We start from the raw sequence: 57671 nt of genomic DNA on the forward strand, positions 1-57671 counted from the left end.
AACAGGCTGGCTGTACTTTCACTGATTAACCGGATCGTAGCTGAAGAAAAGGTGGCCGTGGTACGGATCAGTCATGATGTCAGCGATATTCAGCAGGCCGGGCACGTGCTGCGCCTTGAACCGTCAGAGAAGGAAAACGAGCGTGAATCAGCATAATATCAGTGACACTTCGCTGTTGCTGTCACTGACGCTGGTCGTCATCGCGCTGTTGATCAGCCAGAAAGAAAAACTTGGCATGGGCAAAGATATTGTCTGGAGTGTTTGTCGGGCGATTGTTCAGCTGGTCATCGTCGGCTTTGTGCTGAAGTGGATTTTTGATGTCAATAACCGCTGGCTGACAGTATTGATGGTGCTGTTTATCTGCGTGAATGCCGCGATTAACGCCCGCAAACGCAGTCAGAATATTGATAACGCGTTTGCGATAGCGCTTGTTTCAATCTTCAGCGGCACCGTCATAACACTGACGATTCTGGTACTGAGCGGCGCGATAGCGTTTGTGCCGATGCAGGTCATTCCCATTACAGGCATGATCGCCGGGAATGCCATGGTTGCAGTGGGGCTCTGTTTCAGCAACCTGAATCAGCGCTTCAGTGACAACCACCAGAAAATTATGGAGATGTTGAGCCTGGGTGCATCGGTGAAGCTCGCCTCAGGCCGGATTATTGCTGACAGCATTCGCACAGCGATGATCCCGACAGTGGATGCAGCCAAAACCGTCGGACTGGTCAGCCTGCCCGGCATGATGTCCGGACTGATTTTCGCCGGAATCGATCCGCTCAAGGCGATTAAGTATCAGATTATGGTGACGTTCATGCTGATAGGCACCGCCAGCCTGTCAACCATCATCGCCGTCTGGTTATCCTATCGACGTTTCTATAATGCCAGGGCGCAGCTGAAGATATCGGGTACAAAGCAGAATTAATCGTGCTGATGGCTGTGGTAAATATTGCAGTCATTGAATACATCATTTTTTAAAATCAGAATTAAACATTTAAGCGTGCGGATGTGATCAGGACTATGGGAGATATTGGTTGCCTCCGTTTACCCGATTAAGATTGCTTTTATAAAGGAAAGGGATTCTCCCGAAATGCTGAACTAATCGCGCTGGGTCAGCCATTGAAATTAGTTACATCATATATAATGCCGTGCTTTCAGGAGCGTTCCAGGCGGCTATATCGCCTGGAAGTAAGTCAGACGTCTGTAAACAGGGTTTAGCAGCCTGCCAAATTTAGTACTGTAGTGAAAATTATCTGGCCCGATTTACCCGCCTGCGGTCGTCTTTTCGGGGCGAGGAATAGAGACGGATTGCGTCTCAATCTTTAAGAACTGAGTTAACAATGGTCATGCCTGCCGCATTACTACGTTTGGTAACACTAAGCATTCCTCCACCAAAATAATTTCCCGCAGGTTCGCACACTTTAATCCGTCTTTGCAGATCTGGATCGTTAACATCTACGCCAGAACAGCTGTTACGACTGCCAGCCGAAAACTCGCTATATGCCGTATAGGTGCTGATGGTACCCGGAAGTAGCCAGACTAGGGTGGTGAGCAGCATGTAACCTAAAAAGATAACCATCAGAACGGCACCTGCGAAAAGTTTGATGTTATTCATCATGCCTTTCACAGGCTCCCCCTTACCCCATTTTTTTATGATCAAAAAAACGGACAGTCCCAGTGACCTGCCCCCAAGATTAGATACAACCTTCAGTTAGTAATGTCGGTTGGTTTTTCTTCATATTTCCCGTTTCGCCAGTCCGCTGCAAATTCAGCTGGCGTCTGGTAATCCAGCGATGAATGTGGACGGCACTCGTTATAATCCTGCCGCCAGTCGTTAATGATTTTCCTGGCGTGAACGATATCGCTGAACCAGTGCTCGTTCAGGCATTCATCTCTGAATCGGCCGTTAAAGCTCTCAATAAATCCGTTCTGTGTCGGCTTGCCCGGCTGGATAAGCCGTAGTTCCACACCATGCTCAAAAGCCCATTGATCGAGCGCGCGGCAGGTAAATTCCGGGCCCTGATCGGTTCTTATCGTAGCCGGATAACCGCGAAACAACGCGATACTGTCCAGAATACGCGTGACCTGAACGCCTGAAATACCGAAAGCAGCGGTGATCGTCAGACACTCCTTCGTGAAATCATCCACACAGGTCAGGCACTTGAGCCTGCGACCGTTGGCCAGTGCGTCCATAACGAAATCCATCGACCATGTCAGGTTCGGCGCATCCGGACGTAGAAGCGGAAACCGTTCGGTCGCCAGCCCTTTACGGCGTCGTCTGCGTTTTACGCTCAGTCCATTAAGGTGGTAAATACGGTATACCCGCTTGTGATTGACGTGAAGGCCCTCCCGACGCAGTAGCTGCCAGATGCGCCGGTAACCAAAACGTCTGCGTTCAAGCGCCAGTTCAGTGATACGCCCTGATAAATGTGCATCAGCAGATGGACGCTGAGCGTCATAACGGCAGGTCGACAGGGACAAACCTGTAAGCCTGCAGGCACGACGTTGCGACAGACCGGTCGCATCACACATAAACTCAACGGCTTCCCGCTTCTGGCCTGTCGTCAGTACTTTCGCCCCAGAGCCACCTGAAGCGCCTCCTTATCCAGCATGGCTTCGGCAAGTAGCTTCTTGAGGCGGGCGTTCTCCTCTTCAAGAGATTTAAGCCGCTTCACCTCAGGGACTTCCATGCCACCAAACTTCTTGCGCCAGGTGTAGAAAGTGGCATCGGAAATGGCGTGCTTACGGCAGAGCTCACGGGCAGAAACCCCGGCTTCCGCTTCGCGAAGAATACTGATGATCTGTTCGTCGGAAAAACGCTTCTTCATGGGGATGTCCTCATGTGGCTTATGAAGACATTACTAACATCGGGGTGTGTTAATCAACGGGGAGCAGGTCACCAGAGGGAGAACGGCGCACCATAGTGCTTTAAGTACGGGTTGTGCCAGAAAGGTAGTGCGGTCGATTTCATTGAGCCACACAAAAAAAGTAAATATGCAGCCCAAAGCACTGGTGATTATCAGCGCCAGACGAGGTGTCGAACAGGAATTCATCTGTAACTCTCTCCATGAGTCAGTTTTAAGCAGTACGAGTCACGAGAATAACGGCGCGACTGGCACATTCTCTGAACCTGCAGGTAGTAAGGTGGGGCATGGATCAGGCGAAATTATTTTGCGGTTAAAGATTATCATGCTGCTCTTACCATAGACAAAGAGCATGGACTTTTTTTATGTTTTAAATCGTTCCACAACATGAGGAGAGCGAAATGATTGTCAGAACATGGCACGGATGCGTACCGCTCAGGCATGCAGAGGGCTTTGCGACTCACCTGCAAAAGACCGGTGTAGAACATTCAGAAGGGACACCGGGAAATCTGGGAGCCCGTGTGCGCAGGGAAACGCAGGGTGAATGGGAGCATTTTTTTCTTGCTACATACTGGGAAAACGTCGAGGCGATTAAAGCCTTTGCAGGCGAAAATTATCAGATTGCCGTGACATATCCGGATGATGAGCAGTTTGAACTGCTCTCCGATCCCTACGTTTTTCAGCATGAGGTGCAGAAAGTAATGCCTTTATAATTATTTCCCCGCTGCCGCCCGGCGGCGGCTTATGTCTGATTCAGCAAATTTTCTCAGAAGACGTATTGGCCTGGTTCAGTAAAATCAGTCACTTTCCCCCCGGGCGAAGAACATCCCTCCGGGTTGACAATCTTTAGCCTTTTATTCAGAGGATCGCCCGATTTTATTCTGCGTTAACGTAACCTCCTCACTTCTGGAGGAAATCATGAATAACAGAAAAATCGTCTTTTCTCTGTGTATGGGCATGATGATTTTTGGGTTAGCGCATCTGAAGGTAACACATCTAAGCAAACCGATGATCAGATTCGCCAGCTCATCATAGAGGATTCAATCGACTCATACCCGGGTGTTTGTGCATGCCCCTTTAACTCCGCACGTAACGGCAGTAGCTGTGGCAGGCGCAGCGCATGGAGCAAGCAGGGCGGATATGCACCGATTTGTTATAAAAAAGAAGTCTCAAAGGAGCGAATTGAAGAGTGGCGTAATAGCCACGACGCTTAGGCCGTCGAGCGAATACATCTCAGGGAAGGAAATAACGTAATAATCAGCTAAGAACATACCTGAATAGCCGGTTATGGTTTAAGTCTGCTACTGTTATTTTTTAACGAGTCAGTATAAAAAGAATATTGCCGGTCAACGTGGCTCCTTTTACACCTGATAAATCTGAAAGATAATATCCCGCAAACTGTCAAACCTCTTATCTGCTATTTTATAAAAAATTAGTCTTACGCGATTGCCGGACAACAGCGTGTCCGGCAATCAGCTATTTTACATCAGAACCAAAGCCCGGCTTAATTCTGCGCCGGCTGATTTTTCTCGGCCTCTTTCTGTTTTTTCTTCGCCATATGGTGACCGACTGCGCAACCGGCTGCGGCCCCGGCAACACCATGATGATGAGCAACATGACCGGCCACGCTGCCGACTGCGGCGCCTTTCAGACATCCTTCGGCGTTAGCCTGTAAATTCACAGACAAAAACAGACCGGTAGCCATAACAATAACTGTTAATTTTTTCATCTTTTTATATCCTGATAGTCATAGTTGCAGGTTGAACTCTGCTGAGCATAGCCAGGCTTTGAGATGTTACGCTCGCCAGGATACACGAATCACGAAGTTAGTTACCTGTCGTTACGCTTTTAGGGCAATGACCAGGGCAATGACAAATGCAGGTGATGCATTATTAATCATGAAGTCAGGCTGTCATCATTTTCAGATGGGATATAAGCGAGAAATGATGCGCATCAGGACAAGATGACGGGGTTGAGCACAGGTTGACTTGTTTTAGCATCGGGCAGCCAGAAAGAGAATCGCGTACCGTTTAATTTGTTTTTTTCGCAGCAGACTTTTCCACCATGGGCCAGCACGATGGCTTTTACAACCGCCAGACCCAAGCCTGTCCCGCCACTCAGGCGGGAACGGGAATCATCGGTGCGCACAAACGCATCCCATATCGTCCTGGCAAAATCCTGATCGATTCCCGGCCCCTCATCGTCTATGTGCACAGCGACGCCTGCTGCATCCTGCTCACAGGAAATCATAACAACGCCCGGGATGGAATAACGGCGGGCATTTTCCAGAAAGGCCAGCATCACCTGTCGGAAGCGTAAAGCATCGCATTCAATAATAGCCGGATTCACTTTCAGCACGAGTGAATGGTGACTGGCTTTGAAATCCTCTTTCACCAGTTCAGCTAACGATTCAATCTCTCTTTTGATATTCACGCGCTCATAGTGAATATGTAGATGTCCCGACTGCGCCAGACTCAGGGTTCTGAGATCCTCAATTAACCGCGTCAGACCATCAGTCTGATGAATCAGATTAACGAAGAGCTTATGATCGGGCGCAAATATGCCGTCCGCTAAGCCCTGAAGTCTCCCACGCAATATCGTCACCGGGGTTCTTAACTCATGAGCGATAGCGGCGTTCCAGGTCCGGCTATCATTTGACAGGGTTTCCAGTGTTTCCGCCATGCGGTTGAAGTCTTTGACCAGCGCATTAATCTCGCCAATTTCTATAGCACCTTGACTGGCTCGCGCGCTTAAATCCCCTTCAGCCACGCGTTTTGCACTGTGAGTCAGCGACTCCAGCGGAACGATCATCTGGCGCGCAAAGCGGGCAGAAAAAAACACCGAGACGGCTATCGTTAACAGCGTCGACACCAGCGTGGTAATCCAGTCGCCGGTTGTCCCCATGTCTAAGTCGAGTGGCAACAGCTGACCTGAAAATAATCCGATAACGGTCGGGTAAAGTGAATAGGTGGCAAAGGAGGTCAGAAAAGAGTAGATCGTGACTTTGACGATGAGCCAGTTCAGTTGCCCGCTAAGACCACGTTGCTTCATTTACTCTCTCCCAGGCGATATCCGAAGCCTCTCACATTCTGCAGCAGTCCTGACACACCCGCATCATCGAGTTTCTTGCGTAATTTACTGATATGGCTGTCAACAGTTCGCGGTAATGTGTCACCTTCCGGAAAACACGCTTCCAGCAGTTCATCCCGGCTAAATACCCGGCTGGGTTCGCGCACGAACTGGGTGATTAGCCTGAACTCGGTTGTTGTCAGGCGTGAGGCAATATCCACCCCGTCAGGTTTAACAACAACGCTGTGCTGCTGTAGGTTAATGGAAAGCGATCGGGTCGAGTAAATATCTTTCGAGCGTGTGATAACCTGGGTACGTCTTAACACGGCCTGAACTCGTGCCACCACCTCAGCAGGATTAAACGGCTTAACGACGTAATCATCGGCTCCGATGCGTAATGCAGAAAGTTTATCCACATCATCGTCATTAGCCGTGAGCATAATAACCGGGATATTTCCCCGGCGACGCACTTCGGCCAGGACCTGCCAGCCGTCCATAATCGGCATACGGACATCCAGTACGATCAAATCAGGTGAGGATGTTGCACAAAACGCTAATGCTAACGCTCCGTTTTCCGCATGGCTTACCGTGAAACCTGCATTCTGCAGATAGGCAGTTAATATTGCGGCTATTTCGACATCATCTTCGACAATTAAAATCACGCTGCTATTCATCCTTATCCTGTCATCGATCTGAATCGGCCCGGACGGCGGCTCAGCGCTTATTCTGAAGAGCGCCGCCGGGTGCGCTATAAACGCTATTGTGTTACAGCCGTTGCCATCATGATATCAGGTCTGTGAAACAATAAATCAGACGAGATACCCGCTGGAAGCGCAGTTTGCATATCATTTTTCATGAGTGATCAGCTTATTTCGCAGAGTCATCACGATGACAAAAAACAGCGGTACAAAAATAACGGCCAGAATCGTAGCACTGATGATGCCGCCAAAAACCCCGGTGCCGATAGCATGCTGGGTTTCACTGGCGGGTCCGGAGGCAATGATTAACGGGACGACGCCCAATCCGAAAGCCATTGACGTCATGATAATCGGACGCAGACGCATTCTGGCCGCGGTGATTGCTGCTTCCCGCAGGCTCTTGCCCTCCTGGTATAACTGTCTGGCAAATTCAATAATCAGCACGGCGTTCCTGGCCGATAGCCCGATAACAGTAATCAACCCGACCTTGAAGAACACGTCATCAGGCAATCCGCGAATCATCACGGCAGCGACAGCGCCCGCGATCCCCAAAGGAATCACCATCAATACGGAGAGCGGAATGGCCCAGCTCTCATAGAGCGCAGCTAACACCAGGAAGATCACCAGGATGGAGAGCACCATCAGCATGGGTGCCTGTGCAGCAGACTGCTGTTCCTGCAACGACTGGCCGGTCCATTCAACCGCGAAACCCGGCGGCAACTGTTTTGCCAGCGCTTCCATCTCTTTCATGGCATCACCACTTGAAACACCCGGCGCAGCACTGCCTGAGAGCCTCATCGCGGGATAACCCTGATAGCGGACCTGCTGGAGAGGCGCGGATGACCATACCGGTGTAACGAAGGCTTTCATCGCGACCATCCGGTTTTCACTGCTTCGGACATACAAATTGAGGATGTCATCAATCTGCATACGATCTTTCGCCTCAGCCTGAATAATCACCTGCTGCATTCGACCTTTATTGGGGTAATCGTTGACGTAGAGCGAACCCATCGCAGCGGAGAGCGTGTCGCTGATGCTGGAGAACGAGACACCCATGGCATTGGCCTTTTCACGATCGATATTCAGCCGGACAGTCGTTCCCGGCGGCAAGCCGTCAGGATAAACCTGCGTGACTTTGCTGCTTTTAGCGGCAAGCTGCAAAAGCTTAGTCTGTGCAGCTTCCAGCGCTGCATAACCCTGATTCGCGCGATCCTCCAGCCTCAGCGTAAAGCCTGAAGAGTTTCCCAGCTCCTCGATAGCCGGGGGCATCATCGTCATGATGGTGCCTTCCGGTGAGTCGCGCATCGCCTGCCCGACAAATTCAACTTCCCCCCGGGTGGTGTTATCACCGCGTTCCTTGCCCTCTTTCAGGACGGTGAAAGCCAGTGCGGTGTTTGCCCCAGCGCCGGAAAAGCCAAAGCCAATGATGGATTGATTAGTTGCGATGGCGGGACGCGAACTCAGGGCATCTTCATATTTTTTCACCACAGCCAGTGTCCGCTGCTGCGTTGCCTCCGCTGGAAGCTGAAACGCCGTCATGAAGTAGCCCTGATCTTCTTCGGGGAGAAAAGCGGAAGATAGCTGACTGAATGCCAGTCCGGTTCCTGCGCACAGTGCAATAAACAACAGCATCATTCGGCCGGAGCGTTTCAGGGTAATGGCTGTCCAGCCGGAATAGCGGCTAGTCAGTCGATCAAAGCCGCGGTTGAACATGCCGAAAAAACCGCGCCGGGCATGATCGGAAGGCATTTTAAGCAGCGTGGCGCAGAGTGCGGGGGTCAGTGTCAGCGCCAGCAATGCGGAAAACAGAATTGCGGTCGCCATTGAGAGGGCAAACTGACGGTAGATAATGCCGACTGAACCGCTGACGAATCCCATGGGGATAAAGACCGCCGTGAGCACCAGCGTAATGCCGGTGATGGCACCCGTTATTTCGCGCATCGCTTTTGAGGTCGCCTCGCGGGGGTTGAGGTTCTCCTCACGCATGATGCGCTCAACGTTTTCAACCACGACAATCGCATCATCAACGATGAGGCCGATGGCGAGCACCAGTCCAAACATCGTGAGAACATTGACGGAGAAGCCAGCGAGCAGCATGACGGATAGCGTGCCCAATAAGGCAATCGGCGCGACAATGGCGGGTATGAAGGTATAGCGGATGTTCTGTAAAAACAGATACATCACCACGAATACCAGCACCATCGCTTCGAGAAGGGTGTGGATCACCTTCCCGATTGAGAGCTTTACGAAGGGTGCGGTATTGAAAGGGAGCGCGTAACGAATATCCTCCGGCATCGACAGACTCAGTTCTTTCATCCGGGTCGACACCGCCTCTGCGGTCTTTACCGCGTTGGCACCGGGCGCCAGCATAATCGCTGCACCCGTTGAGTTCTGACCATTTTCACGCATCAGCATGCTGTAACTCTGAGAACCGGTCTCCACTCTTGCCACGTCAGAGAGCTTGACGCTGGAGCCATCCTGATTCGCGCGCAGCACAATGCGGCCGAACTGCTCAGGCGTGGTTAGCTGACCCTCCACCGTTAAGGAAAGGGTAACCATCTGACCGGGCAACGCGGGCTCGTCACCGACCCGTCCCGGGGCGATTTGGGCATTCTGCTGGGTGATGGCGGCAGAAATGTCGTTCATCGTCAGGTTGAGTGAAAGCAGTCTGGCGGGATCGATCCAGACGCGTAGCGCGCTTTCCGCGCCGAACAGCTGAACCCGTCCTACGCCAGGCAGTCTGCGCAGTTCTTCAACCACATTTCTGGCCATGTAGTCACTTAACGCTTCACTGTCTGTTTTCCCGGCTTTGGAGGTCAGACTGACAATCATCAGGAAGCCGGTGTCAGCCGATTCAACCTGAAGCCCATTCTGCCGCACCGTCTGCGGCAGGCGGGATTCCACCGTCTTGATGCGGTTCTGTACATCAACCTGAGCCAGTTCGGCATCTGTGCCTGGTTTGAATGTGACCGTAATGGTCGCCTGACCCGAGGTGTCCGTGGATGATTCAAAATAGAGCAGATTCTTGACGCTGGAGAGTTCGCGCTCAATCAGGCTGACGACGGTGTCGTTCATCGTCTGCGGCGAAGCGCCTGCCCAGGTCGCGGTGATGGTGACATTCGGTGGTGCAACCGAGGGGTAACGGGCCACCGGCAGTTTGGGGATCGCAATGATCCCGAACAGAATGATGAACAAGGCGACAACCCAGGCGAAAACCGGGCGCCTGATGAAAAACTCAGCCATATTACTCTCCGGCCTTCATGGTCAGATTTGCAGGGGAGGCAGTTGAAATCACTGCCGCGACTTGGGTGCCGTTGCTGAGCTTATCCATGCCCTGGACAACAACACGGCTGCCGGCAGGTAATCCTTCGGCAATGCGATAGGCGCCATGGATTAATTCCCCGACGTGCACGTTGACCTGACGGGCCTGTTGCCTGTCGTCAACTACCCAAAGCGCAGCGTGACCCTCCTGAAGTGATACAGCCTGCTGGGGAACCAGCAGCGCATCGTCATAGTGCTGACGCAGGATCTCAACCCGAACAAACATGCCGGGCAGGAGTTCGCGGTCAGGATTACTCACTTCAATGCGCACCATAACGTCACCCGTTGCGGGATCGACGCTCATGCCGGAGAACAGGATCCTGCCTGGCTGGTGATAGACAGCGCCACCGGGTAACAAAATCTTTACCGGCACGCCTGTAGCGGCATTCTGCTGACTCACTGCCTGCTGGCGCAGCTGGTGGTAAACCTCAGCGGGCTGGTGGACGTCCACATAAATAGGGTCTGTCTGGTAGATGCGAGCCAGCGGGGTGCTATCACTGGCTGTCACATACGCCCCTTCGGAAATCAGAGCCTGATCAATACGTCCGGATATCGGTGCTTCAACGGTGGCAAAACTCAGATCAAGCGCTTTGCGCCTGAGCGCAGCGCTGGCCTGCGCGACATCTGCCGCCGTCTGGCGGGCATTCGCAATGGCTTCATCAAAGCTCTGACGGCTCACTGCGCCCGTTTTCATTAGTGGTCGCAGACGCGCAGCCTGCTGCTGGGCTTTGTCATTGCCGGCTTTGGCACGCAGTAAACCGGCCTGAGCACTGGCAACTTCCGCTTCAAAAGGCGCCGCGTTAATCTGGAAGAGTGGCATGCCTTTTTTAATGTCTGCGCCCTGTTCAAACAGGCGGCGCTGAATAATACCGCTGACCTGCGGCCGTATTTCTGCAGTGTGCAGCGCATTAACGCGACCTGGAAGCGTCTCGCTGACCGATAAAACCTGTGGCTGGATCACCTCAATGGCAACCTGAGGAGCAGGGGCTTCAGTTTCCATAATCGCTTTTTCATCGCAGCCCGTCAGCGCGGCAATCAGGGCAACCAAAAGTAAAGGCAGCGAAAAAAGTTTGCGGGATAACATGGATTTCTCGTCTCTAAAAGTGATAACCCATGTTATCGGACACGCGTTTATTCTCAGTTGAGGGTGTGTTGAGATTGTGTGTAGACGCTAAATTATTTAACGTTTAAAAGATGATTGCATTGCCGGGATGAAATTCAGTTTGCAATGCAATCACCTAAAAGGATCTCGCTTCAGAATAGCGTACGGCCTGAGGGCATAATATCGCACCACTGTTTTTTATAATGCCAGCCTGGGTTGTAAGCCCCCAGAGAAAAAATAAATTTCTTATCCGATGACGCCGCTAACGCTCTGGCGTGCTGAATGTTTTCCCAGAGTAAGACAGAACCCACCCCCATCGATTTAAACTGCGGGTCAATTCCGCCATTAACGTCCTCGAAATAAAACCATGATGGGCATTCAACTTTATAATTGAGGTCAAAAGCGCAGGGTGAGTCATTGATGAATAAGACTTTGCCGAAAATCATATCTCTGAACGTAGTGAACGTCTCAGTCAGGATGCTGGTGTCAGTACACGTAAGGGTGTTTTGCCACCGCAAATCGAACAGGTGCTGATAAATAGCCGACAATTCAGCAGGGGAAAAAGAGGAGACATCTTCGACTGTTCCACCCGCTTTTCTGAATCGCCGTACCTCTCCGGTACGCTTCTTAGCGGTTTTCATGGAAAAGTCGGACTTGATGTGAGCTATTTTTTTCTTAAACAGGTTGTGACGGATGCTGTTAAAAATTACGCCCTGAGAATGGGGCGATAACCGTTTGGTTTTAAAAGGGAGGATAATTTTCTCACCCGATTTAATCGGGAGGATTAAATCATCAAAAACAAAGGGAAGCTTTGATTTTTTATATTCCAGAGAGCCATTAATTGAAAATACCCCAGCAATGGGTTGTCCATGTCGCCTTTTTATATAGTACTGAATACAGACGCCTTCACGCTCAGAAAGATAGGCGAGAACACGGGGATGGGTGCATACGCTTCCCCCAAATGCAGTGTAAAGCTGAGCATAAGCAGAAAGGGTGCACTCTTCCCAGCCGGTATTTTTAAGTTTTAAGTGTGTTGTAAACATGCCTGTCACCTGAAGTGCAATGCGAGAATGCGCCGGAGAGTCTGCCCGGAAATATTTTATAACGGCCAAGGGTGTAATTGATGAACATTAAACAAGGGATAAACAAGTGCAGGGATTTATATGATAAATCGTTTTTGTTTAGCTTCTACACATGTTCTACACACAGTCTGAACTGACTCTCCATAAATAACCCACCAACAAACTTCATTCTTTAAATTTATAATAAGTTCAGGAAAAAAATTTTAAATAAATCTTGATCCCAAATGGCAAAAATTGTTCAAATCAGATCGTGAGTTCAACAGAGGGTGTAAATATTTAAAGGTGGCACTCTGATCATGGAATATAAACAGAATCTAAATGAACAAGTTTAATGAAATATCTTCAGTCTTGTTGAGCCTGACGATAGTTATTACCTTTATACTGGTCTGGTTCTCAGGCTGAGAAGTGTTTAAGTCGTCAGTTTAGGATTTGGCGTCAAACCATAATTTATCTTTAAGACCACCATAAATATGGTAACCACAATAATTTTTCCTGTTCGGGAAGCGTTCTGTTAATGCTTTCCTTTGATCAACCAGATTAAATGGCACTATTATGAAAAAAATCCTTATTACCGGTTCTACAGGTTTTTTAGGCGGGGCTGTCGTCGCAAATTTATTACAGAACAGCGTTAAGGATCGACTGCTGCTGCTGGTCAGAGGCGAGACCGTTGATGAAGGGTTGAAGAGGCTTGCAGCCAACCTGAAGAATTTTGGCTTAAAGGAGTCAGTAATCAATTCGATAGCACCTGAAAATATTATCCTGGGTGACCTGGCATTTACGGATAATTTTATTCATGACTCACGACTTAATGACGTTACCCATGTCATTAACTGCGCCGCCGTCGCCTCATTTGGTAATAATCCTGCCATCTGGAAAGTGAACGTTGAAGGCACGTTCCGGTTTGCCGAACGAATGAGCCGGGTTGAAGGCTTGAAAAAATTTATCCACGTTGGAACCGCTATGTCCTGTGCGCCGGAACCTGGCTCACTGGTGACTGAGGGCGGGCTCAACTCCAGTCGGGATCAGCATATCGTTGAATACACATGGAGTAAGGCTTCGATTGAAAAGCTGATGACAGAGAAATTGCCAGGCCTGCCACTGGTGATTGCCCGTCCGTCGATTGTGGTGGGTCATTCCGATCAGGGATGCCTGCCTTCAGCCAGCATTTTCTGGGTATTCAGGATGGCACTGGCGTTGGGCAAATTCACCTGTGACCTTGACGATCGTATTGATGTGGTTCCGGTTGATTACTGCGCGGATGCACTGGTTCTGCTGCTCGACGCAGAAAACGTCATTAATGAAGTCATTCACATTTCTGCCGGAACACACAGCAGTGTTACGTTTGCAGAAATTGATGAGGCGATGGCCAGAGCGTCAGGAAACAAGGCGCTGGGTGTGGATTATCAGAAGGTGTCCTATAAACAGCTGTCAGATAGCAGAAGAACGTTTAAGGATCTGTTTGGCCCCTGCAATGAACGCATCATGCTGCGCGCGATGAACCTGTATGGGCACTTCTCAAACCTGAATGTGGTGTTTGATAACACCAAACTGCTGCAGCTTGGCATGAATAAGCCTTCCAGATTCACCGAGTATCTGGATCGCTGTGTGCTGACAACACGTGATTCAACAATTGCCGAATTGATGCAGGTCGATTTTAAGTAGTTGGGAACGAAGTAAGGGAAGAGGGTTGTTTTTCCTGAAAAAAGCGCTTCCGGCTGGAAGCGCTTCGGTTAATTAAAACGTCATGGTCAGACCCGCATAATAAGCACGGCCTGGTTCGTTATAGGTCGATGCCCCATCTGCTTCCCGGTAGAGTTGCTTATCCAGCAGGTTATTGATGCCGGCGTTGGCCCGCAGATTTTTGGTAATGTCATAATTGAAATTAACCCCGAATACCGAGTAAGCCCCGACTTCCCGAGTCGACATTGAGCCATTTTCTGTGCGGGATTCCGCATACTGCCTTGGTTTCTGGCGGCCATACATTGTCCAGTTCAGGTTGGTAGAGAAATCCTGCGTCACCTGCCAGTCCAGCATGGCGTTGATGGTGTATTCCGGAATAATCGACAGCGGATTGCCGGTCTTTTTATCCTTTGACTGGATCATGTAAGTGGCATTAGTCCGCCACTCAAGTTCGTCACGGACCAGCGGTATCGTAACGTTACCTTCCAGACCTTCAACCACCGCTTTGCCGCCGTTGCTCCACTTCAGAATGTTGTTGCCATTAGAGGCGTAACCCAGCACATCGGTCCCGGCGACGATCTTGTTCTTATAATCATTGCGGAACCAGGTAAGACCCGCCACATATCCACTCTGACTGAACTCAATACCCAGCTCTTTATTGACGCTGACTTCAGGATCAAGATTTTGATTGCCCAGCAGATAGCAACTGCCACGTGTAATGTTGACCGGACAACCATTACCTCGTGTAGCCAGTAAATAGCCTTCGCTGGACTGATAGAGGTTAGGGGCTTTAAATGCACGGGCGATACCGGCTTTCAGGGTAAAACTTTCTCCCAGCGCCTGAGAAATATTCAGCGACGGACTCCAGTTAGCCCCAAAGGTATCGTGATAATCAAAGCGCAGACCCGGGATCACCTCAGTACTGTCGGTCGCGGCGATATTATCTTCGAAATAGAGCGAACTCAGCGTCGCACTGTTTTTACTGTTGCGGCTGCCCGCATCACCACTGATACCGTCAATCGAAACGCCTGGCGCACTGGTGCCATTCATGGAGTTGGGATCGTTCAGCTCATCACGGTTCCACTCGGCGCCCAGCGTAACGGTCTGTTCACGCAGCAGTTCCAGCGGGAAGCTGACTTCACCTCCTGCCCGGTAACTTTCAAAGCGGCTGGTCGAAAACGTACTGCTGTTGATTCGGCCTTCGCCCGCGCCCGCGGTGCCTTCGTTCAGACGGGTGTTATTGGTCTTCTCATAGTTAAAAGTCAGTTTTGACTGTCCCCAGTCCCAGATGCCATTGTGCGAGAGGCCCCAGGTCTGACGGTAAAGACGATTAGTTTCCGAGCCGTCGAGAGATTCGATAAGCTTATTACCGGCTCCGTTACTGTACTGGGTATCCCCGGCGTAAATATTGCCCTGACGACTGTAGCCATAGCTGAAATCCAGCACCTGCAATGGCGTAATCTTCCAGGACAACACGCTATTGATGTCTTTATTGCGAACGCCTTCACGACCGGCCGCGCCGGAGCCGTTATGCGACTGATTGATATCGAAAGCATCGCTGTCGGTTTTATTGATGTTGCCATAAAGCCGCATAGTCAGTGCATCACCCGCCAGCGGGCCACTCAGGTTAAAGTTGGCGCGTCGGGTTGCCCCTTCTTTATCATCTTCCGGCTGGTTGGTGTAGAGCGACAGCGATCCGCTCCAGTCATTTGTCGGACGTTTGGTAATGATGTTAACCACACCCCCAGCAGCGCCTGAACCGTAACGGGCTGCCGCTGGTCCACGAATAACTTCAATCCGTTCAACCATTTCCGGCGGTACCCAGTTGGAGTCGCCACGGGAATCACGCTCGCCGCGCCAGCTGTAACGCACCGAATTGCGAGAGGTTGTTGGCACACCGTCGATCAGAATCAACGTGTTTTCCGGTCCCATACCGCGAATATCGATTTGACGATTGTTACCGCGCACACCATTGGCGCTGTTACCGGTAAGATTGACGCCCGGCATTTTACGGATGATGTCGGAGAGGTCGTTGACCGGCGAATTCTTTTCAATGTCCTGTGAGGTAATCACTGAAACACCGGGCTGCTGTTTTAATTCCTGCTCCGCGGTGACCAGCATTGTTTCATCATCAGCCAGCCTTTCTGTCTCCTCCTGAGTAGCGCCGTTAGCAGAAGTACTTAACAAACCTGCCAGCAGCAGAGCGGCAGGGCGCTTATGGACACGGATGGTTACATTCACTTAGAAAATCTCCCTGAATTATTAAGGTCTGTAAACAAATGCGTATGATAATGATAATAGTTATCATTGTATATCTCGTTAAGGCATTTTTTACATCCCCTGACAGTGGGCTTTTTATTCATCAGTCTGATCACGCAGATGAGCAAAACAGCGCATAAAAATGCTTCTTAGTCATGACCCGAAAAGTTTCTCAGAATGGCTCAGAATACGTCATTGTGACTCCAGACTTATTAGGTCTGGAGTCATAACTTAACGATGGGTAGAATGGCGGCTCTTAAACGGGCAACAGGTAATAATGTGATAACAGATTCGACAATAACCACAGCGCGTTCAGCACATGTTGGCCGTCATGTCCTTATCTGGCTGGAGCAGGTTAAAGCGGCTTCGCTGAGCGAACTGGATAATTTTGGCGATGAAGGCACGGTAGAGCAGGTGATGAAGGTCTGGGTAAAACTGTCACTGTTGATCAGCCGGCGGCGTCCTGAGATCGCCATTTCGTCTCTGCTGAAACATGTTCTGCCCAACATCGGATCGCAGCCGCTCAAAACGCTGAACCGTTTGCGCCTTAACCGGCTTTACAACATCCTGATTGCCGACGGTAAAAAGGAGGAGGCGCGTCGGGTGTTCGCGCTGACCAAACAATTTCTCGCCTGGGCCGAGATGCAGGGCTATCTCGATCATTCGCCTATTGCCTCGATGAAAAAACGGGATGTCGCAGGCCGCGCTACGCCACCGCGCAATCGGCAACTCACCGATGCGGAAATCTGGGTTTTCTGGCACGGTCTGGATAACTGGGCATTATCGGAACAGGCACGCTGGGCGCTGCGCTTATGTCTGGTCAGCGCCCGACGGCCGGATGAGATTGTGCAGGCGCAGAAAGGGGAATTCGATCTGCAGTTAGGATTGTGGATGCAGGGCACCCGTAATAAATCACAGCGCGAGCATGTGTTGCCGATTTCACCGCTGATGCGGCTGTGCATCGAAGCGTTACTTAATGCTGCCGATCCGGATTCGCCCTGGCTGGTGCCCGCACCACGCGATCCCCAACAGCCGCTGTCAAAAGGTGCGCTGAATCAGGCGCTGCGCCGGATGATCCGCGCTCCGCGTGGGCTGGGACTGGAGCCGTTTACCCCACGCGATCTGCGCCGAACCGCCCGATCAAAACTTTCAGCCCTCGACACGCCTAATGATGTCGCCCGCAAAATCATGAACCATGCGCTGGAGGGGATTGATCGGGTCTATGACACCCATGACTATCTGAGCCAGATGCGTAGCGCAATGAATACCTTTTCAGATGCGGTTAAGCAGATTATTGAATGCGAAAGTTATCATCTGCTGCGACATCGCTATGATGGCGAGACCCTCACTTTGAGCAATCTCTCCATCATGTCGATGTCACGCTAAGGCTGCGGTTTTCACGATCAGAAGTGGTAGCGCAGCCAGGCAAAATAGACGTTACCGTTATTATGCGTACCCGGTATGTAGGTCATCTGGAAATCGAGATCGCCATAGCCGATTGAGGCCAGCGGCAGCAACGCAGGCACCGGTATATAGTCCCAGTTATGCCGGGCGGTAACGCCTGCCGTGTAACCTGCACCCCAGTGAAAATTCTGGTCAGCCAGCGGACGCCATGTGGCTACCCAGCCATAACCTCCAAAGGGCTCCCATTTATTGAAGGAGTCTTTGAACGCCATTAAATAGATGCCGTTCCAGTTGCCTTTTTCATCGTAGCGGGAAATCCCCCCGCCTGCGCCCCAGGGCCTTTCATTATATTTATTGATGTGTTCCCGATCGTACGTGGCACGGTTGTGCCACGTAATCGCAGGCAGATAAAAGTCGATTCCCTCTGGCTGCTGCCATGTTGTGGCAACCTTATCACTGAAGCTTTCCCAGCCTGCGCTGACATTCTGAACCAGTGTGGCGGAGTGAGCTGTAAAAGCAGTGAGAACGGTGGTTGTCATCATCAGCGCTTTAAGAGTTGAAGTTTTGCGCATGTGCGAATACCTGTTAAGTCTGGTGTTAAATAAGGAAATAAAAGCTTTAAGACGAGTATTGTTGCACAAAGAGTGGCAACTTAAGGTCAATGAGCGGTTGATGCAGGATTTTATAATTAATAAAAGCGATGTGGCATTTCTGCTGCTCAGATCGTTCGTTTATCCATCGGCTATTTTAAGACTCTCTCCTTAATAGCAGGCTTTGAAAAAGCTTAACGTGCAGACGATATCCTGAAAAAACTCGCATTATTTGTTAACAAAATCTTGCAATGATAATCGCAATGCGTATATTTCTCATTTGCTTTGAAAGTTCATCACACCCGCGCACAGGCGCTCACGGAAAGGGTTTCTGGTTCCTCAAACCCAAAGCAGGGCAGCGATGCCCGCAGGATGCAAGGTCGTGACAGTGGCAGCATAAAAACATAAAGATAATTGAGGAATTAATGAACGCTTTCGATCTTCAGGACCCCAGGGCTACAGGGGCGTCTGCGCTGCAACGCCGATTCCGATTCTCCTTACTGGCCGCCATCATCGCCTCGTCGCTGACGCATAACGCCGCCAGTGCCGCAGAAACGTCCACACCCGCTGCCAGCGATGGTCAGACGCTAACGGTCAGCGCGTCAGCCGACAATGCCGTGACAACGTCACCGCAAACGGATTACAGCGTTCCGGTTACCCGTGCTGGCACCAAAATGCTGGGCACCGTACGTGATGTGCCGCAGTCCGTCAGCATCGTCAGTACTCAGCGTATGGCCGATCAGCAGCTCCAGTCACTGAATGATGTGCTGTCCAACACCACCGGCATTCATGGTATCAGTGGAGATATGGACCGCACTAACTACTATGCGCGTGGTTTTTTGATCGACAACTACATGGTTGATGGCATTCCTACCGCCTTTGCGGAGCGCTGGAATCTGGGCGATGCTCAGACCGATATGGCGCTGTATGAGCGCGTTGAAGTGGTACGCGGGGCGACCGGGCTGTTGACCGGGCCGGGCAATCCGTCTGCTGCCATCAACATGGTGCGCAAGCACGCGGACAGCAAAGCGTTCGGTGGCACCGTTTCCGCCAGTTACGGCAGCTGGAACAAACAGCGCTACGTGGCCGATCTTTCCACGCCACTCAGTGAGTCCGGCAATGTTCGTGGCCGCATGGTCGCCGGCTGGCAGGACAACAACAGTTTCATTGAGCGCTACGGTGCTAAAAAACAGTTTTTCTATGGCGTGATTGATGCCGATCTCACCGATTCTGCCACGCTGTCGGTGGGTTATGAGTTCAGCCAGGTCAATACAGACTCCACAATGTGGGGCGGCGCACCGCGCTGGTACACCGACGGCACGCAGATACATACCCGACGCGGCTATAACACGGCGCCAGACTGGGCCTACAACGATAAAGAGAACCGTAAAGTCTTTGTGAACCTGAAGCAGGACTTCGACAACGGCTGGAACCTGACGTTAAACGGCACGCACACCGATATGCGTCTGGACAGTAAGCAGATCTATCTTGATGGCTATTTTGATCGCAGCACGGGTGCGGGCGTCTCTTCCTATGCCAATTATCCTGTGGTGGGCGGAACCGGTTATAACACCGGGAAGCGCAAAGTAGATGCCGTCGATGCCTTTGCCAGCGGCCCGTATGAACTGCTGGGCCGTCAGCACGAGCTGATGGTGGGCGTCAATTATACCCGCCAGGATAACAAGTACTTCAGCACCTTTGAGAATATTTCCTCTGAGTCGCTGGGCAACTTCAACGATTTCAATGGCCAGTACCCGGAATCTGACTGGACGCCACGTCTGCCCGCCAGTGATACCCAGCTGGTTCGCCAGAAGTCGACGTACATGGCGACCCGACTGTCGCTTGCCGATCCGCTGCACCTGATCCTCGGCGCACGCTACACCAACTGGAATCGTGAAACGCCAGGCGGGGAAGCGGAAGAAAATAACATCACCCCGTATGGCGGGCTGATTTATGACTTTGCTGAAAACTGGTCTGCTTATGCCAGCTATACCTCGGTGTTCCAGCCTCAGGATTATCGTGATGCCAGTGGCGCTTATCTGTCGCCGGTTATTGGGAAAAACTACGAAGCCGGGCTGAAATCTGACTGGATGGACAGTCGCCTGACTGCCTCTGTTTCTGTATTCCGCACTGAACTGGATAACGCTGGCGAGGCGACCACCCAGACCATTCAGGGTTCAGGTGATGTGGCCTACATTGGCCGTAAAGGCGTAGTGAGTCGTGGCGTCGAGTTTGAGGTCAATGGCGCATTGACCGACAACTGGCAGATGACCTTTGGCGGCACGCGCTACATAGCGGAAAACCGGGACGGCAGTACCTTTAATCCACAGTTACCGCAGACCAGTTTTAACCTGTTCAGCAGCTATCGCCTGCCGACCCTGCAGCAGCTTACGCTGGGCGGCGGCGTGAACTGGCAGACACATATCTGGAACAATGTCGGTGGACCGGAAGGCAACGGCACATGGCGCGCCCGACAGGGCAGCTATGCACTGGTTGATCTGTTTGCCCGCTATCAGGTGAACAAAAATCTGTCGCTGCAGGGCAACCTGAATAACCTGTTCGACAAAGAGTATGACACCAACGTCGCCAGCTCCGTTGTCTACGGCCAGCCACGCAACTTCGCGGTAACCGCCAGCTATACCTTCTGATTTATCTGCGGGTAAGCCTGTGAAAAACGCCTCGGTTGAGGCGTTTTTTTTATCCAGCCAGCTATCTCTCGCCTCTGTTGGCACAATTTTTCCAGAAAAGATTTCAGAGCACAGGCAGGATTATCGTCCGACAGAAAACTGCAATGTTGCCTGTGCATTTCGATGATTCTTATCAGTAACCCTTCATCCATTCTCATATTGGTGAAGCTTCTGCCGGATTTTTACATCAGCTTAAGGTGCATTAAGTACTCGGGAACCAGCAGGTTTCTGCGTTTCCGGCTTGTCAACGCTCAGCCGTTTTGAGAAGATGGTTTCCATAATGGAAACAGTCAGGAGCCAATGGAATGCATGTTATTTCATGCGTGCCGTTTGACGAGGCGGCCAGAAAACATCCCAATGCAGCGGCAGCACTGGATCTGCTTTACCGTCACCTCAGACAGGGCAATTTCAGTGGTCCTGACGATCTCAGGGCGCTTTATGCAAGCCTTGATCGTATGAAGTATCGCGCTAAATGGTGGGTCATTGACGTCAGTGGCAACCATTTGCGCGTGATATTCTTCGCGGATTTTGAGCGCAGCAAAATCTTCATCAAACATATCTGCACGCACGCTGAGTACGACAAGCTTGTTAAGAAATATCGGGAGGTAACCGAATGAATACTGAAGCTATCAGGCTGTCAAACCAGCTGGCAGAAGCGGTGCCGCTGCTGGCCGGCAGCAACCAGCGACATGATTATCAAGAAGCACTGGAACTGGTCGAATACCTAATTGAACATGAGCCGGATAATCCGCTGGTAGATTTGCTTTGTGCCCGCATTGCTCATTATGAAGATAATGATCCTGCGATGGCCGACTTCAATAGCCGCCAGCGTGAAATCAGCACCGGACCTGGCGTTCTGAGGGTATTGATCGAGCAGCACAACCTCAGCCTGAGTGACTTCGAAAATGAAATTGGCAAAAAGTCGCTGGTCAGCCGAATCCTCAGCGGCGATCGTCAGTTGACCGTGTCACACCTACGGGCGTTGTGCGCGCGATTTGGCCTGTCACCATCGTTGTTTTTTTGATTTAAGACGACGCCAAACGCCGATCGAACGCCAAAAGTGATTATGACGTATCACTCCGATTGATAAAAAACGCCTCAGCCGAGGCGTTTTTCATCACAACGCAGGCCCGTGCTTCACGTAAAACGCAGGGCCAGATTAAATCCTTCACCTGACTCCACGACAATCGCCTCAGGGTGCTCCTGAAACGCAATATCACCTGCCTGCAATGCGATTCTGACCTGCGCGAGATCGCCGGTCTCAAAGCCCAGCGCGACCATGCGGGCGCTACCATCATAGTCTTCGGGCAGCGGACCAAAGCGACGTTGCGCATACTCTGCTGATGCAAACCGAACTGTGGCGGCACCGGCGCGCAGGACAAAGGCGCCTTCAGGGCAGGCAAGCACGTTTGCGGCACCAAAGAGACGACTATAGACCTGAGCCGAGTGCGCCGGGTCCTGCGCCACAATGACAAATTCACTGATGTTCCGCACGCCATTGGGATGGCGTTGCCAGGCAGGCTGCCATACCGCTTCAGGCGTCAGATGCTGGCAAAAAAAGCTGCGGCCATTGGGTATCAGCGAAGGGCGCAGCCGCACGGTACGAAAGCGCGCTTCAGTTACCGTACCGTCGGGCAGATCGACCGGGCGATGAAAAGAGGCGGGTGGATCACCATCCAGATCCTGACGTTCCAGATGCTGAAACTCACGGTCGGCGTCACTGCTTTTCCATACCAGGCCACTCAATCCTAATGGCGACTGCCAGAGATCGGCGCGCTGGCTGCCTTTACCGGATTCATAACCAAGTAGTTCAAGATAATTTTCGCCAAAGATGGCCAGATGATTGCTCGAACCCAGCGAATGATGACCGCGTTCTGTGAGCTGAAAGCCAAGCCGCCGGAAGCGCGCACTGGCGCTGTCGAGCTGGTCGGCAACGTTAATCACCGCGTGATCCAGAATCGGTTGCGGAACCGGAACAGACATCGCTGCACTCCTTTTCCTGGTCATTGCGCCGCCACAATCTGCAACGCGCGCGGGACCAGCTGCGTGAAGTATTCTACTGCCGGGCCGATCAGTGCTTCATCCGGATCGAAGGCGGCGTGATGCAGGCCAAATTCGCTGGCGCTGCCGATACTGACAAAAGCGCCCGGCACCTGTTGCAGATAGAAGGCAAAATCTTCTCCGCCCATCTGCGGTGACTCAGCATGCTCCGCGAGATAACCGCTCTGCTGTGCGATTTCCAGTGCCAAATCCACCCAGCCTGGGGTGTTAATCAGGGCAGGTGGCCCCTCGGTCCACGCCAGCTCCGCGGTCGCGCCAAATCCGGCGGCGATGCCCTGAATCAGCGAGCGGATGCGGTGTGGGATCTGCGCCCGGATCTCACCATTGTGGGTGCGCACGGTGCCTTCCAGCTCAACGCTTTGCGGCAACACGTTCCAGGTATTTCCGGCGGTAAAGCGCGTCACGCTCAGCACCACCGTCTCCAGCGAGCTGAAAACCCGGCTCGGCAGCGTCTGTAAAGCGGTCACAATATGGCTGGCAATCACAATCGAATCGATACCCTCCTGCGGTCGTGCCGCATGCGCGCCTTTACCTTCAACACGGATCACAAAGCGATCGACGTTGGCATAAAACGCGCCCGCCCGACTACGCAGCGTACCGAGCGGCAGGTCGGGCGCATTGTGCAGGCCAAATATCGCCTGTACGCCTTCCAGCGCACCGGCATCAATCAGCTGACGTGCGCCATTAAACGTCTCTTCAGCGGGCTGAAACAGAATCCGCACCCGGCCTGGCAGCGTGGCTTCCTGCTGTTTAAGCTGCAGGGCGACGCCCAGCATTACTGCGCTGTGAAGGTCATGACCGCAGGCGTGCATGACGCCCGGCGCCTGCGATCGCCACGGGCGATCGGTGATTTCATCAATCGGTAACGCATCAATATCCGCGCGCAGGGCAATCAGTGATTCACCGTGACCGATTTCTGCCACCACGCCGGTTTTAAGTCCCAGCGGCAATAGCCGGATACCCGCCTGTTCAAGCCAGCCGGCAATACGCTCAGTTGTGGCAAATTCATGGTTTGAAAGTTCCGGATGCTGATGCAGTTCGCGACGCCACTGCACCAGTTGTTCAGTTAAAGGCAATGTCATGTTTATCCCTGTTATTCCGGCAGAAAAGGCTCGCCCAGCGTGAGCATCAGGCGATTGGCCCAGGCAAAGAAGGCGGTGGACTGAATCAGGTCGAGCAGGTCGAGCGTATCCAGACCCTGCTCACGCAGTGCAGCGATCTGCGACTGCGTAGGTTGCGCAGGGGTCAGCGACAGCGCTGCCGAAAAGGCGATGATCGCCTGCCAGCGGGCAGTGTGTCCGTGGGATAACACTGCGCCGGGCGCGACATTCAGCAGCTTCTGTATTGCGTCATCCTGCTTTGAAAGCTGGCTGGCTTTACGCGCATGAACCGAGGCGCAATAAATACAGCCGTTGACCTTACTGACCACCGTGGCGGCCAGCTCACGCTCGGCGCGCGGCAGCCCGCCAGCGGTGTAGAAAATGCCTTTGTCGGTCAGGGTACGCTGCTCCAGCAGCGGCAGGTTACGCCCCAGCAGACGGAAATAGTCGGAATCGGTGTGACCAAATTTTGCCAGTATCGCCTGCTCCTCCTCACTGAACTCAGCCAGCGGTCTGGCGGGCAGCCACGGCTCCCAGCCGAGTTCCTGCTGCGTAAACGCGGTCAGCGCCGTTTTGCCGCTGGCGGTCTGCAGTGCCTCATGCCAGTGACCGGCGACGACCGGTGCAGCTTCAACCGCTGCTTCATGGCCCTGCAGGCTGCGCAGGCCTGTGATTATCCGGCTCTGAAAACTGACGAACGCCACCAGTTGCGCCAGCGTGACAATGCCACGCGGACTCCAGCCCGCCTGCTTCAGCGCCTCCAGATCGGCAGGTGTGGCGGCAACCGGCTCGAAGGTGAGGCGATGCGCGAAATTCAGCGCGGCACTAATCCGATCACTATCGGGCACGGGCTGCTGCGGCTGATAGTGCGCCTGCAGACCAGGCTGTCCATGCCAGTCTGCGACCTTTGCCGCCAGAAGGCGCCGCTCGGTTAACGGAAAATCGTCATCGCCCTGGCTGAACAGCACCTCGTAGCTGCCCTGGGCATGGCGCGTCGCGGCGTGGCGTGTCTGGCGCGCGTGGGCCAGTCCGGAATCGGGGTCGATATCGGCCAGTGTGGCAATCAAATCGTCAGGTTGACTCATGAAATTCTCCTGTCGGGTTCGCCAGCAGCACGAAGTGCGGGCGCAATATGTCCGGCAATCAGCTCAATCGAGCGCAGCGTATCGGCATGCGAAGGCTCTGCTGAATGCACCTGGAATGAGATGTCGGTGACGCGAGGCAGCACGCTGTCCTGCACCAGCGAGCGCGCGACCTGATCGATGCCGCCAACATGGGCATCAAACTGTGCCAGCAGGTCATCAAAGCTTTCCCCGCGTATTTCGCCACGGTACTGAGCAGCCTGCTTGCGAATGCCCGGTTCAGCGATCTGACGCGCGTAGTGGTCTGAATCCGCGACAAATGCAGTGCGGGAGGCAAGAATACGCGGCTCAATTCCCGCCGGAAGTGCCGCGAGATAGGCATCAATCAGCGGATTCTGCAGCGCATCGAGCGGAAGTCCGGCCTGGCCTGCTGGTCGTGGCTGGGTGCGCGACAGCATCAGACCGTGTCCGCCCTGGCCGGCACGGATTGCGCCCTCAACCGAAAAGGTGGCGATCCACACGCGTCCGGCGAGCTGCGGCGCGGCAGGATAAAGATGATTATCAGGATGACCCAGCGAATCACCGCGCCAGGCACTAAGCAGCGTATGCAGATTCTCTGCAAATGCCGCGCCGCGTTCGCCAGGCATCAGGCCAAAGGGTAAAAACGAGTCCGGCGTGCCGCCCGAACCCAGCCCGATCTCCAGCCGTCCGTCCGACAGCAAATCCAGTACTGCGGCATCTTCTGCGACCCGTAATGCATTTTCCATCGGTAGCGTGATGATGGCAGTGCCGAGCCGTATGGTGCGGGTATGGGCGGCGGCGTGCGCCAGAAAAACCAGTGGCGAAGGCAGTCCGCCCTCATCCTCATGAAAGTGATGTTGAGCAATCCATGCCGTATCAAAGCCACAGTGCTCGGCATGCTGAATCTGCTCAGTGGCCAACTGATAGCGCTGTTTAGCCGGGACGTTATCCAGCAGTCGGGTAAAAAATCCGAGACGTCGGCTCATGCTGACTCCTTATGCGTTAACGGAATGAGCGGAGGAATTGCACCGATCAGTTCGCGCGTGTAGGGATGCTGAGGTGCGCTGAATATCGTGACAACGTCACCTTGTTCTACCGCTTCGCCCGCTTTTAATACGGTGATGCTGTCAGCAATCTGTCGCACCGTCGCCAGATCGTGCGTAATAAAGAGATAAGTCAGCCCCAGTTCGGCCTGAAGCTGCTGCAACAGGTTGAGGATTTGTGCCTGCACCGTGACATCCAGCGCCGACGTCGCCTCGTCCAGCACCAGGATTTCAGGCTCACAGATCAGCGCTCGCGCCAGGGCGACACGCTGCCGCTGACCGCCCGAAAGTTCATGCGGCTGACGTGACAGCAGAGAGAGCGGCAGCGCCACCCGCGAGGTGATCGCTACCACCCGTTCGCGGCGCTGGCTGCGGTTCAGCCGGTCAAAGTTACGCAGAGGTTCTTCGATAATCGCATAGAGCGTCTGACGGGGATCGAGCGAGGAAAACGGGTTCTGATAGACAAACTGGATCTTACGGCGCAGCTGACGCATTGCCTCGCCGCGCAATCCATTGACTACAATGCCGTTCAGCGTCACTGCGCCTCTATCGACGGTTTCAAAGCCCAGAATGATACGTGCCAGCGTCGTTTTTCCGGATCCGGATTCGCCGACCAGCGCATGCGTGGTGCCACGTGCCACCTGAAAACTGACGTTATTCAGCGCCTGTAACCGCTGCTGTTTACCCAGCGAAAAGCTTTTCATCACGCCGGTTGCCCGAATTGCCGGGGCAGAAAAACGGGCGGCCGCAGGTTTTACGCGGGCCGGTCGCTCTGGCGCAGCATCGTTCAGTAACTGACGGGTGTAGGGATGTGATGGCGCGCTGATGACCTGGGCGGTGCGTCCCGCTTCCTGAATTTCACCGTGGCGAAAAACAATGATGCGGTCTGCACGCTGTGCTGCCAGCGCCAGGTCATGGGTGACAAACAGCACGGCGGTATTAGACTCCTGCCGCAGGTCATCCAGCAGATCGAGAATGCGCTTCTGCACCGTGACATCCAGTGCGCTGGTCGGCTCATCCGCAATAATGATCTCCGGCTGCAGGGCGAGGGCGATAGCGATTAAAACACGCTGCTTCATGCCGCCTGAGAGCTGATGTGGAAACTGCCTGACCCGCTGTTCCGGGTGGCTGAGACCGACGCGGGTCAGCAGATCAATGACCCTTTGCTTGCGCTGTGCTGCCGGTAATCGCAGATGCAGGCGCAGGATCTCCTCCACCTGTTCGCCGACAGTTTTAACCGGATTCAGTGAGTTGCCGGGATCCTGCGGCACCAGGCTGATGCGCGCACCGCGCAGCGAGTCGACGCGCTTCTGCGACCACTGGCTGATATCAACGCCGTTGAGCCGGATTTCGCCCGCTTCGCGGCGGCCGTTTTCTGCCATCAGGCCCATAATGGCCTGTGCCGTGGTGGTTTTGCCGGAACCGGATTCGCCGACCAGTGCCACCATCTCACCGGCGTGCAGTTCGAAGCTGACGTTATTCACCACCGGCTGCCACTGGTTGCCGCGGCGATAGCTTAACGTCAGGTTGTTGACGGCGAGTAACGGCTGAGCGCTCATCGGCGTCCTCCTGAAAGTTGCTGACTGATGCGGTTCGCAGCGAGCACGACAGCCACTACCACCACACCAGGAAATGTGGTCAGCCACCAGGCGGTAGCCAGATAATTACGGCCTTCAGCGATTAACAGACCCCATTCCGGAATCGGCGGCGGCGTGCCGTAGCCGAGAAAACTCAGGGTCGACAGCGCCAGAATAGCCTGACCAAACTGCAGGGCGGCATAGGCGATCACTGGCGTCAGTGCATTGGGCAGAATGTGACGCCACAGCACGCTGAAAAACCGGCCGCCGCTGCCGTAAGCGGCTTCGACATACTCGCTGTGGCGGATGCGCACCACTTCGGCCCGTGCCAACCGGGCGAAGCTGGCAATGGAGGCGATGCCCACTGCGAGCGCGGCATTCAGGGTGCCGAAGCCGAGCAGAATCAGTACGCTCAGGGAGAGCAGCAGTGAGGGGATCGCCAGTAATACATCCACAGCGCGCATCACTATCGATTCAGTTTTTCCGCCCGTGGCGCCTGCCAGGACGCCTAGCGCGGTTCCGGCCAGCAGACCGATTGCCACTGATATGACGGCGGCAGAGAGGGAATGTGACGCGCCGTAAACAATGCGGGAAAAGAGATCGCGGCCCAGTTGATCGGTGCCGAGCCAGTGTCCGGCCTGCGGTGCCAGTCGCTGTGCGCCCGCGATGCCTTCCAGCGGGTTAGCCTGGGTAAAAAGGGCCGGAAAAAGGGCCGCCAGCACGGCCAGCACCATCACGAATACAGCGAGCCACAGGCCCGGCGCGAAGCGGTAACGCTTAGACGAGACGGATTGCCGGGCGGCCGCGTAATCAACCAGACTCATGTTGCACCTCTTAAGAGCTGTAAGCGCGGGTCAAACAGCGGCATCAGCAGATCCACCAGCAGGTTGATCACCACAAAACCCAGCGCGGAGATCATCACTACCGCCTGCAACACCGCCACATCCTGATTGTTCACCGCCTGCTGCGTCAGCTGACCCAGCCCCCCCAGGCCAAAGACCGTTTCGGTAATCAGCGCGCCGGCAATCAGTTCCCCCAGCAGCAGTCCCGCTACGGTAAGCACCGGCAGCATCGCGTTACGCAGGATATGCCGCCAGAGGACATAGTGCTCGCTGGCACCTTTGGCCCGCGCCACTGCCACGAAAGGTCGGGTGGAAACCTCATCAATGCTGCGCAGCAGAATCTGTGCCAGCGGCGCTGAGATCGGAACGGCGACGGTGATAATGGGCAGAATCAGTCCCTGCCACGGCGAGGGATTGATGACCGGGATCCAGCGCAGCTGGAATGAGAAGAGCTGAATCAGGGCGATGCCGAGCCAGAAGGTCGGCACGGAGATAAACAGCGCGGGCAGGGACTGCAGCAGATTACGCAGGAAGCGCAGGGCGGGCAGCCTTGAGAGGGCCGCCAGTACGAAAGCCAGCAGCGTTGCCAGCAGGAATCCGCACAGCGCCAGTCGCAGCGTGCCGGGCAGGTTGCTGGTCAGCAGTTCATTGACCGGCACGCCCGCCTGCACCGAATAGCCGAAGTCGCCATGCAGCATCGCCGCCAGCGTATGCAGATACTGTTGCCACAGCGGGCTGTCTGCGCCATAGGCCTGACGCATTTCAGCAATCTGCTGTGGACTCAGGCCGAGATCCGGATTCTGAAACTTTATCAGCACCGCATCACCCGGCAGCACCTGCAACAGCACAAATGACAGGGTAAAGGCAGCCCAGAGTACCAGCAGTCCCAGACCGGCGCGTTGCAGCAGATAGTGGCGCATCCTCACCTCCGGTTACTGTTTTTCCAGCCAGGCACCATACAGCGCCGGACGGCCTACCGCTTCAAAACTGACCCCTTTCAGCCAGGGCGCGCCTGCATAAACCTGCGGCTCTTCAAAGATAGGAATTACATAGGCCTGGTCCAGCAGATAGCGCTGAACATCACCGGTCAGCTGCAGCCGTTTTGCCGGATCAACTTCGGAGGAGACATCCACCAGCAGCTGATTGAGTTTGTCGTCACGGAAGTTTTTTACTTTGTCGCTGGAGCCGCCTTTCTGCAGCAGGTTGTCGCGGTTAGCCGGGTAGAAGCTGCTTTTGATCACGTCGGGGTCGGCGCGACCAACTTCGGTGACGTTAAGCGGCGTCTTCAGGGGATCGAGGTTATCCAGCGTTTTGCTGCCCGCATCACCCGCTTTGACGGTGAGGGTAACCCCCGCCTGTCGCCACTGCTGCGCGACCAGTTGCAGCACCTCTTTGTTCTGCGGCTGCGGCAGGGATTCATAGACGGTCAGAGCCAGTCGCTGGCCCGCTTTTTCACGGATGCCATCTGCGCCCGGTTTCCAGCCCGCCTGGTCGAGCAATGCCTTAGCTTTCGCCAGATCAAACGTCAGTTTGTCCGCCAGATTGACGTAGCCGGCAGCGGTGGTCGCGACGACCGAGGTTGCCTGCGGATAGTTGGGAGAGAAGAGCGTTTCAACCACCTGCTTCGCATTGGTGGCGTGCAGCAGCGCCTGACGCACCCGGATATCACTCACCAGCGGATTATCAGGACGGAAGCTCAGGCTGTCGTTGACGCCACGGGTCGGCGCGGCATAAACCGGGAAGTTCTGATCTTTCGCCTGCTTCTCATCATAAGCCTGCACCTGACGAATCAGTCCCGCCTGGCCCGCCAGCAGCGCACCGATGCGCACGCTGTCTTCCGGCGTCACAATCACTTTAATTCCGTCGAGGTTAGCCGGACCCTGCTGCCTGATGTTTTTCGGGCCCCACTGGTACGCTTTGCGCGCCACCAGATCAACTTCACGACCGAGCTTCTCATCACTGACCACAAATGGTCCGGAACCAATGATATGCCGGGCATCACCCAGTTGATCGAAACTGCGTGCCAGGGTACTCAGCGACACCAGGCCGGAGCCAATGGTGGCGGTGCCCTGCAAAAATCCAGGCGAGGGTTTTTTGAAATAAAACTTCACCGTCAGCGGATCAATCACTTCACTGTGGTCGTAGTTATTAATCACTTCTGAAACCGGCAGGCGCAGCGCTTTATTTCCCAGCCCGTAGGTATCAAAGTTTTTCGCCACCGCGTTGGCATCTAATGGTGTGCCGTCAGAAAAAGTCACACCCGGACGTAATTTAAAGGTGTATTCCGTTTTATCGGCATTGGTGGTCCAGCTTTCCGCAATCCAGGGCTCAACCTGTAATGTTTCAGGATTCTGCCAGGTTAATTTATCGGTGATCTGATTGAGAATGCCGCCATTCGGGTAAAAGCCCCCGGCTGGCGGATAAAGGTTGGTATGTGCCTGCTGTTCAAGATAAATCAGCGTGCCGCCTTTAACCGGCGTGGCCACTGCATTAAAGGTGAGAATCCCGGTAAGTAAGGTAAAAACCAGCGTCTGTGCGCGTGGTTTAAGGGGAAATAACGTCGTCATGGTGAATTCCTTTGTTATCAATTGCCTCAGCAGGCGGAATCATCATCGAATGACGCAACACACAGATAAAGTAACGATTTGGTCAAAGCTTATCTGAAAATAATAAATGCGGGAGTGGGTGGGAATTTATGAATGGTTTGAATGTACGGAATGGCAAATAAACATCTGCCATTCCGCGGATTTATATTTTCTTAACGACCTGCAGGGGCGTTATTACAATTCGGCACATAATTTACGCTGTCCGGCACGCAGGAACGCACTCACCAGACCCAGCCACAGCAACCCGCAGATCAGGTTCACCAGGCTAAAGCCGCCGGTTCCAAAGCTGAAATATGCGGTTTTGGCGGCTTCAATGCCCAGCGCAATAATCAGGATGCTTACCATACCCAGCATTGCCGCCACGCTGCCTTTTCCGGCGCTGCTTGAAAACAGCGTCATGCGATACAGTCCGGCATTAATCAGCCCGGTGCCGAAGCCGTAAAGACTCATTCCGGCGGTGAGCCATAGATAACTTTGCGGATCCAGCAAAGTAGCGACCACCGCAATAGCCAGTCCGCAGACCACGGGCCAGGCACCAAGCCGTACCGGTTGTTCAATCGGCAGACGGCTGGACAATCGCCCCAGCATCAGATTGCCCGCAATCATCGCGGCAAAGACCGGCAGCTGAAGCAGGGCATAGTGGATGCGGCTAAGTTGCGCGCCGTGGATCAAAATCACTGGTGATAGCGCCACCCAGGCGATGCAGGGCACGGTGACCAGTCCGATTGCCAGTGAACCACGCATCACCTGACGATCCTTCAGCAACGCCGCGTAACCGCTGATAATCGATCGCAGCGACAGCGGTTTCTGACGGTCGCCCGCCGTTTCAGGCATGGCATACCACAACCCGGCCAGCGCCAGGGCCGCAACCGCACCAATCAGCCAGAAAAGGGTGCGCCATTCTCCCACGGTCAGAAAAGCCGCACCCGCCAGTGGCCCGGCCAGCGGGGCCAGCAATGCGACGTTGGCCATCAGCGCCATCATTTTAATGCTCAGCGACTCTGTAAATGCCTCCTGCACCGCTGCGTAACCCACCGCACCGATAAAGCAGAGGCTGATTCCCTGCAGAAACCGCAGCAGGACAAACTGCTCAATGCTCTGCACCCAGTGGGTCGCGATACAGGAGAGCATAAAAAAGGCCACGCCGCTGAGCAGCACCGGACGCCGTCCGATGCGATCCGAGAGCGGACCCAATAGCCACTGCAGCAGTATGCCCCCCGCCAGATAGGCGGTCAGCGAGGTGGAAACCCATTCCGGGCCGACCTTGAATTCCTGCGTCACCAGCAGCATGCCGGGCTGGATCATGTCATGCGCGATATAGGTGGCGAACTCGAACAATACCAGCGATAGCGGAAAGATCAGATGTCGCCGGGTCAGCGTTGCCAGCGGTTGAAAAGAAGCCATTAAAGATTCCTGCAATAAAACCATTAAAAAAAGCGGCCACCAGGGTGACCGCATAATAATCGAGTGACAGTGTAACGCTTAGCGCCAGCGGGCAATCGGGTTGATCAATGTGCCAGCGAACTTCAGGTTCTCGGCGGGATCGGAGAGGTTGATCATCTGCTGGTTATTCGCCAGCTGCAGGCGGTTCAGGCAGGAGCGGGTAAACTCGGGCGCGAACATGTCATAGCGCGCGAACTTAGTCGCATGCTCCGGATGCGCCTGCTGGTAATCCTTCACGCACTGCGCCACTGCCTGCCAGAAATCGTCTTCCGGCAGTGTCTCTGACTGATCCAGAATCGTGCTGATAAAGCGGAAGATGCAGTCAAACACATCGGTGAAGATAGAGAGTAACTTAAGTTCTTCCGGCACCTCGACGGCCAGGCGCTGCACGCCTTCCGGCAGCACCGCGTCAGGGTTCATCACGGCGATCTCTTCGCCGATATCCTTCATATAGGCGCTGACCGGAACGTTGTTCTCCAGCAGCATGATCAGGTTTTCACCGTGCGGCATAAACACCAAATCGTGCTGATAGAAGCAGTGCAGCAGCGGGCTAAGATAGCAGGTCAGATAGCGTTCAATCCACTGCTTAGCAGGTAAACCGGAGTCCGCGATCAGCGCGGGCAGCAGTGGCTGCTGGTGGTGATCGACGTGCAGGAAAGAGGCCATCGTCATCAGACGCTGGCCTGGTTGCAGGCTGGCGGCTGGATTATCGCGCCACAGCGCTGCAAACATCTTTTTATAGGCCGAATCGCCTTTGATCGCCTGCTCGTAGTAGCGGTTGTGATAGCCAACTGACGCAACTTCACGCAGGATGCGGAAATCACAGCGTTTCAGCCAGGCATCCCCCGCCACCAGCTGTTCCAGCCAGCCATTTATCGCAGGTGTTGTCGCCATGTAGTAGGGCGACAGGCCGCGCATAAAGCCCATGTTAAGTACTGACAGCGCGGTTTTCACGTAACGCTTTTCAGGCTGGCTGCGGTTAAAGAAGGTACGGATGGACTGCTGCGCCTGGTAAGTATCGTCGCCGGTGCCGAGATAAACAATATCGTGGCTGGCAATGTCGGCCGCAAACACGGTCAGCAGTTTGTTCTGCCACTGCCACGGATGTACCGGCATCAGGATATAGTCCTCTGTCGCCAGCCCTTTATTCACAATCTGCGCATTGAACTGTTCCACGGTAGTGTCGCCCAGCTCATCACGCATCAGCTGCTCATAGCTCAACTCGCTGAGGCTGGAGAAATGGGCGTTGCGGCGGTGCACCGCGACCCAGATAAGATGCACGGGTGCGGCCGCTTCCGGCGCATAGGCCAGATAGTCCTGTGCATCGAAGCCAATACGTCCGTTGTTGGCAACAAAGCAGGGATGGCCTTCGGTCATTGCCGCTTCTACCGTCTGGAAATCAGCTGCGACCAGCGCCTGGCTGTCAGGGTTATTCTTCTGCAGCTTATATACGCTGCTGCACAGGGTGCTGCTGATCTCTTCCATGTAGGTCGCCAGCAGCGCCTGCGGAATCCCGATCACCCCGTTGAACTCCACGATAAACTTCAGCGCATCCAGCGGCAGCGCATGACCGTTCTCCTGCTTGCGCAGTGAATCTGCGTCGATCTCCCAGTGATCCAGTGCCAGCCGCGCGGCGTGAAAATGATATGTCGCTTCTCCGCCCGGCACGGCCAGCTGATAGCTGCCATCACCCGTTTCCTGCGGCGCAATGATTTTTTCATGCGCGAACTCAGCAATTGCCTTGCGGATCAGCATGCGGTTTGCCTGCGCCCAGTGGTCGCCCGTCAGATGCGTGCCGTCGGTCAGTGAAGGGAGAATGTTCATGGTCTGCGACTCCTGCTGTAACGCGTGTTGATAATCTTCCCGCTGGCAAAAGGCCAGCCAGGCGGTTTTATGGCCCATGTCGATAGTGTGCTGGTAGCGGAATCCGGCGCGTTTATTCAGCACGTGAATTTTTTCATTGCGCACGTCTGGCTCGACCACCACGCGACGCACCTCTGGACGGCTGAACATGTAGTCCATCACCAGCGTGAAGACCTGCCAGCTAAAGGCTTTGATCGGCTGGCTGGCTGGGGCAATCAGAATATGCATGCCGTAATCATCGGACGCGGCCGGATAAAACTTGCCAACCTCGTCGTCACAGGCGCGGTAGCACTCAATCAGGCAGACGGGCTGATCATTGCAGCAGCCAATCAGCGCTGCATGGGGATCCGTTGCCGTCAGCGTCTGGTAGAACGCCGCGACCTGCTCCAGGCTCTGCTGCTGCATGCCCCAGAAGCGGGCGTAATCGCGGGTAACCCAGCTGTGGATTAGCGGCGCATCACTCTCAAGCATCGGTCTCAGGGTAAATCGTCCTGCGGGGCGGTCGGCACTGAACAGTGTTAGTGATTTCATCTCAGTGCTCCGATTTTGCCGGGAAGGTCTGGAAGGCGATCTGGCGCTCAATCGGATAGACCTCGCGTCCGGTCAGTTCACGCAGCAGTACAGAGTTGCGGTAGCAAGCCATGCCGAGGTCCGGCGTGACAAAGCCGTGGGTATGCAGTTCGGCGTTCTGTACGAAAATCTGATTATGATGATCGATGCTGTAGTTGCGCTGCACGTCGTAGCGGCCTTTGTCATCCCAGCGCAGGCGTGCGGTAATGCCCTCTAAAAACATTGGTGGCTGATAGTGATAGCCGGTCGCCATCACCAGTCCTTCAGAGCGACGGGTGAAGGTGCAATCCTGCTCCTCCTGATGTAGCGTCAGCTCGAATTCGCCCTGCGGCAGCCAGCGCATCGCGGTCAGCGCCGAGTGGGTAAACAGGTTGACGTTGAGATCGCCGTCGAGCTGTTTGACATACATCAGGTCATAAATGTCATTGATTAAGCTGCTGTTGATGCCTTTGTAGAGATTCTTATGGCGCGCATTCAGCTCATCACGGGTGGTGGCGGGCAGGGCGTGGAAATAGTCGACCCACTCTGGTGAGGTCATCTCCAGCGTGAGCTTGGTGTACTCCAGCGGATAGAAGCGCGGCGCGCGGGTGATCCAGTTGAGCTGATAACCAAAGCGGTCAATATCGGTCAGCAGGTCGTAGTAAATTTCTGCGGCGCTCTGGCCGCTGCCCAGTACGGTAATTGAACGCTTCTGCTGCAGTTCTGCTTTGTTAGCCAGATAGTGGCTGGAGTGCGTCAGGCGCTGACGATGCGGCTGGCTGCACGCTGGCATCCAGGCTTTAGGCCCGGTGCCGAGAACCAGATGACGCGCCTGATAGCGCAGTTTTTCACCCGTTCGGGTGTCGGTCACCTGAAGATGATAGATCCCGGTGGCCTCATCATGGCTGACATACTCGACATGACTGTTCCAGCGCAGATTGGAGAGCCGCGAGCTGGCCCACTGGCAGTACTGGTTATACTCTTTGCGCATCAGGAAGAAATCTTCACGGATATAAAAAGAGTATAACTTTCCCTTTTCCTTCATGTAGTTGAGCAGACTATACGGGCTGGTGGGGTCGGCAAGCGTCACCAGGTCGGCCATAAACGGCGTCTGAAGATGCGCATTTTCCAGCATCATGCCGGTGTGCCAGTCAAAGCCCGGATTCTCATCCAGGAAGAGACCATTCAGCCCCTCAACCGGCTCGCTCAGACAGGCCAGGCTCAGGTTGAACGGGCCGATGCCGATACCAATAAAATCGTAAACAGGATTATTCATTTCAGATCTCTCCATGATTCGCCGCGCTCAGCGCAGAGGCACGCACCTGTTCGCGGCCATAGTGCGCAATCAGGCTCAGTACATCTTCAATGTCGGCAGTGGTCGTGGTGGGATTTAACAGGGTAAATTTCAGATACTGACGCCCGTCGACTTTTGTGCCCGCAATCACCGCATTACCGGAACGGAACAGCGCTTTACGGATGGCAGCGTTGATCTCGTCGATCTGCGCGTCGCTGGCATGTTTGCCGGGAACGTAGCGGAAAATCTGGGTCGTCAGCTCAGGCGCATGCAGCACTTCAATGGCAGGATGCGCCGTTAACAGCTGGTGCGTGGCCTGGGTCAGATCTATCAGCGTATCGAAGGCGTCACCCAGCGCCGCGGGGCCCATCACACGCAGTGTCAGCCACATCTTCAGGGCGTCAAAACGGCGGGTGGTCTGAATACTTTTGTTCACCAGATTGGGCGTGCCTTCCTGCTGAGCGCTGAGTGGATTCAGGTAATCTGCATGGTGCGTGACATGCTTCAGGTCATGACTGTCGCGCACAAAGAAGGCGCCACAGCTGACAGTCTGGAAGAACGATTTGTGATAATCGACAGTGACGGAGTCAGCATGCTCAATGCCGTTCAGCCGTGCGCGATGATTCTCAGAAACCAGCAGGCCGCAGCCGTAAGCGGCGTCAACATGCATCCAGAGACCGTGATCGTCACAGAGACGGGCGATTTCGGGCAGCGGATCGATGCTGCCAAAGTCTGTGGTGCCGCTGGTGGCGACTACGGCAATCGGGATTAGCCCTTCACTGCGGCAGCGTGCGATCTCTTTTTCCAGGCATTTTGCGTCCATGCGGTAGTGGTCGTCGTGATCAACGGCGATAACCGCGTCATAGCCCAGACCCAGAATCGCCATCGACTTCTGAATGCTGAAGTGGCTGAGTTTCGAGGTAAATACCCGCCACTTCGGCGCTGTCTCCGGCAGGCCGCGATGTTTGATCAGATGCCCCGGATGATGTTCCGCGCACCAGCTGTCACGCGCCAGCAGCATTGCCATCAGATTGGACTGGGTGCCGCCGCTGGTAAAGATCCCATCCGATCCGGCAGGCAGACCAATACGGCCCAGCGTCCAGTCGATCACCTTCTGCTCAATCAGCGTGCCGCCGGCACTCTGATCCCAGGTATCGACCGAACTGTTCACTGCCGCCATAATCTGCTCGGCCATCAGAGAGGGCAGCACGACCGGGCAATTCAGATGCGCCAGGTATTTAGGGTGGTGGAACCAGACGGCGTCACGCAAATAGAGCTGACTCAGCTCTGCCAGCGCGTCATCGTTATTGCCCAGCGGACGATCGAGATCGACATCGCTGAACGCCGCCGCCAGTTCGTGGGGCAGAATCCCGCTGAAAGGCTTCTCTACGCCAGTAACGGTGCGCGTCATCAGCGACAGCACCTCCTGAGTCTGCTGCGACCAGGCCGCCAGTTGCTGATCGTTAAAAATAGCCGTTTCGGCTCCGCTGGCATTGGAGGCTGGCGCGAGGTCCAGTACCGTCTGAGTGGATGAGCGTAAAAGCATTTTCAGTTCCTGTGCGTGAATATCAGTGACCCTGCCGACACCGCGTCAGCAGCGTTAGAAATCCGCTCAACAACTCCAGTAAACATAAAACTAACTAACCAGATAAAAACCCTGACCATTACGTGGGTTAGGGTTTTCACCTTAAAAAGAGAAAATACCGCATATTATTTGTGGATTTGGCAGCGTTTAACGCTTTGTTATATGCGGATGAGAGTGTAAATGTTAATCATTATCATTCAAATGTTTTGTTGTTAAATTTTATTTATTAGTATGCCTAATGTTGAAAATGTGATTCAGATCACTTTTTACGTTCGGAATAGTCCTTTTTTTATGGAAAATCAGGACCGGGTTGAACCAGAAATGAGGGGAGCAATGGCGTTGTGCGTCAGCGTATGGGCAAAACAAAGGGGAGAAATGACATTAATCGATATCAGGATTGGCGCGCTGCAGCCAGTAAGTGTGAGAATACCGGGGGTTCGGTCAGTCTGGTCGGGTGTGAAAAACCGGAAAAGGCGGAGGGCCTTTTCCGGTTAGCATTACAGCGGCTGATTACACTTCATTTGTTTCAGCAGGAACTTTCTTTTTGGCCATGAAGTTATAAACCACAAGCAGGCCAAAAATGCCGGTGATAATCAGGGTAATGGTTCCCTTATCCATAAAGTGCGCCATATTACCGAGCAGGATGCCTGTTACGCCAAAGTCCGTATCCGAGAAAGTGGTGTTGGTCAGTCCAATCTGTCCGAGCACCGGCAACAGGGCGACAGGCAGGAAGGTGATTAACAGGCCATGAGCGAAGGCGCCACAGATTGCTCCGCGTTTGCCGCCGGTCGCATTACCAAACACGCCAGCTGTCGCACCACAGAAGAAGTGAGGAACAACACCCGGCAGAATCAAGACCCAATGCAGCTGACCCAGGACAAACAGTCCGACCAGACCACCGACAAAGCTGGAGATAAAGCCAACCAGCACCGCATTCGGCGCATAGGGGAAGACAATCGGGCAATCGAGCGCGGGTCTGGCTTCCGGCACTAGTTTTTCTGAAAAGCCGGTAAAGGCCGGAACGATTTCAGCCAGAATTAAACGCACGCCCTGCAGGATAATAAAGACGCCTGCGGCAAAGGTAATGGCCTGAATGAAGGAATAAACGAGGTAGTTCTGACCATTGCTGAAGTTAGACTCTACGTACTCTTTACCGGCAGACACCGACAGGATTAAGTAAATAATCATCATCGTCAGGGAGATAGAGATTGTACTGTCGCGCAAAAAACTCAGGTTTTTTGGCATATTCATCTCTTCGGTGGATTTCGAACCTTTACCAACTAAAGAGCCGATCCAACCTGATAAGACATAACCTATTGTCCCGGTATGCGCCAGCGCGACATGGTCACCTCCGATGATCTTGCGAATATAGGGCTGAGCGATAGCCGGGAAGGTGGCCATCAGAATACCTAACAGCAGTGACCCGGTATAAATAAGCTGAATACCTTCAAAACCAGCAACCGATAAAATAATCGCGATCATACAGGCCATGTAAAACGTCACATGTCCTGACAGGTAGATATATTTGAGTCGGGTGAATCGGGCAACCACAATGTTGGCAACCATGCCGAAGGCCATGATCATGGTGGTTGGCGCGCCATATTTAGCCAGCGCGATAGAGACCATTGCTTCGTTATTTGGAATGATGCCCTGAACATCAAACGCATGTTTGAAAATGTCGCCCAGTGGCGTCAGGGAACCGACCAGAACGGTCGCGCCACCTGCCAGCACCAGAAAGCCCAGAATAGTTTTTACCGTGCCCTTAATCACATCTGGAAACGGCTTTTTCTGCGCAATCAGTCCGAAAAATGCCACCAGTCCGACCAGGATTGAGGGCACTTTCAGTACATCGACGACGAACTGCAAAAGATTTTGAGTAAACATATTAACCTCGAGGTAAGGCGTTTATCTGATTATTACCGTCAGTTTTTCTCAAAATACTCGCGTATTTTTTGCTCCACTTCTTTCAGGTCGATAATATTGTTGATGATGATGACCTTCTGTTCCGGCAGGTTTGCGCTGTAGGCAATATCTTTTGCCATCACAAAAACATCCGCCACATCAGGCGTAACAGAACCAAGATCTGAATGTTCAACTTCCGCTTCAACGCCGATTGTTTTAAGCACTTTTTTGATGTTCATTTCCATCATAAAGCTGCTGCCCAGGCCTGAACCACACACTGCCATAATCTTCATATCAAACCTCATTAACTGTTGATTAAAAGTCGCTTTTAACGGGCGGATCAGACGTCTGATAAAATCGTCATGAGCGCGTCCTGGCTGCTCGCATTAAAGATCCGAGCCATGATCTCTTCATCGGACAGCACTTCCGCCAGTTGGGAAATCATTTCGATATGGCTATTACTGTCCGGTGCCGCAAACATAAAAATCGCCTTTACCGGATCGTTCTCTTCAGAGTCAAAATTTACAGGTGTGCCCAGCAGCACAATCGACAAACCCAGTTTGTGCGCACCCTGTTCCGGGCGCGCGTGAGGCATGGCAATCTGCGGCGCGATAACAAAAAAGGGACCGATCTCCTCTTTCTGTCGAATAATGGCATCAATATAATCCTGCGATATTGCGCCTTCACAGAGCAGAGGTCGCCCGGCTATCGCTATCGCTTCCTGCCAGTCCGCAACGCGTTCAACGTACTGGACTTTCTCATTGTTTAACCACTTCGCCAGGTGTGACATCGCTTTGATCTCCCTCAAAATGCCTGAGTATGTACAGTCAGTTTTTCAAAACTCCTGCTTCACCACTTTTTAACTGAGCCTGCTGACAACCGAAGCTCAGGATAATGAAGGGCTTAAGATGATTAAAAAAGCCTCTTCTCATAGTGTTACGAGAAAGTTAGTTGCTGACCGTGGACGTAAGGTTGTATTTCATCTTCGTCATCACATCTGTACATGTTGAAGATGTCTAGTCATCCTGATGATGTCCCTCGATGTGTATGGACACAACCTGTAAAGTCAAAATATCGCTGAACAGCCTTAACATCAGTGCCAACTTGATAAGTTGGTCACATATTCAGGTCGCCGAATTAGTACTTATCCGGCAATGTCAGGCAGAACTGTACTGATACGGATTGATGGCGTTCCACCTTCACGCATACAGGAAGACATTCGATGGCTGATGGCATCACAGAAAAGCAAAAAGAGGTTGTTGATTACATCCTCAATAAAATTAAGGATGATGGCCTTCTCCCCGGAGAAAAGCTGGATACCGAAATATCCATCGCAAAAAATATCGGCATTACCCGTGCGACGGTTCGTGAAGCGACACGTATTCTGGTTGAGCAGCAGAGAATTTATCGCGTCAAAGGTTCAGGTATCTTTGTGGGCTCTACTGAAGTGAGCAGTCAGGCGCACAGATATCATGTGCTTTCACCGTTTGATTTTCAGGCGCAACGAAAGGGGCATAAAGGCGTCAGGAAAATCATTTCGGTCAGCATAATTAAAGTCCCTTCAGCCGATATGGCGCAGGCGCTCCGTATTAAAAACAGCGATCAGATTTATAAAATTTTACGCCTGATGTGTTTCGATGATATCCCCGTGGCTCTGGAACATATTCACCTGCCGGTGAATATGTTTAATAGCCTGGAATTCAGCAAGCTGGAGGTCTCAAAATATGGCTATATTGAAGAGGTTACCGGTAAGAAAGTGCAGCTCAGGGATCAGCATCTGACGGCCGTGAATCTCGCTGATTCACAGACGCTGACTCTGCTTAATTTAGCGGAAGGGGATGCTGTCATTCAGCTCAATGAAACCGTTTATCTCGACGACGGCGTTCCCTGTGAAGTGAATGTGGCGCTTATCAACACCCGCTTTTTCCCGTTGAAACAAAACTCGCAACGGCCTTAGAAAATACGCTTTAGACACCTGTTTTTACGTATATCAACGCTATTACTTTGCGCAGACATCAACAGGCAAGCGATCCTGAATCAGCTGACTCCGGGATAGAGTTTGCGCTTTGGCGTGTAAGCAAGTATGCCAGGCAGCATGCTTTAATCAGCCGCTTTCGGTATCATCAGACAAAATGATCTTTCATCTAAAAATAAAATTTTTCAATATCATTATGATTTTAATTTACATGAGTAATTACTCGATGACTTAACTTGTTTTTTCGCTAAAATCCAAAGAAATGCCATCACTTGATTGATATCAAAAAATCTTCCAATACTCTCTTGCTAAAAAGATATAACAGATGATTATTACACTGTCTGATAATAAAAGGGAGTTAGTAATGGCTATTCCAGTTTAGCTATGGCTTATGGATGATAGTGGTAAGACCATAAAAGGAAGCGTTGATGTAAAAGGCAGAGAGGGAAGTATAGAAGTTAGCGAACTAATGCACTCTATTGAACAACCTACAGAGACTTTAACCGGAAAAATCACCGCAAAATGCTTACATAGTTCATTCTCATTTATGAAAGAAATTGATAGTTCTTCTCCCTGGCTTTACAAAGCCCTGTCTACGGGGCAAACACTAAAGTCAGCAGTATTTAAATTCTATAGAATAAATAATAACGGACAGGAGGAGGAGTATTTTCGAACCAGCCTTGAGAACATTAAGGTTACAGAAGTAAATTCCCTGATGATGGATGTTAAAAAACACCAGTGGGCCAGGCACAATCATGTTGAGTTTATTGATTTTTCCTATAAAAAAATTACATGGCATTATCTGGACGGTAATGTCATTTATTCTGATTCATGGAATGAGAGGAATGGATAATGGCATGGGAATATGATGTCACATCACACACCTTCAGCCGCAATGGTGAAACATACACCGCAGATTACGCCGGGGCGACAGGTTATAAGAATGATTTTTCTCAGGAATGTGTAAGCAGCAAAGGCCCACTACCCAGGGGTAATTATACCATTGGTTCTCCGCATAATTCAGTTCACACCGGAAAATATACTCTCGATCTCACACCCGCTCTGAGCAATGCCATGTGTGGCCGCTCTGCGTTTCGTATTCATGGAGCAAGCAAGAAGCATCCACTGGATTCATCTGAAGGTTGTATAATCGCTTCACTCAGTGTACGAAAAAGCATATGGGCAAGTGGTGACAGGGAGTTAAATGTTAAATGAAATCACTTCTTATCATTACAATATTTTCTCCTGCTGTGATGGCTGCTCAGATGACAGGCTTCGGCGCCAGTTATTATGATGACAAATCATCAGTCACTTATCACGACACACGCAAAGAATTAGTTCCCGAAGTAATCATTGGTGACAGGCTTTTTGCCATGGAGTTTAGCCGCCTTGAAGACATTGCAAAACAAACCGGAGCTGTAGTTAACCACGATAATCAGGCATCGTGGTTCTGCCTGACATCCAGAAATGTAAACTTCTGGTTTATTTCAGATAACGAGATGGGGCAGGGAGACTTAACGATGATAGCCATTGCGAGCGAGGGAACGAAAAAAGAGTGTTCTGAATATCAAGGGTATTTGAATGTCTCTGTTACAGGCATCCCTTTACTCAACGCATCTTCAGACACTCTGTTCTCGATGTTCTCCAGTAAGCCAGAAGGGAAAATTAACCAGTATTGCAATAATTCACGTCGATACGGAGGATTTACTCAGTTGAATTGCCTTCAATATTATCGTGAAAACAGCACAATCAAGGGCGTAATGATCAGCCAGGTTACGGCCAGTTAACAGTATTCCGGAGGCTACATGCTGTGTAGCCTCTGACTTGTACGAATGCTTACAAGACTTATTTTCCTGTCTCATTTTTCTGCCCCGGTAAGAGTCGACTCAATAATGCTCCATCCCTGATGAATGAAATTCCTGCAGTCGCGGCTAATAACAACTGTCATCTCTCCATACGTAAGACGATTTTCTGCAGACCTTTGCCAGTTCGCCGATTTTACTCACCTGAATATCAGGCATCGAAAAACGTTATACGCAAAATATCTGCCTGATTCCCTGTTTCAGAGCCCGTTTTCCCTCTTTCACTTCTCACTGTTCCCCATTATGACGAATTCAATAAAGCATAAAACAATATGATGTTTTACCAATTATCGACTGCGCAGCACACTGGTCCGCAACCGGAATGAACAAGGACCAGGTGAATGGCATATCGATTAAGTCTGTTAGATAAGGCGCCCGTGCTGCATGGCGAGTCGCCTGTAGCAGCACTGCAGCGTACGCTGCAGTTGGCACAGCTAGCAGAGGAGTGGGGTTATCACCGCTTCTGGCTGGCGGAACATCACAACACCGCGCAGCTGGCCAGTCCTTCACCTGAGGTATTGATTGCCTGGATCATTGCCCAGACCCGCCATATTCGCGTCGGATCGGGCGGGGTGATGTTGCAGCACTACAGCCCGTATAAAGTGGCGGAAAACTTTAACCTGCTCGCCTCACTGGCACCGGGCCGCATTGATATTGGTGTGGGCAAAGCGCCGGGCGGACTGCCACTTTCTACCCATGCACTGCAACAGGGTGTCGATGCGGCTAAAAAAGGGAGCTTTGCCGAACAGCTTCAACTGCTGGATAGCTGGCTTAAACCCACACAGGCGCAGCCTGATGTCGAAGGTTTAGCCGCGACGCCGCTGCCATCACGTCCTGCTAACCGATTTTTGCTGGGCGCCAGTGAAGAGAGCGCCCGGCTGGCGGCAAGTCTGGGCTGGCAGTTTGTCTTTGCAGCTCATCTCAATGGCGACCGCCAGTTGCTGGAGCATGCACTGAGTACTTTCTCTCACCTCAGTAACGGCCAGCGCGCTCTGGTGGCTGTTCAGGTAGTGGTGGCCGACTCGCCCGCCCAGGCTGACCTGCTGGTTTCCACGCTGCGTCATTATCATGTGTCGGTGAAAGACGGACCTGGCGTTAACGTCGCGAGTCTGGAACAGGCTGAGCGCTATGTGCGGCAGGGTGGATATCGCGATTATCAGATTGAGCCGCGCACACCGTCACTGCTGAAAGGCACCGCAGCACAGGTTCATGCCCAGCTTGATGCGCTGCACCATAATTTCGACATTGATGAGTTCGTTATCGACACGCCGATTACCGAGCCGGTTGCCCGCCTGCAGTCACTGGAGTTGCTGGCTACACATCATCTGGTTGCAGCCTGAGTCTGAGTGGAGAGTCATCATGAGCAATGCATCACAACTGATTGAATGGCGGCGTGAACTGCACACCTGGCCAGAGCTGTCGGGTCAGGAGTTCGCCACCACCGCCCGGCTGCGGGGCTGGTTGCAGGCGTCGGGCATCAGGCTGCTCGACTATCCCCTTGAGACGGGTCTTGTGGCGGAAATTGGCAGCGGAGAGACCGTCATCGCCCTGCGCGCCGACATCGATGCGTTGCCAATCCATGAAGCGAGCGGTGTGCGTTTTCATTCTCGTCATCCCGGTGTGATGCACGCCTGCGGTCACGACCTCCATAGCGCTGTGATGCTGGGCGCGGCGTTACAGCTTAACGACCAGGCCGATCAGTTGCCTGGTCGGGTGCGCATCCTCTTTCAGCCCGCTGAAGAGATTGCTCGCGGAGCACGCCAGTTTATCGAGGCGGGCGTGCTGGATGAGGTGCAGGCTATTTTCGGCATGCACAACGAGCCTTCACTGCCTGTTGGTACGTTTGCTACCCGCAGCGGGGCGTTTTACGCCAATACGGACAAATTTATTATTCGCGTCACCGGCAAAGGCGCACATGCCGCGTATCCGGAGCAGGGCGTGGACAGTATTGTCACCGCCAGCCAGATCATCCAGGCCTTACAGGGACTCACCAGCCGCAGCTTTAGTGCGCTGGACAGTCTGGTGCTGAGCATTACCCGCATCGACGGCGGCAAAAGCTGGAACGTATTGCCGGGCGGCGTTGAGTTTGGCGGCACCGCCCGCACGCACGATTTACAACTGCGTGCCGAACTGGAACAGCGGGTGCGTACGCTGGTTGAGCACTTTGCTGAAGCCAATGGCGCGCAGGCGACCCTGAGCTGGCAGCCCGGCCCGCCAGTGCTAATCAACGATGCCCACTGGGCAACCTTCAGCAGTGACGTCGCGCAGCAGGCTGGCTATCGGGTGCAGTCCGCCGAACTGCATCTGCTGGGTGAGGATTTTGCGTTCTATCTGCAACAGGTGCCAGGCGCGTTTGTCAGTATCGGCAGCGCCAGTGATTTTGGTCTGCACCATGCCAGTTTTACCCCGGATGAGGCGCTGATTGCCCCCGCCGCCGACTACTTCGCCCGACTGGCACGCCAGGCGCTGCAACACCTCAATGCGCGATGTCGGGACGCCATTCTGAACTGAATTCTTCTGCAGCCCGCCAAAACACGGGGGTTCTGACAACCCTCGTCGGGCATCGCTACGACTAAAAAAGAGAGAGCATCATGACCACAAGACAACTTCGGCTGGGCACTATTCTGCATGGCGCATCGGGAAACATGTCTGCCTGGCGCCATCCCGCGGCGCAGGCCGATGCCAGTATTAATCTGGAGTACGCCAAAAAAATCGCCCGCAAGGCGGAGCAGGGCAAGCTCGATTTTCTGTTTGTTGCCGACGGGTTGTTTATCAATGAGAAATCGATCCCGCACTTTCTCAATCGTTTTGAACCGCTGACGCTGCTCTCTGCACTGGCGGGCGTTACAGAACATCTGGGGCTGGTCGGTACCGTTTCCACTTCTTATAGCGAGCCGTTCACGGTAGCGCGTCAGTTTGCCAGCCTCGATCACCTCAGCGGCGGGCGTGCGGGCTGGAACGTTGTTACCTCGCCGCTGGAGGGTTCCGCCAAAAACTTTTCCCGCGAGAAACACCCGGAACACGCGTTGCGTTACCGCATTGCCGACGAGTATCTGCAGGTAGTGAAAGGCTTGTGGGATTCGTGGGAGCAGGATGCCTTTGTGCGCGACAAGGAGAGCGGGCAGTTCTTCGATCCGGCGAAGCTGCACACGCTCGATCATCATGGCGACTTCTTCCAGGTGCAGGGACCGCTAAACATCGCCCGCACGCCGCAGGGCCGTCCGATTATCTTCCAGGCGGGTGCGTCCGACGACGGTAAAAAGCTGGCGGCGCGTCATGCTGACGCCATCTTTACCCATCAGCCCACCCGCGAAGAAGCGCAGGCGTTTTATCAGGATGTGAAACAGCAGCTGGTAGCGAACGGTCGTCAGCCAGAGGATCTTCACATCTTCCAGGGTGTCAGCGTGATCGTGGGCGATGATGCGGAAGACGTAGAGCGCCAGTATCAGACCACGGCGGCGCTGGTATCGATTCCCGATGCCCTTAACTACCTTGGTCGTTTCTTTGACCACCACGACTTTTCTCAATATCCGCTGGATCAGCCGTTCCCGGACATCGGCGACATTGGTCAGAACAGCTTCCGCAGCACCACCGACGAGATCAAACGCAAAGCACAGCAGCATAGCCATACGCTGCGCCAGGCGGCACTGGAAGCCGCAACGCCACGTCCGCTGTTTCACGGTACGCCGGAAGAGGTCGCGGATGGCCTGCAGCTCTGGTTCGAAACCCACGCCACAGACGGCTTCATTATCAATGGCGGCACACCCGACACCTTTGAACGGTTTGTTGACCGCGTGGTGCCGATTCTGCAGGCTCGCGGCCTGACGCGCCGCGACTACCCGGGCAGTACGCTGCGCGACAGCTTCGCCCTGAAGCAACCCGTTAATCAGTTCACCTCACAATAAGAGCCTGCGTCATGAAAAAAACATCGCGTCTTCTTGCCCTGCTTATTCTGACCGCCAGCAGCCATGCGCTGGCTGAAGGCACCAGCGTGTCCTATAACGGCCAGCGCGTCAGCCTGGAAGCCAATAAAGCGCCGATTAATACGGTGAAGAATCCTGACGCCATCGCGCAACTGCCCGCGGGACATCACTTTGTAGTGCCGGGCTCCTTTACCGTGGCCGTGGCGGCGCAGAACTCTCCGCCGCTGACGGTATTTTCCGATGACAACAAAACCCTGCTCGGCAGCGAGGTGGATATTGCCCGACTGGTTGCGGATAGCCTGGGATTAAAACTCAATGTCGTGCCGACGTCGTGGGAAGGCTGGCCGCTGGGTGTGGCCTCGGGCAAGTATGATGCGGCGATCTCCAACATTACCGTGACTAAAGAGCGCAAAGAGAAGTTCGACTTCGCCACCTATCGCAAAGACTCACTTGGCTTCTATGTCAAAACCAGCAGCCCGATTAAGTCACTGACCAAAGCGGAAGACATTGCCGGATTGCGGATCATTGTGGGATCCGGCACCAATCAGGAGGCGATTCTGCTGGCGTGGGATAAAGAGAATCAGGCAAAGGGTCTGAAGGGCTTTACCCCGATCTACGCCAAAGATGACGCCGCCCAGACGCTGGCACTGCAGGCGGGGCGGGCCGATGCCTGGTTTGGTCCTAACGTCATTGGTGCCTGGAAAGCGGCACTGACCGGTAAAACCCGGCTGATCGGCAGTGTGGATGGTGGCTGGCCAAAAGCGGCGCACATTGCCGTTACGGTGAAGAAAGGCAGCGGCCTTGCAGAACCGATCAGCACTGCGCTGAATGGCGTCATCAGCAATGGTGATTATCAGAAGGTGCTGAACCGCTGGGGTGAAGGCGTGGAGCATATCGATCGTTCTGAAATTAACCCCACCGGGCTGGGCGACTAAGGAGCTGAGCATGAGTGAATCGACTTTCCGCGAAGTTTCGCCCGAGGCCCCCGAGCTGCAACCGATTCTGGGTGGTCTGTTTGGTGAATATTCGGCACGTTATGGCGACTTTTTCTCCCGCCGTAACGAGCAGGAGCAGGAGCTGACCGAATGGTATCTGCCGCCGCAGGGGCTGTTTATTGTGCTGGAGCGCGACGGCGAAATCATTGCGATGGGCGCTTATAAACCTTATGACCCACAGACCGCTGAGCTGAAGCGCATCTGGACCCGCAGCGATCTGCGCCGTCAGGGGCTGGCGCTGGTGGTGTTGCAGGAGCTGGAGCGGCGCGCGCTGCAGGCGGGCTATCAGCGTCTGTTTCTCACCACCGGCTTTCGCCAGCCAGAGGCGGTGCGGCTTTATACCGGTCACGGCTATCAGCCACAGTTCGATCTGAGCGGCGATCTGGAGCGTTACGGCCAGCCGCCACATGACGGGCGACTGCGTTTTATTAAAGTAATCGGCGTTTATAACGTCGCTGAGGCGAGTTAAGGAGTGACGATGCGCAAACATCAACATCTACAGGTGGTCCCGGCACGTTATCCGGCGCGCACCGCCGGCGCTATTCTGGCGCTGTTTATCCTGGCGGGTGTGGTGCAGTCAGTGGCCTTTAACCCGCGCTGGGAATGGGGCGTGTTTGCCCGCTGGTTTTTCGATCCGGTGATCCTGCACGGTCTGGGTCAGACGCTACTGCTGACCCTGCTGGGCACGATATTCAGCCTCTTTTTCGGCGGTCTGCTGGCGCTGGCACGTCTCTCCTCATCGTGGCTGCTGAGCACGCTGGCGTGGGGCTACATCTGGCTGTTCCGTTCGCTGCCGCTGATCGTGGTGCTGATCATTCTCTATAACTTCTCCTACCTCTACGACACGCTGTCGATCGGCATTCCGTTTACCGGCCTGTCGTGGGGCGCATTTCAGACGATTAATGTGCTGGGCCAGTTCCCGGCGGCGGTAATTGGTCTGACGCTGGTGCAGGCGGCTTACAGTGCAGAAATTATCCGCGGCGGGATCCTCGGCGTCGATCACGGGCAGGTTGAAGCCGCCTCCGCGCTGGGGCTTTCCGCCTCACGCCGGACCTTCCGCATCATTCTGCCGCAGGCGCTGCGCGCCATTATTCCGACCGCATTCAACGAGATCATCAGTCTGGCAAAAGGGACTTCGATGGTTTACGTGCTGGCGATGCCGGAGCTGTTTTATACCATTCAGATGATTTACAACCGTAATCAGGAAGTGATCCCGCTGCTGATGGTCGGTGCCGCCTGGTATCTGATTATCACCACCGTCCTGTCCGTGATTCAGTATTACGTTGAGCGCTGGCTGGCCCGCAGCGTGAACCGTGAGCCGCAGCCTTCGCGCTGGCAACAATGGCGCAATCGCGTCACGCCACTTCATCCGACCGAGGAGATCAGCCATGTCCGAAGCCATTGATTACCGCACTTCTCACACAACAGGTGCCATCACTATTACCGGCGTGACCAAGCGTTTTGGTAAACACAAAGCGCTGGATGATGTTTCGCTGTCGCTGGAACCCGGTTCGGTCACGGTGATTCTGGGGCCATCCGGATCGGGCAAATCCACGCTGCTGCGCACCATCAATCATCTGGAGCGGGTCGACGAGGGATTCATTCAGATCGATGGCGACTATATCGGCTATCAGCAGCGCGGCGACAAGCTGTATGAACTCAAAGAGAAGGCGATTCTGCGGCAGCGTATCAACGTCGGCTACGTGTTCCAGAACTTCAATCTGTTTCCGCACCTCAATGTGCTGGATAATCTGATTGAAGCGCCGATTGCCCATCGTCAGCTGACGAAATCTGAAGCGATAGCGCGGGCGGGTGAACTGCTGGACATTGTCGGCCTGCGCCATAAAACCGATGCCTGGCCGCGTCATCTGTCGGGCGGGCAGCAGCAGCGTATCGCCATTGCGCGCGCACTCATGCTCAATCCCCGCGTGATGCTGTTCGATGAGCCGACCTCGGCGCTGGATCCGGAGCTGGTCGGTGAAGTGCTCGACGTGATCAAAAAGCTCGCGCGTTCCGGCTCCACGCTGGTGATTGTGACCCATGAGATCGGCTTTGCCCGTGAAGTGGCGGACAACGTGGTCTTTATGGTGGATGGCCGGATTGTTGAGCAGGGCAGCACGACGCAGGTACTGAACAATCCGCGCCATGAGCGCACCCGCCGTTTCCTGGCGCGCGTGTTATGAGGGCGCTGACCTTAACAGCGCTGACGCTGCTCCCGGTGCTGAGCTGTTCGGCTGCGGAGAAGCTCGATGTGCTGAAAAATGAGACGCCAATCCATGCCCCGGCGAATCCGCAGGCGATCGCGAAAATCCCGGCTGGCTTTCACTTTATACAACCCGGTACGCTGACGGTGGCAACCGCCGCGACTAATTCTCCGCCGCTGTCGCTACTGGCGTCTGACAACGTCACGCGGATCGGCAGCGATCCGGACATTGCCAGGCTGCTGGCTGACAGTCTGGGATTAAAGCTGAAGCTGGTTCCGGCCTCGTGGGAAGACTGGCCGCTGGGCATCAGCGCCGGACGTTATGATGTCGCCATGTTTAATATTGCCGTTACCGAAGAGCGTAAGAAGAAGTTCGATTTCGCAACCTATCGCGCTGATAACCACGCCTTTGCGGTAAAAAGCGACAGTAAAATCAGCCAGATAAACAGCCCGCCTGATATTGCCGGTAAGCGGATTATCGTTTCGTCGGGCACCAATCAGGAGCGCATCTTACTGAGCTGGGATCAGCAGAATCGGGCCAATGGTCTGCCTGCGGTGACGCCAGTCTATCTTACCGATGATGCCTCAGCGACGCTGACGCTGCTGTCGGGACGAGCCGATGCGATCTTTGGTCCGCACTCGATGGCCGCCTGGAAAGTGGCCTCACGCGGACAGACAAAGCTGGTTGGCAGCGGTCCATTTCGCGCCTGGGTTGCCGTGACCACCAAAAAGGGCAATGGGCTGGCACCGGCTTTACAAGCCGCTCTGGATGGCACCATTACAGGTGGGCAGTATCAGCAGGTGCTGGCCCGCTGGGGTGAACAGGATGAAGCGGTTACACACTCCACGGTGAATCCACCGGGCATTGTTTACTGAGGCTACAGAACCGGCTCTCCTGCTGAAGCCGGTTCTGTAATTTAATGCCCACAGAATTGAACTACACTCTCCAGCGTTAGTGATTTATCCTGCCCGCCTGTTTTCGTAAAAATCCTCACTGCGTGGCGGAGTAATTGACCTGGAAGCCCCATGAAAATCAGATTCCTTTCTGCCAATGAGCCAAAACTGGCTGAGGTGCGCAAAATACTCGAACCCATCGGGGTCGAAGTTCTGCCCATCGCCCGTCGCATCGAAGAAATTCAGACTGAAAACGAGCTGGACCTGGTGCGCGATAAACTGACCAAAGCTTTTTCGCTGATTGGGCGGCCACTGTTTGTGGAGCATACCGGCCTCTATCTGGACGGCCTGAATGGTCTGCCGGCCGGTCTGACCCGCATCTTCTGGAACCGCCTGGACGCAGAGCGCTTTACCGCGCTGGTGCAGGGGCTGGACAGCCAGGCCGTGACGGCCAAAACGGTGCTCGGCTACTGCGACGGCCGCAAAATGTATCAGTTCTCGGGTGAACTGCGCGGCACCATCGCCCCTAAACCTGCAGGAACGCGCGGCTTTCAATGGGATTGCGTGTTTATTCCCGAAGGCTATGAGCAGACCTTTGCAGAAATGGGCGAACTCAAGAACGAGATCTCAATGCGGCGCATCGCGCTGGATCGCTTCGCCACCTTTTTAAAAACCTCGCGGGGAGTGGCATGAAACCTGAACTCAAACGCGCCTATGATTCCGGCAAACTGATTCTTTTTGCCGGTGCCGGTATTTCGCGCAATTTTGGCTTACCCGAGTGGCATGAACTGATTGCTCACCTCGCAAATGAGCTGGGCTACGATCCTAAGATTTTTAATACCTACGGCACGCATCTGTCGCTGGCGGAATATTACAAACAGAAGAAAGGTTCACTTGGCCCGCTGCGCAGCTGGATGGATCGCGAGTGGCACCGCCCGGATATCGATGTCCGGTCTTCAGAAATTCACACCATGATTACTCAGGGTAATTTCTCGCGTATCTACACTACCAACTACGATCGCTGGCTGGAAGCAGCGCACGATGCGCACGGTGTTCCCTATTATAAAGTGGCGAACGCCGCTGACCTGGTCTCACTGACCGAAGATAAACGTCACATTATCAAACTGCACGGTGACTTCGATGATGACACCTCTATCGTGCTTGATGAGAGCAGCTATTTTGAACGCCTCTATTTCGACTCACCGCTCGACATCAAACTGACCCATGACGTAATGGGCAACTCTGTGCTGTTTGTCGGCTATAGCATCAGCGATTTCAACATCCGCCTGCTGTTTTACCGTCTGACCAAGATGTGGGGCCGCACCGGGCTGGCGACAGCCCGGCCCAAATCGTATCTGTTCACTAACCGTAATAACCCGGTAGCCAAAGAGGTGCTGGGGCAGTGGGGGATCGAGGTGATCGTTTCCGAAGAAGACGATCCGCGTAAGGCGCTGGCGATGTTCCTTGAAGAGCTGCTGGTGTAGTCAGCCTGGCTTCTGGCAGAGAAGCGGCAGGAAAAAGAAAAAAACCTGCGCCCGGTTAAGGTTAGCCTGCGCGTAGCAAGTAGACTTGATTCTCTGCTGGCAAAGCATAACCGGCATGATATACTGTATGTATACACAGTACCTGAGGGCGAAAAGATGGCTGTTGAAACAAAATTTGTTGTAGTCAGAAAGGGTGAAGAGAAGATGACGTTTGCCAATAAGAAAGAGGCCGATGCCTACGACAAAATGCTCGATATGGCCGAAGCCTTTACTGACTGGCTGTTACAGCATCAACCTGCACTGGATGAATCTCAGGCAGAAACGCTGGGCCTGCTGATTGCAGAGCAGAAAGACACAGTGCAGCATATTCTGCGTACCAGCAAACTGCCGGACGTGTCCGCAGGCGCGACGAAGCCTGAAGCCGTGGCAGATAATGGTGCGGATGAGCAGGTGGAAGAGCCTGCTGCGAAGAAAGTACGCCCCGTTAAAGCTGCGTAATTGCCACAACGCCGGAAGCGACCCTCCCGGCGTTGTTGTTTCTGATTAACGGATTTATCTGACCTTTTGTCAGGACATACAAAACACATCCTCCTGTCATTTCCTTGTGCTGAATGCCCGCCTGCAATCTCCCTGTAAATCACGCAAATCAACCAGCTACATTTTTGAACTCAGCGCTATAGCATCAATCAGGATTCAATAATCTGGATTTTTGATCATTCATTTTTAAGCTTTGACGCCGTTTGCGTATTTTAACTCTACGCATAAACATCATCAGTCTTAATTGAATGAATTAGCAAGAAAACTAATATGATATTCTCCTGGTGATTTCTTACCTCATTTTAAATATTAATTAACACCAGTCACATGAAATAAGAGATATTAATTGTTAATCGGCTCACATTTTCTTGTGAAATAATCCGGCAGTGCTATTCAATTTTAAAAAGCAGTGTTAGGTTAGAGCCGTTTTCAGCGTAGGGTTGTTACTGGATAACAGGCAAAACCTAAGCGTTCCACAGTCTTAACCACTGTGGGGGGTTTAGGTTTTTTTTTGCCATAAATTTACTCCGTCATAGCGTAAATCATTAATAACCATAGCGATAACGAATCGACCTATTCAGGCCAGGGAAACATGACGTTGAGCAAAGCAGGTTCAGGGCTCTCCTGCGAACCGTACATCATTAAAATCAAAAACAGGTTGCTAAGATGAAATATAAAAGCATGCTGTGCGCACTCTCATTATTGACCTTTTCACCCTTGTCGACAGCGCAGGAATGGAGCGGAACGGTATTAGGGTTTGAATCTCCACCGGATCCCGTTCTGGGTGATATGTATGGTCTTCGTAAATCGCTTAACAATAATGGATTTACCTTTAACCTGGGTTATCTGAATGAAATTGGCTGGAATGGCGGCGGTGGATACAATCATGCGTCACACGTCGCTTATATCGATCAGTTTGCTTTGACCTTTAATCAGGATTTGTCGCGCTGGACAAATATTCCCGATGCACGTATTGAAGCGAACATTGTTAACCGCAATCACAACGATGATCTGACCACGCGACGGGTGCAGGATCCTCGCGTGAATGTTAACGATCTCACGCAGGAGAGCTGGGGCGGACAATCTATTACCCGACTGGGCTGGCTGACCTTTGCCCGAAGTTTTGATGATCGGCGTATAACATGGCGTATCGGAATGATGAACAAGGTTCAGACCTTCGATCAGATTATACCCTGTGATTTCCAGATGCTTTCACAATGTGGCGGAAAATCCGCGAACTCACTAACCTGGAATAACTGGAACGTTCATACATGGGGAACCACGCTCGAATACCGGTTAACGCCCATTGTCACTTTGAAAGGCGGCGTGATGGAGCAGAACCCGGACGCTTCCAGTCGTCATCACGCCTGGAGTGGTTCCACCCGACGCAGCAAAGGTGTCCTGCTGCCGGTTGAGATCGAAGCCCGCCCAATCATTAATGGCCTGCCGGGAGCCTACAACCTGGGCGTAGTTTTTACCAATGCTCCGCAAACTGAACTCTATCGCGGCCGGTCCGGTGGCGCGGGAGTCAGTGATCCCGGCGGTGATGAGAAGCATAACCGGACAGGGTTTCTTTACGCCGGACTTAATCAGCAACTGACGCGACATCAGGATGACGCAAGTCGCGGGTTAAGTACTTCATTCAGTATGAGCCTGGCCGATCAACGCACTAACTACATGCACTCGGTCTATGCGGCTTCGCTCCGCTATCGGGGTCTGTCTGACGCTCGTCCTGAAGACTGGATAGGTTTTGGCCTGACCTGGACAGATATGAGCAATCAATACGCGCGTAACCAGCGCTACATGAACACGATCAGTGGTATTTCTGACTACAACGATGCGGCTTATCATCCGGTGCCTGGCCATTCACTGAATGGAGAATTCTATTACCGATTCCGCCCCGTTTCCTGGCTGGAACTGCAACCCGGGCTTCAGTACTGGCATCGTCCGGCGGGTATTGCCCATACGCAGGATGCCTGGGTGACTGAACTCAAAACGGTGGTTACTTTTTAAGTTAATAAGCGGATTTCGATCGCTGTCACGCTTTTTACCCTGACAGATTGAGGTCACGAATAAAACTGATAGAGTGCCCGGACTGGATTGTTACTGCTTAGGCAGGCAAAACCTGATTTCTGGCCTCTGCCGGATGTCAGGTTTTTTTGTTTCTGGGGTTCCGATGAAAATCGCCAAAATTCTGAATAATAACGTGGTGATGGTTCAGGATGAGCAGGGGCGCGAGCAGGTCGTCATGGGACGTGGGCTGGCCTTCCAGAAGCGCGTCGGCGACAGTCTCAATGACGCGCAAATTGAGAAAGTGTTTGCACCACAAAGTGATCTGCTGGTCCGTCGGCTGGAGGAGTTGTTACATCAAATCCCGCCTGAAGTGATGACGACCTCCAATTGCATTATTGATCTTGCGATACAGCGTCTCGGGAAACTGCAGGAGAGTCTGTATATCACGCTGACCGACCACTGCTTCTTTGCCATTGAAAGACAGAAAAAAGGTCTGGCGATTAAAAATGTGTTGCTGTGGGACATCAAACGTCTCTATCCCAAAGAGTTCGAACTGGGGCAGGAGGCCAGGGCAATCATCTCCCGTCGTCTTAATGTCGAACTACCTGAGGATGAAGCCGGGTTTATCGCGTTACATCTGGTGACGGCACAGCTCAATAACGAAATGCCGGAAGTGATGCATGTTACGCGGGTAATGCAGGAGATTCTGCAACTGGTGAAGTATCAGTTGCGGCTGGAATATAACGAATCGTCGCTGAGTTACCAGCGTTTTGTCACCCATCTGAAGTTTTTCGCGCAGCGTATGCTGACGCGAACCGTAGTCGACGATGACGATGTTTCATTGCATACGGCAGTAAAAGATAACTATCCCAAAGCCTGGAAATGCGCGGTGAAAATCGCGCAGCATTTGCAACAAAGCTATCAGCGTGAGCTGACCGCAGAAGAGATTATGTTTCTCGCTATTCATATTGAGCGGGTGAGGAAAGAGGGGCACTAAGCCCCATCAAACAGGATTGTTACTGCTTAACGCAAGCAAAACCTGAGCGCGGCCTCTGAAAGGAGGACGTTCTCGGGTTTTTTTATTTTTGGCTCAGTCAACGGATGTCCATGGACATCGGTTTAAGGAAATCGAGATGGAATATCACACGCTGGCGCAGGATATCCTCGGCCATATCGGTGGCAGAGATAACATCGTAAGTCTGGTTCATTGTGCCACCCGGCTTCGCTTTAAACTGAAAGATAACCATAAAGCCGATGCGGAAGGACTGAAGAAAAATCCGGGGGTGATTATGGTCGTCGAAAGCGGCGGTCAGTTTCAGGTGGTGATTGGCAACCATGTTCATGATGTCTGGCAGGCTGTCCGTGCTGAAGCGGGACTTTTGGATGAGGCCCCTGCATCAGCCGAAGATAAGGCGTCAGGTAACCTTTTCAGTCGCCTGATCGATGTTGTGTCTGGCATTTTCACGCCGTTTATCGGGATACTTGCCGCCTCGGGTATTCTCAAAGGCTTGCTGGCTCTGGCCGTGGTCTGCGGCTGGCTTTCTGTTGAAGGTGGAACATATAAAATCTGGTTTGCGGCAAGTGATGCGCTGTTTTTCTTCTTTCCGCTAGTGCTGGGCTACACCGCCGGAAAAAAGTTTGGCGGGAATCCCTTTATTACCCTGGTGATTGGCGGGGCGCTCACTCATCCGACGATGATTGCCGCCTTCAATGCCAGCCAGCAATCCGGCGCCATGACGGAAGCGTTTCTCGGCATCCCTGTGACCTGGTTTAATTACAGCGCGTCGGTGATACCCATCATCCTCGCCGCATGGGTGAGTTGCTGGCTGGAAAAACAGAGTACCCGTCGGCTGCCCGCCTCCATGAAAAACTTCTTTGCGCCACTGATCTGTCTGAGCATCACTGTGCCGCTGACCTTTCTGGTGATCGGTCCACTGGCCACGGCCTTAAGTCAGATGCTGGCGAATGGCTACCAGTGGATTTATGCGCTGGCCCCCTGGCTGGCTGGCGCCGCCATGGGCGCGCTATGGCAGGTCTGTGTAATTTTTGGTTTGCACTGGGGAC

General features: G+C 53.3%; 52 protein-coding genes (2 of these 52 running past the window's edge). 27 read left to right on the forward strand and 25 right to left on the reverse strand.

Annotated features, from left to right (window positions below; genetic code table 11):
- Both fetA and fetB read left to right on the forward strand, forming a co-directional pair.
- A protein-coding gene (gene fetA / locus AC6I8J_RS19810; protein WP_222925788.1) for an iron efflux ABC transporter ATP-binding subunit FetA crosses the window boundary here: on the forward strand, positions 1 to 156 show its 3' end. The gene continues 513 nt to the left of window position 1, outside the view; 156 of the gene's 669 nt are visible here — the last part of the coding sequence; the start codon falls outside the window, past its left edge; the stop codon is at positions 154 to 156.
- Positions 143 to 922, forward strand: coding sequence for an iron efflux ABC transporter permease subunit FetB (gene fetB, locus AC6I8J_RS19815; protein ID WP_497825740.1), 780 nt, complete (start codon positions 143 to 145; stop codon positions 920 to 922). Before fetA ends, fetB begins: the two co-directional genes overlap by 14 nt.
- A 390-nt stretch (positions 923 to 1312) precedes the next feature.
- Here the strand turns inward: fetB and AC6I8J_RS19820 are convergent, their stop codons facing one another.
- The gene (locus AC6I8J_RS19820; RefSeq protein ID WP_497825741.1) at positions 1313 to 1624 is read right to left on the reverse strand and encodes a hypothetical protein; all 312 of its coding nucleotides are present in this window, start codon (positions 1622 to 1624) and stop codon (positions 1313 to 1315) included.
- An 80-nt stretch (positions 1625 to 1704) separates the two neighbouring features.
- Positions 1705 to 2825, reverse strand: a protein-coding gene (locus AC6I8J_RS19825; protein ID WP_145032956.1) for an IS3 family transposase whose coding sequence is annotated in 2 segments (ribosomal slippage) — positions 1705 to 2567 and positions 2567 to 2825 — 1122 coding nt in all. Because the reading frame shifts where the segments join, the coding sequence is not laid out codon by codon here.
- Between the two features lie 437 nt (positions 2826 to 3262).
- Between AC6I8J_RS19825 and AC6I8J_RS19830 the strand changes: the two genes are divergently transcribed.
- Both AC6I8J_RS19830 and AC6I8J_RS19835 read left to right on the forward strand, forming a co-directional pair.
- Complete coding sequence (locus AC6I8J_RS19830; protein WP_497825742.1) at positions 3263 to 3574, forward strand: antibiotic biosynthesis monooxygenase family protein; 312 nt, start codon at positions 3263 to 3265, stop codon at positions 3572 to 3574.
- Positions 3575 to 3808: 234 nt separating this feature from the next.
- Complete coding sequence (locus AC6I8J_RS19835) at positions 3809 to 4075, forward strand: hypothetical protein (protein ID WP_497825743.1); 267 nt, start codon at positions 3809 to 3811, stop codon at positions 4073 to 4075.
- Between the two features lie 290 nt (positions 4076 to 4365).
- Here the strand turns inward: AC6I8J_RS19835 and AC6I8J_RS19840 are convergent, their stop codons facing one another.
- The 6 genes from AC6I8J_RS19840 to AC6I8J_RS19865 all read right to left on the reverse strand — a co-directional run bounded on the left by AC6I8J_RS19840 (position 4366) and on the right by AC6I8J_RS19865 (position 12094).
- Positions 4366 to 4590: a hypothetical protein gene (locus tag AC6I8J_RS19840; RefSeq protein WP_497825744.1), complete on the reverse strand. Its 225-nt coding sequence runs from the start codon at positions 4588 to 4590 to the stop codon at positions 4366 to 4368.
- Between the two features lie 224 nt (positions 4591 to 4814).
- A complete protein-coding gene (locus tag AC6I8J_RS19845) occupies positions 4815 to 5912 on the reverse strand; it encodes an ATP-binding protein (RefSeq protein WP_161736934.1) in 1098 nt (365 codons plus the stop codon).
- Positions 5909 to 6604: a response regulator gene (locus AC6I8J_RS19850; RefSeq protein ID WP_497825745.1), complete on the reverse strand. Its 696-nt coding sequence runs from the start codon at positions 6602 to 6604 to the stop codon at positions 5909 to 5911. The genes AC6I8J_RS19845 and AC6I8J_RS19850 overlap by 4 nt, the downstream gene beginning before the upstream one ends.
- A 171-nt stretch (positions 6605 to 6775) precedes the next feature.
- Positions 6776 to 9871 carry a multidrug efflux RND transporter permease subunit gene (locus tag AC6I8J_RS19855; protein WP_497825746.1) on the reverse strand — a complete coding sequence of 1032 codons (3096 nt, stop codon included), beginning with the start codon at positions 9869 to 9871 and terminating at the stop codon, positions 6776 to 6778.
- Between the two features lies 1 nt (position 9872).
- Positions 9873 to 11033, reverse strand: coding sequence for an efflux RND transporter periplasmic adaptor subunit (locus AC6I8J_RS19860; RefSeq protein WP_161736972.1), 1161 nt, complete (start codon positions 11031 to 11033; stop codon positions 9873 to 9875).
- A gap of 170 nt (positions 11034 to 11203) precedes the next feature.
- The gene (locus AC6I8J_RS19865) at positions 11204 to 12094 is read right to left on the reverse strand and encodes a GNAT family protein (protein WP_260058562.1); all 891 of its coding nucleotides are present in this window, start codon (positions 12092 to 12094) and stop codon (positions 11204 to 11206) included.
- A gap of 591 nt (positions 12095 to 12685) precedes the next feature.
- On the opposite strand from AC6I8J_RS19865, the gene AC6I8J_RS19870 reads away from it, so the two are divergent.
- Positions 12686 to 13795 carry an SDR family oxidoreductase gene (locus AC6I8J_RS19870; RefSeq protein WP_497825747.1) on the forward strand — a complete coding sequence of 370 codons (1110 nt, stop codon included), beginning with the start codon at positions 12686 to 12688 and terminating at the stop codon, positions 13793 to 13795.
- 72 nt (positions 13796 to 13867) lie between these two features.
- On the opposite strand, the gene AC6I8J_RS19875 is transcribed toward AC6I8J_RS19870, so the two are convergent.
- Positions 13868 to 16042, reverse strand: a complete 2175-nt coding sequence (locus AC6I8J_RS19875; RefSeq protein WP_285088874.1) for a TonB-dependent siderophore receptor — start codon at positions 16040 to 16042, stop codon at positions 13868 to 13870.
- A gap of 276 nt (positions 16043 to 16318) precedes the next feature.
- Between AC6I8J_RS19875 and AC6I8J_RS19880 the strand changes: the two genes are divergently transcribed.
- Positions 16319 to 17458 carry a tyrosine-type recombinase/integrase gene (locus tag AC6I8J_RS19880; RefSeq protein ID WP_497825748.1) on the forward strand — a complete coding sequence of 380 codons (1140 nt, stop codon included), beginning with the start codon at positions 16319 to 16321 and terminating at the stop codon, positions 17456 to 17458.
- A gap of 17 nt (positions 17459 to 17475) precedes the next feature.
- Here AC6I8J_RS19880 and pagP read toward each other — a convergent pair whose 3' ends face one another.
- The gene (gene pagP, locus AC6I8J_RS19885) at positions 17476 to 18048 is read right to left on the reverse strand and encodes a lipid IV(A) palmitoyltransferase PagP (protein WP_161736328.1); all 573 of its coding nucleotides are present in this window, start codon (positions 18046 to 18048) and stop codon (positions 17476 to 17478) included.
- A 443-nt stretch (positions 18049 to 18491) separates the two neighbouring features.
- On the opposite strand from pagP, the gene fhuE reads away from it, so the two are divergent.
- The 3 genes from fhuE to AC6I8J_RS19900 all read left to right on the forward strand — a co-directional run bounded on the left by fhuE (position 18492) and on the right by AC6I8J_RS19900 (position 21777).
- The gene (gene fhuE, locus AC6I8J_RS19890) at positions 18492 to 20714 is read left to right on the forward strand and encodes a ferric-rhodotorulic acid/ferric-coprogen receptor FhuE (protein WP_497825749.1); all 2223 of its coding nucleotides are present in this window, start codon (positions 18492 to 18494) and stop codon (positions 20712 to 20714) included.
- 344 nt (positions 20715 to 21058) lie between these two features.
- Complete coding sequence (locus tag AC6I8J_RS19895) at positions 21059 to 21370, forward strand: type II toxin-antitoxin system HigB family toxin (protein ID WP_253418132.1); 312 nt, start codon at positions 21059 to 21061, stop codon at positions 21368 to 21370.
- Positions 21367 to 21777, forward strand: a complete 411-nt coding sequence (locus AC6I8J_RS19900; protein WP_497825750.1) for a helix-turn-helix domain-containing protein — start codon at positions 21367 to 21369, stop codon at positions 21775 to 21777. The genes AC6I8J_RS19895 and AC6I8J_RS19900 overlap by 4 nt, the downstream gene beginning before the upstream one ends.
- A gap of 113 nt (positions 21778 to 21890) precedes the next feature.
- On the opposite strand, the gene AC6I8J_RS19905 is transcribed toward AC6I8J_RS19900, so the two are convergent.
- The 15 genes from AC6I8J_RS19905 to AC6I8J_RS19975 all read right to left on the reverse strand — a co-directional run bounded on the left by AC6I8J_RS19905 (position 21891) and on the right by AC6I8J_RS19975 (position 40511).
- Positions 21891 to 22736: a VOC family protein gene (locus AC6I8J_RS19905; protein WP_161736332.1), complete on the reverse strand. Its 846-nt coding sequence runs from the start codon at positions 22734 to 22736 to the stop codon at positions 21891 to 21893.
- A 20-nt stretch (positions 22737 to 22756) separates the two neighbouring features.
- On the reverse strand, positions 22757 to 23896 hold the full coding sequence (locus tag AC6I8J_RS19910) for an amidohydrolase (RefSeq protein WP_497825751.1): 1140 nt from the start codon (positions 23894 to 23896) through the stop codon (positions 22757 to 22759).
- Positions 23897 to 23907: 11 nt separating this feature from the next.
- Entirely contained in the window at positions 23908 to 24999 is a 1092-nt protein-coding gene (locus AC6I8J_RS19915; RefSeq protein WP_497825752.1) for an alkylhydroperoxidase domain protein, read from the reverse strand.
- Entirely contained in the window at positions 24996 to 26003 is a 1008-nt protein-coding gene (locus tag AC6I8J_RS19920) for a putative FMN-dependent luciferase-like monooxygenase (protein ID WP_497825753.1), read from the reverse strand. Before AC6I8J_RS19920 ends, AC6I8J_RS19915 begins: the two co-directional genes overlap by 4 nt.
- Entirely contained in the window at positions 26000 to 27619 is a 1620-nt protein-coding gene (locus tag AC6I8J_RS19925) for a dipeptide ABC transporter ATP-binding protein (protein WP_497825754.1), read from the reverse strand. Before AC6I8J_RS19925 ends, AC6I8J_RS19920 begins: the two co-directional genes overlap by 4 nt.
- Positions 27616 to 28461, reverse strand: coding sequence for an ABC transporter permease (locus AC6I8J_RS19930; RefSeq protein ID WP_440829616.1), 846 nt, complete (start codon positions 28459 to 28461; stop codon positions 27616 to 27618). The genes AC6I8J_RS19925 and AC6I8J_RS19930 overlap by 4 nt, the downstream gene beginning before the upstream one ends.
- Complete coding sequence (locus tag AC6I8J_RS19935; RefSeq protein WP_440829615.1) at positions 28458 to 29399, reverse strand: ABC transporter permease; 942 nt, start codon at positions 29397 to 29399, stop codon at positions 28458 to 28460. The genes AC6I8J_RS19930 and AC6I8J_RS19935 overlap by 4 nt, the downstream gene beginning before the upstream one ends.
- A 12-nt stretch (positions 29400 to 29411) precedes the next feature.
- Complete coding sequence (locus AC6I8J_RS19940) at positions 29412 to 31046, reverse strand: TIGR04028 family ABC transporter substrate-binding protein (protein ID WP_497825755.1); 1635 nt, start codon at positions 31044 to 31046, stop codon at positions 29412 to 29414.
- Positions 31047 to 31259: 213 nt separating this feature from the next.
- Positions 31260 to 32489 carry an MFS transporter gene (locus tag AC6I8J_RS19945; RefSeq protein ID WP_497825756.1) on the reverse strand — a complete coding sequence of 410 codons (1230 nt, stop codon included), beginning with the start codon at positions 32487 to 32489 and terminating at the stop codon, positions 31260 to 31262.
- Between the two features lie 78 nt (positions 32490 to 32567).
- A complete protein-coding gene (locus AC6I8J_RS19950; RefSeq protein ID WP_497825757.1) occupies positions 32568 to 34922 on the reverse strand; it encodes a GNAT family N-acetyltransferase in 2355 nt (784 codons plus the stop codon).
- Position 34923: 1 nt separating this feature from the next.
- Positions 34924 to 36216: a lysine N(6)-hydroxylase/L-ornithine N(5)-oxygenase family protein gene (locus tag AC6I8J_RS19955; protein WP_222925733.1), complete on the reverse strand. Its 1293-nt coding sequence runs from the start codon at positions 36214 to 36216 to the stop codon at positions 34924 to 34926.
- A 1-nt stretch (position 36217) separates the two neighbouring features.
- Positions 36218 to 37780 carry a pyridoxal phosphate-dependent decarboxylase family protein gene (locus tag AC6I8J_RS19960; protein ID WP_497825758.1) on the reverse strand — a complete coding sequence of 521 codons (1563 nt, stop codon included), beginning with the start codon at positions 37778 to 37780 and terminating at the stop codon, positions 36218 to 36220.
- 549 nt (positions 37781 to 38329) lie between these two features.
- Complete coding sequence (gene ulaA, locus AC6I8J_RS19965; RefSeq protein ID WP_285088644.1) at positions 38330 to 39703, reverse strand: PTS ascorbate transporter subunit IIC; 1374 nt, start codon at positions 39701 to 39703, stop codon at positions 38330 to 38332.
- 38 nt (positions 39704 to 39741) lie between these two features.
- Entirely contained in the window at positions 39742 to 40014 is a 273-nt protein-coding gene (locus tag AC6I8J_RS19970) for a PTS sugar transporter subunit IIB (RefSeq protein ID WP_003855084.1), read from the reverse strand.
- 47 nt (positions 40015 to 40061) lie between these two features.
- Positions 40062 to 40511, reverse strand: a complete 450-nt coding sequence (locus AC6I8J_RS19975; protein WP_497825759.1) for a PTS sugar transporter subunit IIA — start codon at positions 40509 to 40511, stop codon at positions 40062 to 40064.
- A gap of 432 nt (positions 40512 to 40943) precedes the next feature.
- Between AC6I8J_RS19975 and AC6I8J_RS19980 the strand changes: the two genes are divergently transcribed.
- The 18 genes from AC6I8J_RS19980 to bglF all read left to right on the forward strand — a co-directional run.
- Positions 40944 to 41678: a GntR family transcriptional regulator gene (locus AC6I8J_RS19980; RefSeq protein ID WP_222925737.1), complete on the forward strand. Its 735-nt coding sequence runs from the start codon at positions 40944 to 40946 to the stop codon at positions 41676 to 41678.
- 409 nt (positions 41679 to 42087) lie between these two features.
- The gene (gene tssD, locus AC6I8J_RS19985; RefSeq protein WP_262390938.1) at positions 42088 to 42549 is read left to right on the forward strand and encodes a type VI secretion system tube protein TssD; all 462 of its coding nucleotides are present in this window, start codon (positions 42088 to 42090) and stop codon (positions 42547 to 42549) included.
- On the forward strand, positions 42549 to 42911 hold the full coding sequence (locus AC6I8J_RS19990; RefSeq protein ID WP_161736785.1) for a tlde1 domain-containing protein: 363 nt from the start codon (positions 42549 to 42551) through the stop codon (positions 42909 to 42911). The genes tssD and AC6I8J_RS19990 overlap by 1 nt, the downstream gene beginning before the upstream one ends.
- A complete protein-coding gene (locus AC6I8J_RS19995; RefSeq protein ID WP_497825760.1) occupies positions 42908 to 43483 on the forward strand; it encodes a hypothetical protein in 576 nt (191 codons plus the stop codon). The genes AC6I8J_RS19990 and AC6I8J_RS19995 overlap by 4 nt, the downstream gene beginning before the upstream one ends.
- A gap of 416 nt (positions 43484 to 43899) precedes the next feature.
- Positions 43900 to 44898: an MsnO8 family LLM class oxidoreductase gene (locus tag AC6I8J_RS20000; RefSeq protein ID WP_497825761.1), complete on the forward strand. Its 999-nt coding sequence runs from the start codon at positions 43900 to 43902 to the stop codon at positions 44896 to 44898.
- A gap of 19 nt (positions 44899 to 44917) precedes the next feature.
- A complete protein-coding gene (locus AC6I8J_RS20005) occupies positions 44918 to 46069 on the forward strand; it encodes an amidohydrolase (protein ID WP_222925741.1) in 1152 nt (383 codons plus the stop codon).
- An 80-nt stretch (positions 46070 to 46149) separates the two neighbouring features.
- Complete coding sequence (locus AC6I8J_RS20010; protein ID WP_497825762.1) at positions 46150 to 47463, forward strand: LLM class flavin-dependent oxidoreductase; 1314 nt, start codon at positions 46150 to 46152, stop codon at positions 47461 to 47463.
- An 11-nt stretch (positions 47464 to 47474) separates the two neighbouring features.
- Entirely contained in the window at positions 47475 to 48416 is a 942-nt protein-coding gene (locus AC6I8J_RS20015) for an ABC transporter substrate-binding protein (RefSeq protein WP_497825763.1), read from the forward strand.
- Between the two features lie 10 nt (positions 48417 to 48426).
- Entirely contained in the window at positions 48427 to 48945 is a 519-nt protein-coding gene (locus AC6I8J_RS20020) for a GNAT family N-acetyltransferase (protein WP_098050091.1), read from the forward strand.
- Positions 48946 to 48954: 9 nt separating this feature from the next.
- Complete coding sequence (locus tag AC6I8J_RS20025) at positions 48955 to 49881, forward strand: amino acid ABC transporter permease (protein ID WP_161736791.1); 927 nt, start codon at positions 48955 to 48957, stop codon at positions 49879 to 49881.
- Positions 49865 to 50659, forward strand: coding sequence for an amino acid ABC transporter ATP-binding protein (locus AC6I8J_RS20030; protein WP_161736792.1), 795 nt, complete (start codon positions 49865 to 49867; stop codon positions 50657 to 50659). Before AC6I8J_RS20025 ends, AC6I8J_RS20030 begins: the two co-directional genes overlap by 17 nt.
- Positions 50656 to 51555 carry an ABC transporter substrate-binding protein gene (locus AC6I8J_RS20035; protein WP_161736793.1) on the forward strand — a complete coding sequence of 300 codons (900 nt, stop codon included), beginning with the start codon at positions 50656 to 50658 and terminating at the stop codon, positions 51553 to 51555. The genes AC6I8J_RS20030 and AC6I8J_RS20035 overlap by 4 nt, the downstream gene beginning before the upstream one ends.
- A gap of 150 nt (positions 51556 to 51705) precedes the next feature.
- Positions 51706 to 52266, forward strand: coding sequence for a non-canonical purine NTP pyrophosphatase (locus AC6I8J_RS20040; RefSeq protein ID WP_161736794.1), 561 nt, complete (start codon positions 51706 to 51708; stop codon positions 52264 to 52266).
- Positions 52263 to 53057, forward strand: a complete 795-nt coding sequence (locus tag AC6I8J_RS20045; RefSeq protein WP_003855101.1) for an SIR2 family protein — start codon at positions 52263 to 52265, stop codon at positions 53055 to 53057. The genes AC6I8J_RS20040 and AC6I8J_RS20045 overlap by 4 nt, the downstream gene beginning before the upstream one ends.
- A 156-nt stretch (positions 53058 to 53213) precedes the next feature.
- Positions 53214 to 53555: a YebG family protein gene (locus tag AC6I8J_RS20050; protein WP_161736795.1), complete on the forward strand. Its 342-nt coding sequence runs from the start codon at positions 53214 to 53216 to the stop codon at positions 53553 to 53555.
- A 720-nt stretch (positions 53556 to 54275) separates the two neighbouring features.
- Positions 54276 to 55607, forward strand: coding sequence for a carbohydrate porin (locus tag AC6I8J_RS20055; RefSeq protein WP_237566771.1), 1332 nt, complete (start codon positions 54276 to 54278; stop codon positions 55605 to 55607).
- Positions 55608 to 55770: 163 nt separating this feature from the next.
- Positions 55771 to 56604 (forward strand): BglG family transcription antiterminator LicT, encoded by an 834-nt coding sequence (licT, locus tag AC6I8J_RS20060; RefSeq protein ID WP_161736808.1) that lies wholly within the window; start codon positions 55771 to 55773, stop codon positions 56602 to 56604.
- A 136-nt stretch (positions 56605 to 56740) separates the two neighbouring features.
- Positions 56741 to 57671: the 5' portion of a PTS beta-glucoside transporter subunit IIABC gene (gene bglF / locus AC6I8J_RS20065; protein WP_161736809.1), read on the forward strand. The gene runs 929 nt beyond the window's last position; 931 of the gene's 1860 nt are visible here — the first part of the coding sequence; it begins with the start codon at positions 56741 to 56743; its stop codon lies off the right edge, out of view.

It is taken from the genome of Pantoea sp. X-Soil-ISGK-355, assembly GCF_059730805.1.

Bases quoted from the DNA above. Each gene is read 5' to 3' on its own strand.
- AC6I8J_RS19830 (WP_497825742.1), top strand. From the start codon at position 3,263: ATGATTGTCAGAACATGGCACGGATGCGTACCGCTCAGGCATGCAGAG.
- AC6I8J_RS19840 (WP_497825744.1), bottom strand. From the start codon at position 4,590: ATGAAAAAATTAACAGTTATTGTTATGGCTACCGGTCTGTTTTTGTCT.
- AC6I8J_RS19845 (WP_161736934.1), bottom strand. From the start codon at position 5,912: ATGAAGCAACGTGGTCTTAGCGGGCAACTGAACTGGCTCATCGTCAAA.
- AC6I8J_RS19850 (WP_497825745.1), bottom strand. From the start codon at position 6,604: ATGAATAGCAGCGTGATTTTAATTGTCGAAGATGATGTCGAAATAGCC.
- AC6I8J_RS19855 (WP_497825746.1), bottom strand. From the start codon at position 9,871: ATGGCTGAGTTTTTCATCAGGCGCCCGGTTTTCGCCTGGGTTGTCGCC.
- AC6I8J_RS19860 (WP_161736972.1), bottom strand. From the start codon at position 11,033: ATGTTATCCCGCAAACTTTTTTCGCTGCCTTTACTTTTGGTTGCCCTG.
- AC6I8J_RS19865 (WP_260058562.1), bottom strand. From the start codon at position 12,094: ATGTTTACAACACACTTAAAACTTAAAAATACCGGCTGGGAAGAGTGC.
- AC6I8J_RS19870 (WP_497825747.1), top strand. From the start codon at position 12,686: ATGAAAAAAATCCTTATTACCGGTTCTACAGGTTTTTTAGGCGGGGCT.
- AC6I8J_RS19880 (WP_497825748.1), top strand. From the start codon at position 16,319: ATGGCGGCTCTTAAACGGGCAACAGGTAATAATGTGATAACAGATTCG.
- pagP (WP_161736328.1), bottom strand. From the start codon at position 18,048: ATGCGCAAAACTTCAACTCTTAAAGCGCTGATGATGACAACCACCGTT.
- fhuE (WP_497825749.1), top strand. From the start codon at position 18,492: ATGAACGCTTTCGATCTTCAGGACCCCAGGGCTACAGGGGCGTCTGCG.
- AC6I8J_RS19895 (WP_253418132.1), top strand. From the start codon at position 21,059: ATGCATGTTATTTCATGCGTGCCGTTTGACGAGGCGGCCAGAAAACAT.
- AC6I8J_RS19900 (WP_497825750.1), top strand. From the start codon at position 21,367: ATGAATACTGAAGCTATCAGGCTGTCAAACCAGCTGGCAGAAGCGGTG.
- AC6I8J_RS19905 (WP_161736332.1), bottom strand. From the start codon at position 22,736: ATGTCTGTTCCGGTTCCGCAACCGATTCTGGATCACGCGGTGATTAAC.
- AC6I8J_RS19910 (WP_497825751.1), bottom strand. From the start codon at position 23,896: ATGACATTGCCTTTAACTGAACAACTGGTGCAGTGGCGTCGCGAACTG.
- AC6I8J_RS19915 (WP_497825752.1), bottom strand. From the start codon at position 24,999: ATGAGTCAACCTGACGATTTGATTGCCACACTGGCCGATATCGACCCC.
- AC6I8J_RS19920 (WP_497825753.1), bottom strand. From the start codon at position 26,003: ATGAGCCGACGTCTCGGATTTTTTACCCGACTGCTGGATAACGTCCCG.
- AC6I8J_RS19925 (WP_497825754.1), bottom strand. From the start codon at position 27,619: ATGAGCGCTCAGCCGTTACTCGCCGTCAACAACCTGACGTTAAGCTAT.
- AC6I8J_RS19930 (WP_440829616.1), bottom strand. From the start codon at position 28,461: ATGAGTCTGGTTGATTACGCGGCCGCCCGGCAATCCGTCTCGTCTAAG.
- AC6I8J_RS19935 (WP_440829615.1), bottom strand. From the start codon at position 29,399: ATGCGCCACTATCTGCTGCAACGCGCCGGTCTGGGACTGCTGGTACTC.
- AC6I8J_RS19940 (WP_497825755.1), bottom strand. From the start codon at position 31,046: ATGACGACGTTATTTCCCCTTAAACCACGCGCACAGACGCTGGTTTTT.
- AC6I8J_RS19945 (WP_497825756.1), bottom strand. From the start codon at position 32,489: ATGGCTTCTTTTCAACCGCTGGCAACGCTGACCCGGCGACATCTGATC.
- AC6I8J_RS19950 (WP_497825757.1), bottom strand. From the start codon at position 34,922: ATGAAATCACTAACACTGTTCAGTGCCGACCGCCCCGCAGGACGATTT.
- AC6I8J_RS19955 (WP_222925733.1), bottom strand. From the start codon at position 36,216: ATGAATAATCCTGTTTACGATTTTATTGGTATCGGCATCGGCCCGTTC.
- AC6I8J_RS19960 (WP_497825758.1), bottom strand. From the start codon at position 37,780: ATGCTTTTACGCTCATCCACTCAGACGGTACTGGACCTCGCGCCAGCC.
- ulaA (WP_285088644.1), bottom strand. From the start codon at position 39,703: ATGTTTACTCAAAATCTTTTGCAGTTCGTCGTCGATGTACTGAAAGTG.
- AC6I8J_RS19970 (WP_003855084.1), bottom strand. From the start codon at position 40,014: ATGAAGATTATGGCAGTGTGTGGTTCAGGCCTGGGCAGCAGCTTTATG.
- AC6I8J_RS19975 (WP_497825759.1), bottom strand. From the start codon at position 40,511: ATGTCACACCTGGCGAAGTGGTTAAACAATGAGAAAGTCCAGTACGTT.
- AC6I8J_RS19980 (WP_222925737.1), top strand. From the start codon at position 40,944: ATGGCTGATGGCATCACAGAAAAGCAAAAAGAGGTTGTTGATTACATC.
- tssD (WP_262390938.1), top strand. From the start codon at position 42,088: ATGGATGATAGTGGTAAGACCATAAAAGGAAGCGTTGATGTAAAAGGC.
- AC6I8J_RS19990 (WP_161736785.1), top strand. From the start codon at position 42,549: ATGGCATGGGAATATGATGTCACATCACACACCTTCAGCCGCAATGGT.
- AC6I8J_RS19995 (WP_497825760.1), top strand. From the start codon at position 42,908: ATGAAATCACTTCTTATCATTACAATATTTTCTCCTGCTGTGATGGCT.
- AC6I8J_RS20000 (WP_497825761.1), top strand. From the start codon at position 43,900: ATGGCATATCGATTAAGTCTGTTAGATAAGGCGCCCGTGCTGCATGGC.
- AC6I8J_RS20005 (WP_222925741.1), top strand. From the start codon at position 44,918: ATGAGCAATGCATCACAACTGATTGAATGGCGGCGTGAACTGCACACC.
- AC6I8J_RS20010 (WP_497825762.1), top strand. From the start codon at position 46,150: ATGACCACAAGACAACTTCGGCTGGGCACTATTCTGCATGGCGCATCG.
- AC6I8J_RS20015 (WP_497825763.1), top strand. From the start codon at position 47,475: ATGAAAAAAACATCGCGTCTTCTTGCCCTGCTTATTCTGACCGCCAGC.
- AC6I8J_RS20020 (WP_098050091.1), top strand. From the start codon at position 48,427: ATGAGTGAATCGACTTTCCGCGAAGTTTCGCCCGAGGCCCCCGAGCTG.
- AC6I8J_RS20025 (WP_161736791.1), top strand. From the start codon at position 48,955: ATGCGCAAACATCAACATCTACAGGTGGTCCCGGCACGTTATCCGGCG.
- AC6I8J_RS20030 (WP_161736792.1), top strand. From the start codon at position 49,865: ATGTCCGAAGCCATTGATTACCGCACTTCTCACACAACAGGTGCCATC.
- AC6I8J_RS20035 (WP_161736793.1), top strand. From the start codon at position 50,656: ATGAGGGCGCTGACCTTAACAGCGCTGACGCTGCTCCCGGTGCTGAGC.
- AC6I8J_RS20040 (WP_161736794.1), top strand. From the start codon at position 51,706: ATGAAAATCAGATTCCTTTCTGCCAATGAGCCAAAACTGGCTGAGGTG.
- AC6I8J_RS20045 (WP_003855101.1), top strand. From the start codon at position 52,263: ATGAAACCTGAACTCAAACGCGCCTATGATTCCGGCAAACTGATTCTT.
- AC6I8J_RS20050 (WP_161736795.1), top strand. From the start codon at position 53,214: ATGGCTGTTGAAACAAAATTTGTTGTAGTCAGAAAGGGTGAAGAGAAG.
- AC6I8J_RS20055 (WP_237566771.1), top strand. From the start codon at position 54,276: ATGCTGTGCGCACTCTCATTATTGACCTTTTCACCCTTGTCGACAGCG.
- licT (WP_161736808.1), top strand. From the start codon at position 55,771: ATGAAAATCGCCAAAATTCTGAATAATAACGTGGTGATGGTTCAGGAT.